Genomic DNA, 57,337 nt, shown 5'->3' on the forward strand with positions numbered 1-57,337 from the left:
GTCCTGGAATCCTTTGACAATCGTCATGTTGAAAATGACTATTTCATCAAATTTAACTGTCCTGAATTTACCTCACTTTGCCCAATCACTGCTCAGCCAGACTTTGCGACGATTTATATTTCCTACATCCCTGACAAGCTCTGTGTTGAGTCAAAATCCCTCAAACTCTACCTCTTTAGCTACCGAAATCACGGAGATTTCCACGAAAACTGTATCAACACCATCGGGAAAGACTTGGTCAACTTGCTAGACCCTCGTTATTTAGAAGTTTGGGGAAAATTCACTCCGCGCGGTGGTATCTCAATTGACCCCTACTACAACTACGGTAAGCCAGGAACCAAGTATGAAGGTCTGGCAGAACAACGCCTCTTCCAACACGACCTCTATCCAGAGAAAATTGACAACCGTTAAACTCAAACTCAATGAAAATCAAAGAGCAAACTAGGAAGCTAGCCGCAGGCTGCTCAAAGCACTGCTTTGAAGTTGTAAATAAGACTGACGAAGTCCGCTCAAAACATGGTTTTGAGGTGTAGATGAAACTGACGAAGTCAGCTCAAAGCACTGCTTTGAGGTTGTAAATGAAGTTGACGTGGTCTGAAGAGATTTTCAAAGAGTATCATACGAAAAGCCCTGTTCCTCAAGCTGAGGAGCAAGGCTTTTTGAGTTTCAATTATTCTTCTGTTCCAAGGAAGTTTTTCGCAACAAGGGCTGCAAGAACTCCACCAGCGATTGGTGCAAGGATGAAAATCCATACTTGTTGAAGGGCTGCGCCACCTACCAAGACAGCTGGTGCCAAACTACGAGCTGGGTTTACTGAAAGCCCAGTAATGTTCAATCCCACAAGAATCATAGCCATCAAGGACAAACCGATTACCAAACCAGCAATCGCACCATTACCCTTGCTTTCTGAAGTCACGGTCATAATAACCAAGACAAACAAGAAGGTTGCGATAACTTCAAACAAGAAACCGCCAAAGACAGTGACACCGTTTGCCAAGGCATTTTCACCAAGACTAGCAGTTGGCATGCCTGAGTTAGACAAGAGGAAGAATACTGCAACTGACGCAAGGAAAGCTCCAACTACTTGTCCAAGGATGTAGTTTACAAGCTCTGAAGATGACAAACGTTTGTTTACAAACATAGCGATCGAAACAGCTGGGTTCAAATGAGCACCTGAAACAGTTCCGATTGAGTAGGCTGCAACCACGATGGCTAAACCAAAGGCAAAGGCGATTCCAAGGTGACCAAGGCCATCAAGACCATTTCCAAAAACAACAGCTCCTGTTCCGATGAACACAAGCATGAACGTACCGATTAACTCAGCGACAAATTTTTTCATTTTCTTTCTCCTTTTTTCAAAAACTAGATACTAGTCTATCAAAAGAAGGAAAGGGTTTCAAGAAAATTGATTGAAAATTTTCAGGATAAAATCCTATAAAAACGGTAGTGTTTATTTGAAACATTTTTTCTAAAGGTATATACTATTAACATAGTTCAAATAGGTTATTTAATCCCTCATTTGAACTAATTTTACAACTTTGCTGTTCTTTTATGAACGTTTGAATGGTATCGTGGATACCAAGGAGGAATCATATGTCTAAAGTTGCTATTGTCACAGGTGCAGGTCAAGGAATCGGTTTTGCAATCGCAAAACGATTGGTTCAAGATGGCTTTAAGGTAGGAGTCTTAGACTACAATCCCGAAACAGCTGAAAAAGCTGTTGCTGAATTATCAGCTGAAAATGCCCTTGCTGTCGTGGCCGATGTTTCGAAACAGGCCGAAGTTGCACAAGCATTTCAAAAAGTTGTTGACCATTTTGGTGATTTGAATGTTGTCGTAAATAACGCTGGTGTTGCTCCAACTACTCCTCTTGATACAATTACTGAGGAACAATTTACACGCACTTTCGGTATCAACGTTGGTGGTGTCATTTGGGGTTCACAAGCTGCACAAGCACAATTTAAAGCACTTGGCCACGGAGGTAAAATTATCAACGCAACCTCTCAAGCTGGTGTAGTCGGTAACCCAAATCTAACTGTTTACGGTGGAACCAAATTTGCTGTTCGCGGAATCACGCAAACATTAGCACGTGATTTAGCAGACTCAGGCATCACCGTTAACGCCTACGCACCAGGTATTGTGAAAACACCAATGATGTACGATATCGCTCATGAAGTTGGTAAAAATGCAGGAAAAGATGACGAATGGGGTATGCAGACATTTGCAAAAGATATTACTCTAAAACGTCTATCTGAACCAGAAGATGTGGCTGCAGCCGTCAGCTTCCTTGCAGGACCAGATTCAAACTACATTACAGGACAAACCATTATCGTTGATGGTGGTATGCAATTCCATTAAGATACACAAAAAGAGGTTGGAAAATGATTCAACCTCTTTTATTAGTTTTCATTATAGGAGGATACAATAGAAACTCTTTCAATAAGTAATATTAGCTAATCTCTAATATTGAAAAGACTGGATAGCTTCTTTCAAGTCATCTTGTAAACTATTTCTCTGGTCGAGTTGTACATAGACTTCTAAGAGACAGGATCTGAAATTGGAAAATTTATAAAAATCTTCCGTCTCTTCTATCGGGAAATCAGTGACTTTATCCAAGAGGCTAGTGTCGCTTGCTCCACCTTGCCTTGCAAAATAGGTTCGTAAAGCACTCTGGCTAAGCGCCATTCCTCATCATCTATAAATCGAATCGAAATTCTTTTAAACAGTTGACCAAGGATCTCAAACACCTCATAAATTCGACTTGCAGAAAAGTCTGGATGACAAACGACTTCAGTCAAGAGATCCGCTCCATGCGCAAAAGCATGTACCCAACCATACTGGCTTGAAAAACCAGTCGTATCCTCTTCTTTTTCAAGGTAGTGCAAACCTTGATCGAGCATCGTATTTCTGATATCAGTTTTAAGCACTTGATAATAAATAGAGTGTTGGTTGCCATCGGCAGATAAGAGATTGGCATAAATAAGTGCCCTAAAAGAACGTTCAAGGGTTGACAGGCCTACCTTATCAATCTCTTTATCTAGTCCACCATCAGAAACAATCATAGCAGATATAAATTGAAATTCCTCCTTTGTAAATAACTCTTCCTGAATCCCTCTAGCAAAGCTTGTAAAAACAAGGTCATCGCGAATTTCTGGAGAAGGATCTCCCAAATGATCAAGCAACCACTGGATTTCCTCCTGATGATAACTTGGTTTTTCTTCTGCTATTTTTCTAAGTAACTCTTGATACATGGTCAATACCTTTACATTTCTAGCAACTTGATATAATCCAGACCCCATTTCTCGACAGCATCTAAAACAACTCTGAATTCCTGCCCCATTTCGGTTAAGCTGTACTCAACTCGTGGTGGAACTTCGGCATAGACCTTTCGTTGAACAATCTTATCCTTTTCTAATTGACGGAGATGACGGGTCAAAATAGTTTGAGTAATCCCAGGCAATAATCTCTGCAATTCTTTAAATCGTTTGGTACCCGTACTCAACTGATAAATGATTACCAGTGCCCATTTCCCCGTTAAAACCCTCTGCGTTGTCGCAAATGGACAAATACCATACTCACTCACTTTATTTGTCATAAAATATCTTCTTTCTATTTTTTAAAAAAAATTTATCTTTTAGTATCAATAATAGTACCACTTTTGATACTAGCTATCGAAAAAGTGTCTACTTGTTTTTTTGTTTGTAACTGTTACAATTATATCATAAAAAAGAAATGGAGAATATATATGTCAACAAACTTAGAAATTTTCAATGCTTATAACCAAGCTTTAATTGCTGGTGACTTTCCTGGTGTCTTTGAAACGATGGCAGACGATATTGTCTGGCATCAACCTGGTACTCATAGTATATCTGGTACAGTAGTTGGTAAGGACCAACTAGGACCTCACCTAGCTACATTTGCTGAGAAAACTAATGGAACTTTTAAGGTGGTAACAAATTGGGTTTCTGACAATAAGGATTTAATCGCAGCCAATGTTACTTTTCTTGGAACACGGGCTGATGGTACTGAACTCAATATGAACGGGATTGACCTCTTCCGCATTGAAGACGGAAAAATCAAAGAAGTTTGGCTCTTCTCTTCAGATCAAGCTGAAGAAGATAGCTTTTGGGGATAATTTAAGAGACCAGGACAAAAAATTTTGATTTTGGGAATTCTTTATTATAAATTTTTTAAAGCAATAGACTAGATAAAAAAGCGAACAAGACCGAATTTTGAGTATCAGATAACTCGTTTTGTTCGTTTTTTATATTTAAGGTTAAACTTTTGTCCCAGACTCTTTTAATTTACTCTCCCAACTGGGCACTGTAGGCGATAATCTGATCAACTGTGTCAGACAAGAATTGGATGGTATCACGAAGTGGTTTATCTGTAGAGATATCTGCTCCGATAATCATAGCTGACTCAAGCGGTGTCTTGCTACCACCTGATTTGAGGAGATTGAGCCAGTCTTCAGCTCCAGTTTCTGAATGTTTCAGATGGAGGTAACCTGCAGTCGAGATGACTAGTCCTGCTGAGTAGGTGTAACTATACAAGCCCATGTAGTAGTGAGCTTGGCGCATCCAAGTCAGAGCTGCATCATCGTCAATTTCAATAGCATCTCCCCAGAATTCGGTCAAAACTTCCTTCATAATGCTGTTGAGTTTGCTTGCTCCGAAAGTTTCTCCTTCTTCAATCAATGTATACACCTTACGCTGGAAGGCTGCTTCCAAAAGGTGAGTGATAAAGTTATGGAAGTAGGTGTCTGTCAAGCGGTGAGCAAGGGCGAAACGTTTTTGACGAGGGTCATCAGACTGGTGCTCTAAGTAGTCACTGAGGAGCAATTCATTGAAAGTTGACGGTGCTTCAACATAGTAGGTCGACATGTGGGCATTAAAGTAGCTTTGATGATTATCTGAAAAGATGAATTGACCAGAATGCCCGATTTCATGAATCAAGGTATAGACATCACTCAAACGACCTGTCCAGCTCATAAGGACATATGGATGCACGCGATATGGGTCCGCTGCATAGCCACCAGAATCCTTGCCACTATTGGCAGCAAAGTCCACCCAGCGCTCTTCTTGATAGCGAGCAACTTCCTGACAATATTCTTGCCCCAAAGGTGCGACTGACTTCATGACCAAATCGTAGGCGTCGTCAATAGTCACTTCAGGATTCAGGGCGCTATCCAAGTCCAATTTCCAGTCTGCAAAGGCCATCTTTTCAAGACCATTAACCTTGGCAACGTGTTTGAGATATCTCTGAGCAACTGGCGCAAAATCCTTCATGATGAGGTCAATCTGACGGTCAAACATGACACGGTCCACTTCTTGTTCAGCCAGAAGATAATCAAAGACTGAGTCGTAACCCTTCATATCTGCCAGTAGTTTTTCAGACTTGACTTGGGCTAGATAGGCTGCTGCAGCAGTATTTTGGTGCTTACGAAGTCCCTCTGAGAAAGAACGGAAAGATTTCTCACGAACCTCAGCATCCTCATGATTTTGGTAGAAATTCTCATAGGTCACAAAACTGTTTTTGTAGGTCTTTCCATGGGCTTCAAAGTCAGCCATTTCGAAATCCCCAGCTCGCATCTTAGTGTAAATATCCTGCGGACTGTAGAAAACTTCACCAAGATTGGTCAAGGCCTTCTCCACATCAGCCCCTAGATAGTGGGCTTTTTTGATTTTGGCCTGACGAATGACCGCCGTCAAATGAGGTAATTCACCCAAACGGTCCAAGACTTTCTCATCAGCTTCCACCAAAGCATCGTCAAAAAAGGTCAAGGCTACACTGGCATCTGTTTCAAATTCCATACCAGCTTGGGCAATATTAGCAAATTCGTCATTGCTATAGTCTGTCGTCTGAGGCATAAATCCATAGTTACCAATATGGCTCATCTGAATGTAGATTTGTTCCAATTCCGCAAAGGCCTTTTCAAAATCCTCAAAAGTATGAAGATTGCCCTTATAGTCACGGCTAAACTGGTTGATGTCTTCACAAGCCTTCTCGATTGCACGCAAGAAATCCTCACGGTCTTGGTATAGGGCTGTTAAATCCCAAAGTTCCTTCTCTGGAAATTCTGAACGGTGTTTTTGTTCCATTTTCTTCCTCTCATTTCTCTAATTCTAATAAAACACTAAGGGCTGATAAGGCGTAAAGCGGTGCTGTTTCTGCTCGCAAAATGCGAGGACCAAGTCCTGCCAAAACGGCTCCTTTAGCTTCAAAACTTTCGATTTCTGCAGGTGACAGACCGCCTTCTGGACCAAAGATAAAGAGCAATTTGTCTCCTTTCTCGAGTCCAGTAACTGCTTGTAAAAGCGCAGCCGCTTCTCCTTCTTTGGCCGACTCTTCATATGCCACTACGATAGAGTCAAACTGGTCTAGTTGGGCTAGAAAATCTGCTTTCTTCTCAAAAAGCTGGATACTTGGAACAATATTACGCTTGCTTTGTTCTGCCGCTCCAAGGGCAATTTTTTCTAGTTTTTCGACCTTTTTACCCAACTTCTTACCATCCCACTTGGCTACTGACCAATCGGCAGGAAAAGCCCAAATCTGGCTGGCACCTAGTTCCGTCACCTTTTGAGTGATAAACTCCAACTTATCTCCCTTGGGAAAACCAGATGCAATGGTCACTTGAACGGGCAGTTCCACATTGTCATCTAGTTCTTCTACCAATTCAAACTGACGAGCTTCCACATCCAGCACGCGCGCCAAGCGCTTAATTCCATCATCAAAGATCAAAGTAACCTCATCATCTTCTTTCAAGCGCATAACCTGAAACATATGCTTGCTGGTTTCCTTGTCCTCGATGGTGACAGGAGAGACTGCATTCCCCTTGACAAAATACTGTTGCATGCTAGCCTCCAATCACACCGGAAATATCCTTGGTTTTCTTGAAAACACAGGCATTCCATTCCCCTTGAACCATGTGAGTTTCGAGGAAAAATCCAGCTGACTCAGCCGACTCGCGCACCATATCCCACTTGTCCTTGATAATGCCACTCATGATGAGGTAGCCTTCATCCTTGACCAAGCGGTAAGCATCATCCGTCAAATGAATAAGGATATCCGCCAAGATATTAGCCACAATCACATCTGCCTCAATCTCAACTCCCTTAAGCAAGTCTCCTGCTGCTACATGAATGTTTTCCATACCAAGGTTGAGCTCAATATTTTCCTGAGCAACACGAACTGCCACATCATCCAGGTCGTAGGCAAAGATTTCCTTGGCACCAAGTAGCGAGCTGGCAATAGAGAGAACCCCTGAACCAGTACCCACATCTAGCACTGTTTCCCCACCACGAAGAACCTGCTCCAAGGCAAAGAGGCTCATCTTAGTGGTTGGATGGGTCCCCGTACCAAAAGCCATACCTGGATCCAGCTTGATAATCTTTTCCCCAGCAGTCGCCTCATAGTCCGTCCAAGACGGCACGATGGTCAAATCATGAGTGATACGAGCTGGTTCATAGTATTTCTTCCAGTTGTCTGCCCAGTCTTCCTCAGCCAAGGCAGTCGTACCCATCTTGACCTCTCCCAAGTCCATAAAATCAGTTAGTTCCGCGAGACGGGCCTGCAAGTCTGCCTCAACCGTTGCTACATCAACCGTATCAGGGTAGTAGGCTGTCACTACGATTTCTTCTTGCTGCTCAACCTCTGGGAAAATCTCGCCGAAGCGGTCAACATTTCCCACATAGTCCATACTATCTTCGATCGCAACACCTTGCGCTCCTAGCTCAATCAAGAGATTGGAAACCAACTCCTCTCCCTCACGCTTGACTGTAACTTTTAACTCTTGCCATGTTTCCATCATTAAGATACCAAGCCCGTCAAACACAAAGCCAAAATAGGAAACTCTCTGAAGACGTTTGTGTCTAAGAGAAGTTTATCTTTTTGGCACCGTGTTTAGGGCGGGTTCAGTTTAGAAATTTAACTGAACCATCCTTTCTAATCACTTACTTTTAAATAATCTTTTAATCTCTCTTGCAACTGAGGTACAACTTGACTGGAACTAAGAAACTCCTCAACATTCATCAGCTGATAATCCTGTCCCTCATCTCCAAAGGTAATATTGTCAAATTGTTCTTGTCTTAGCTGACCAACCATAAAGACCGATTGCTTGCCTTCAAAGATTACGCTAGGATAAATTTTGCCCCAAAGCAAACAATCTTCATTTAAATGAATTCCCAGTTCTTCATAAACTTCACGCGCTGCGCATTCAAAGGGACTTTCATCCCCTTCACGGCCACCACCTGGCAACTCCCACATGTTGGGACAAGGGATATCGTCCTTGTCATCACGTAAGATAGTCAAGATCTTATCCCCACAAATCAAGGCAATCTTGCAACCTTGGAAATCAGAAATTTCTATTTCCATATTAGACTCCTTCGGTTAATTCCTTTTCCAGCTCGGCTAACCAGTTTTGATAATAGCTTTTCTCATCCAGTAACATCCGGCTACTATTCATTTTCTGTCTAGCAATCTTCATAGCCTTGTGAGTTTGAACTACATCTTTCTTTACCTTAAATTGATACCAAGCTTGAATGACCTGCATATCTGCTGTTTTTATAGATAAAAAGGATTTGACCCCTCGAATACTTGCATATTCTTCCGCTTTCTTATTATCTCCTTCCATCAGAGCAACTTGAAGAAGGTATAATTGAGAGCTAGTTTTAGACATTGGATTATCTGTTTTCTCTAGCACAGACTGAAACTGTTGCTTTGCAAGCTCTATATTATCATCCAATATGAATACCAACCCCTGAAGAGTCTGAACACTTTCTGCAAAACTCCCACTCACCTCCTCATCAACAGGCATGATAAAGTCTTTTAAATCATATTCTTGAGGAGCTAGCAAGGTCTGGGCAGAATGCCTCAACATCAGGTAGGCGTATTTGGTATTTTCAGGGTGTTGTAGCAATTCCCAAATTTTTGCTCCATCGGTAATCCCAACTGGCAGAACATTGAAAAGAAGAAGAGATAAATTTAGACAAATCCAAGTGCCTGCAAAATACCAGCTTCTTGTCAAAAAACCAAAAAGTGTTGCCAATAATAGCAAGCTAAGATGAACCATCAATCCTCCTGAAAGCATCAGGATGATTCTTTGATCACTTTCATCTTCTTTCAATCCAATGTACTGAGCACCAACATTTTTCAGAACAGCTGTTCGACTAAGAGAAAACTTGCCTGACCTTTTGGTCAGAAGAAAATTCCCTAATCCAAAAGCCACCAGTCGATATCCTGTCAAGTAACCGCAAACTGCATGCCCCAGCTCATGAAGAATAAAGATTAAATACATGCTTAAAAGAGCGAAGGTATAACCAAAAGTAAAGGCTAAAAATGCGGAATACCCCAACTCTGCAAATGCGATAGTTCCACAAGCAAAAGCTAGCATAATAAGGACAAAAGCTAGCACATAAACTAAATAAGTCCCAATTTTTTTCATAAAGTCTCCAACCAACTCCTAGTATCTTGGATAAGGATAAAATTCTCCCTCTTCCAAGCCGACTTTTCCTTCTTCAAAGACTTCTTGGTTCCATTCCATGACAAATTCTTCTGCTTCTGGGTCTTCCAAAAAGTCCATGAGGGCATCTAGTCCAACCTCGGCAGTATCTTTAAGGAATAGCGCAAAATAAGCTAAAAATTCACGAGAAAATCCTTTTTTAGGTAGGTAAGGAATGACCGTCAAATAGTCTTCTGCATTGACTGTTGATTTGGCAGGATTGTAAAAAAGCACTGCTTCTTCAAAGAGGATATCGTCTGACGAAACCTCTCCGTCTTCATCCACCATCTCCACACCTGCAGCATTTTGCGCTTCCAATAGAAAACTCACTTCTACCGCGTGATTGCGCTTGTCCCAACTAATCTCAAAGTCAAAGGGAAAATTCTTCTCCAACTCTTCCTCTAAAACATCTAAAAATCCATATGTTGCCATTTTGTCCTCTTTCTATGCGACTCTTTAATCGCCCCGATTGCTCGGAAATATGCTAAAATAGATACTACCATCTTACCACATATACATCAGAAAATCCACGTTAGAAAGGACTGCTATGCCAGACAATCTCGCGCTTCGCATGCGCCCTAAAACCATCGACCAGGTCATTGGTCAGGAACATCTGGTCGGACAAGGAAAAATCATTCGTCGCATGGTGGAAGCCAACCGCCTGTCCTCCATGATTCTCTATGGCCCTCCGGGAATCGGCAAGACCAGTATTGCCTCTGCCATCGCAGGGACGACCAAGTATGCCTTTCGAACTTTCAATGCGACAGTTGATAGTAAAAAGCGACTGCAAGAAATCGCCGAGGAAGCAAAATTCTCTGGAGGACTAGTTCTCCTGCTGGACGAAATTCATCGTCTAGACAAGACCAAGCAAGACTTTCTACTTCCACTCTTGGAAAGTGGACTGGTCATCATGATTGGCGCTACGACTGAAAATCCTTTCTTCTCTGTCACTCCTGCCATTCGTAGCCGTGTTCAAATTTTTGAGTTGGAACCTCTGTCTAACCAAGACGTCAAAGAGGCTCTTCAGATAGCTCTAAGTAACCCTGAGCGTGGTTTTGATTTTCCAGTAGAACTAGATGAGGATGCGATGGATTTCATCGCATCCTCTACAAACGGAGACCTTCGCTCTGCCTTCAACTCACTGGACTTGGCTGTTCTTTCTACCCCTGAGAATGATGAGGGCATTCGCCATATCACTCTAGACATCATGGAAAATAGTCTTCAGAGAAGCTACATTACTATGGATAAGGATGGAGACGGACACTACGATGTACTCTCAGCCCTGCAAAAGTCCATCCGTGGCTCGGATGTTGATGCCAGTCTCCACTATGCTGCTCGCTTGATTGAGGCTGGTGATTTGCCAAGTCTCGCTCGTCGCTTGACTGTTATCGCCTATGAAGATATCGGCTTAGCCAATCCTGAAGCCCAGATTCACACCGTGACTGCTCTGGATGCTGCACAAAGGATTGGTTTCCCAGAAGCCCGCATTCTCATTGCCAATGTCGTGATTGATTTGGCCCTTTCTCCAAAATCCAACTCAGCCTATGTAGCTATGGATAAGGCGCTTGCCGACCTCAAAACATCAGGGCACTTGCCTATTCCGCGACACCTGCGTGATGGGCACTACAGTGGAAGCAAGGAACTGGGGAATGCCCAAGACTATCTCTATCCACACAACTATCCTGGAAATTGGGTCAAGCAAGACTATCTACCAGAAAAAATCCGCAATCATCACTATTTCCAAGCAGAAGATACTGGTAAATATGAACGGGCTTTGGCTCAAAGAAAGGAAGCTATCGACCGTTTGCGAAAAATCTGAAATCCTTTTCAAAAAATTGCACTTTCCTCTTGATTTTTTTTGAAAAAGTGGTATTATATAAACATAGAAACGCTGTGGTGTACGACTTCACACTTAAGTGTTGACCGACTATTTTTTGTATTATTAGGGAAACAAAAGTCTTCTAACAGCATGTAGGCCGTCTCACACGGAAACAGCTTCAGTTAGAGCGAGTTGCCCACCTGCTTAATTGCGCGGGTTCAATACAAACCGTGAAGTTTCGGCACCAATACAGCTTTTTTCTTTGCCTCCTTAGCTCAGCTGGCAGAGCAGCGGACTCTTAATCCGTGGGTCACAGGTTCGATCCCTGTAGGGGGCATCTAAATACAACAGGAAAAGCCTTGATAACCAAGGCTTTTTTGCTTATCTATAACTGATTTGCCTCATCATTTGCCCCACTTTTAAATCTATCTTTTCTTTTTGAACCAAATTACATCTTAACAAATAGTGTAAAGCCAGTTACTTTTGCTTTGATGCCATACAATATTTTCATGTAGAGAAGACAAATTTTATCTTCTCTTTTTATTTTCAAAATAATAAAAACTGATTTTCTTTTCATAAATCAGACTGAAACTTCCAAATTTTCCATTTTGTTTATTGACATTTCCTCTAAAAAGGTGTATAATATTTTTATTATTAAACTATACTATACTATACTATATAGGGGGTATTGAAATGAAATTTTCTAATCGTTTACTGCTATTCCTTGCAGGAGTTGTTTTTGTCCTTTTAGGACTTTTCCTATTTACAAACCCAGTAGCTAATCTTGTTGTTTACAGCTGGTGGATTGCATTTGGTTTACTGGTTTCTTCTATAGCAGCTATTTTAGGCTATTTCTCTGTACCAAAAGAGCTTCGCTCACCAGCTCATCTTTTCCAAGGGATTGTTAATCTTCTCTTAGCTCTTTACCTCGTTGCCTATGGCTTTGTGACGCTGCCAGTTGTCATTCCAACTATTTTAGGAATTTGGTTAATTGTAGAAGCCATTATAGCTTTCTTTAAAGGCAATCGTCTGGGATTGATTTTCCCTATTATTGGCAACCATATCATGTGGATAGCGTTGCTTGCATTTTTACTAGGTCTAGTGATTTTGTTCAATCCAGTAGCTACAAGTGTCTTTGTCGTTTATGTCGTTGCCTTTGCATTTTTAATTGTTGGTTTCACCTATATCCTTGATGCCTTTCGTAAATAATCTAGCTGCCATTTTGGGCATATTAAAAAAGCTGGGAAGTTACATTCTCAGCTTTTTATTTGCCTTCTTAGATCAGTCGGTAGAGCAGTAGACTCTTAAGCTATGGGGCGCAGGTTCGAGCCCTGCAGGGGGCACATCTAAATCAACAGAAATAAGCCTTGAAACCAAGGCTTTTTTTAACGTCTAATAGCTTTTTGTAGAAAAGTATTTAAAAATCATGACCACCCGTCAAACGGGTGGTTTGTCCCAGGGCTATAAGCCCAAATTACCAGCCAGCGCCTAAAGACGCTGGCTTTCACTTTGTTCAAGCCTTATTGCTCTTGACTCGTCACTTGCCTCTCAAAGAGGCTTTAGTATTACTTACCACTATCCCTAAAGGGATCCTCATATTCTTTTACACTTAATTTATCTAGTGCTATATCATGCTTTTCCTGTTCTTGAATATATTTCTTAATTGTGGCTTCATTAAGCCCTACTGTACTCACATAGTAACCTTCCGCCCAGAAATGCCGATTCCCAAACTTGTACTTGAGATTGGCGTGTTTGTCAAACATCATGAGTGCACTTTTTCCTTTTAAATAACCCATGAAACTCGAAACACTTATCCTTGGTGGAATACTTACTAACATGTGTACATGGTCTGGCATTAAGTGACCCTCGATAATTTCAACTCCTTTATAACTACACAAGCGATGAAATATTTCGCCTAAACTACTTCGATATTGATTATAGATAACTTTTCGTCTATACTTAGGGGTGAACACAATGTGATACTTACAGTGCCACTTTGTGTGCGATAAACTATGAGCCTTTTGTGCCATATTTTTCTCCTTTCGCTTTACAATTGGCTTGAACACCTTTATTGTATCGCGTTCGGAGTTTTTTTGGTATAACCTTCGACGCGCACCCGCATAGCGGGTGGTTGTTTTGTCTCGCACCTAACGGAGCGAGACGGACTAATAGTCACATAATAAAAGAGAAGAGAATCTCTCACTCTCTTCTCAGTATATCTTATTAAATTTAGTTTTTCTTAATCTAGCTGATTTTCCTTTGCAACGACAAATTCCTTAACCAATCGATAGATAACAGCAGATATCGGTGTAAAGAATATCATCCCAAGTAAGCCAAAGAGATTGCCTCCAATACTAGCAGCCGCAAGCGTGAAAATAGCTGGCAAACCAATAGACTGACCTACAACTCTAGGATAAATAAGGTTTCCTTCAATCAGCTGTATAACTTGATATAGAAGAAGAGAAAGTAAGGCTTGAGTAGGACTCACTGTGAAGATAAAAATCGCTCCCACAACACAAGCAATCATAGGCCCTACATAAGGAATGAACGATAGCACTCCTGCAAAGATACCTGTCATTACTCCATAGGGTATCCCAAACACGCTGTAACCAACCGCTATCATAACTCCTATGATAACTGCTTCAATCAGCTGACTCATCAAAAATTGGTCATAAGTCTCTAGTGCTACTTGTCCAATGTAAGTCAACTTTATCACCACCTTCTCTGGAAGAAAAACTTTTAGAAGTCGACTCGTCATCGCTGCCAGATGTTCCTTACTGGATAAAAATAAAAAGGTGAAGACTATAATCAAAAAGGCATTCATCAAACTTGAAAAAATATTGCCGATATTACTAGTCAGACCGGATAAGAAGGTTATCAAAGCTTGACTAATAGAGCTAGACTGTCCCTGTATGCCTGATACGATAGTTGACAGCATGTCTTTGGTTACAAATTCCGAGCTGTCTAGCAATTTCCTAAGTTGAGTCAGGACTGTTGAAAGGACTGCTCCCAGCTGACTAATAGTCTGGGCTAGGGTTGGCAGCACCAAAACCAAAAGAGCAATCACGATTAAGATAAGAGCTAGGAAAACAAGTACCATGGCAATCGGACGACGCAACTCTGCCTTTACCTTCAATTTAACTAAGTACTGTTCAATTTTTTTCATAGGAACATTAAGCACAAAAGCAATAACAGCACCATAAATCAAGGTTGATATTACATCAAAGAGAGAGATTGCTCCTGATATAAAGCTCGATGCATTCAGAATTACAAGAGCAACCAGCCCTATAAAAAGTATTAACGGGGTGTATTTTTTTACTAAGTTCATAAATTCTCCTTAATAAACATGTTTAGATACGAGTATACTATTTGGTTTTTCAAACTCTCGATTAAGGTAGGCTTGGTAAGTTCCTGGAGCGATAAATCCTTTGGGTGAGAGGATATCGGTGCCAGCCTGACCGACTATGGTATCAGCCAAGAGCACACAGTTTGTAGATAAGACAAAGTAGGATTTAAACTTAGATTTGATAAATTTATAAAGTTCCCCATCCGTCTCATGTCTGATTTTATAAGCGTAGGTGCAGTCTTCCTTACCATCACCTGTCATGATTTTATCCGCACTTGGCTCCCATGGAATCGTCAGTTGTTTTAATTCAGCCAACTTTTTCTGAACTGCTTTTTCCATTTCAGGCGTCAAATCTATCCCATAACCAAAAAGCGTTTTTTGACTCTCACGTTTACATAGGTCAATGTACTTGTCACGATCACAGAAATATAAGACACCATCTCCTACCATGCCAAATAAGGTCTCAGAAGACGGATCATAGTTGCCATAAGAAATAACACGGCCTTGATAGCAGATATCCACATGACCAATTGCCGAAAACAGAGAGGTCTCAGCTGTATGAACAAAAATTTCAAGCTCCGCTGTCTTACCAGACTTCACTATTCCAAGATGGATATCTTCTTCCTCATCAGCATTTTCCAGCATAAATTTGTTAACTTTTGCTAAAGTTCTTGCAGGGATGAGAGCGGCTAGGACAATAGGTAAGCTAATTCTAATACGACGTTTGAGATGGTTTTTCCCAATTTCCTCCTCAAACAAGAAACCATCACGGATATTGGACACACCATAAAGGAAAAAATAAGCCCCTAATACAAAGAGTTGAAAGACAGAATTTCCTGTAGAGGACAAAAGACTAGTCCCACCAAGAAAAACTAGTACGAGTCCATCTAGTAAGAGACGAAAACGAGGTCGAATTTTGTTTTTGCGGTAGAGAACATAGGTGACAAGGTTAATACTAGCATGAAAAATCTGATAAACTCCAATCACAAGAGCCAAAATATAAATCGGCACATCCGTCGCAAGATTGGAGCCAAGCAAATATCCCAGCACTAACAATTTAACCAGTGCAACTCCCAAGGTGTCCGTTGACTGACTTTTTTTGAAAATACGTAATACTAAATCTAAGACCGTTGCTATCCAAGCTAAAAACAGAACCAGTCGAATAACCTTTACTGGCAACCAAGTCCCCGTGACCATCAAGATGAGACCTAGCAGAACAAACAAGAACCCCTGAGCAAGTAATTTCTTACCTGTCAGACCTAAAGATAGAATTTTCGCCATATAAAAACCTTTCAACAATAAAAATTAAACACTCCAATTAAACTGACTAGTAAATAGCCAACACTACAAACAGCCTGTGCCAGCAACATATGGTGACTAGAAATGACTGTAGTAATGTCACCATCTTGTCTTATGCACTTCTAAAATTTGTTATATTGATTAGAAACCAGAGCTTATAAAAACTAGCTAAACTCGAGAGATAGACACAATTGCGACGAAAAAATGTATAACCAATTCAACTTGTTAAGGTAAGAAAGCATTATTTCCAATCTATTAATTATTCATCTATTACCTATTATGACACAATATTCCCTATAGTTCAACTTTTTACTTGTTTTTATATTACACGGACTAAAAAGTTTTCAACAGTTGATTGCATTTGTTTTAATAAGTTTTAACCTTTCTTGGTTAGATAAAAAAAGAACCATACAGTTTAGAATCTGTATGGTTTTTGCCCCACTTTTGCCCCATTTTTAAATCATGACATTGAAATACCTAAAAGTACCTTCCGAAAATCACTTAAATTTCAACTTTTTAATTACTTTCAAGATGATATAGTCTCCCAAATCCATGGGGGCATCTACATACAACAGGAAAAGCCTTGGAATCAAGGCTTTTTTGTGTAGTCTTAGCACTAAAAAACGATAGAAAAAACACCCCTTCTGAACTGCACCCCAAAAGTTAGACAGAAAAAACCTAACTTTTGTGGCGCAGTTCATTCGCGTCACATGAAGTTATTTAAGCATCTCTTTTTTTTTATTACCATTTTATGTTATAATAAATTGTACTTCTAAAATAGAAAGGTCTTAAGATGACAACTCTTATTAAACATAAACGTGTAGAATTTTCAGAACTTTTTTATGACCTAGTTTTTGTTTTTGCAATTTCAAAAGTAACTACTTTAATTGACCATCTTCATAACGGTATTTTGACTTGGAATTCTTTCCTTGATTTTTTCATTGCTACTTTGTTTCTCATCGATTCCTGGATGATTCAAACCGATTATACCAATCGCTATGGAAAGAACTCTTTATTTAACATAGTAATCATGTTTATCAAAATGGGAATTTTACTCTTTATAGCCAATATGATTGGACCTGATTGGCAACAATATTTTCATTATCTCTGTTGGGCTATTGGTACATTAACCCTTACCTTATTTTTTCAATATTTGGTTGAATTTTTTAGAAAATCAACCGATGATGCTAATCGGGAAAGTATCAAAGGTTTTCTATGGATAACAGGTCTAGGAAGTTTATGATTCTATCTAGCAGCTCTTCTTCCTATTTACCTTAGAGTCTATATCTTATTTGCTAGTATTCTGCTAACATTTATTATGCCAAGTATCTTGCTTAATAAAGATAAGCATTACCAGGTAAATCTCCCCCATTTAATCGAGCGTATCTCCCTTCTTGTCATTATTATGTTTGGAGAGATGATTACGGAGCTAGCTAACTTCTTTACAATCGAGAATTTCTCGATTTATTCGGTTCTTTATTTCATTATTATGATTTCTCTGTTCTTGTTTTATTTTGGTCAATTCGACCATGCTATTGATGAAAAATCTAATCAAAAGGGACTATTTCTAATTTACAGTCACTATCCTATTTTCATTGGACTTCTTATGATGACCGTTTCGATGAGTTTTCTTCAGAATCCTGAAGCTAATCGTCTCTTTGCAACCAGCTTCTCTTATATCGGATTTGGCCTCTTTCAAGCTGCTGTCCTAGTAAATGGGCCCTATAACAAACACTATCTTCGCTATTCGAAAAGTTACTACTGTGTCCAAGCGACACTCTATCTGGCTGCCTTGATTCTCTCTTTAATCTTTGCTTCTAATCCTATAATAGTAGTGAGTATAACAACCATTTTAGCTCTAGCTATAGCCATTCATTTTATTTATTTTTATGTGACACAGAATAAAAAATATTCCAAATCTAACTGGGGGTTCTTTTAATGAGTTTATAACATAAAAAAGCTTTGGGAACCAAGGCTTTTTTGCTTTCTACCTAAACTTTTTCATAACGTATTTTCGTACAGGTGCTTCAATGGTTTTAACGATTTCAAATCCTTCTTTTTGATAAAGATGCTTGGCTGCCTGATTTGCCTCGAAGACATTTAGAGAAATACTATCTATGTCTCCATTTTCAAAGACCAAACTAACAAATTTCCTTAAGGCCTGACTACCTAAGCCTTGCCCCTGTTTCTGGGGATTGATTAAAAACCGTCCGATATGAAGATTCCTGTCTTCTAGCCTGATTTTCTGGATAAGCCCCACAAACTCTGGTCCATCAAAGATAGAAAAGACTCCTTCCAAATCTTGCAAGATTTGAATTGTCAAGGGAAAAGGAATCATTGTTCCCATCCATTGTTCTTGAAAGACTTTGCCAAAGGAATTGGACCATTGACATACGCGTTGAGCGTTTTCTGTGCTCACCTTTTCTTCAAAACGAATTATCATCTTTGCCTCACCATCTTATCTATGTTTCTCCATTATACTACTTCTCCCATTTTTTACGAATAGATAAGTATGATTGATTTTTATTTTTTTCTTGTCGGAAGCATTCTCGCTTCCTTTCTTGGTTTGGTCATTGACCGTTTTCCTGAGCAATCCATTATCAGTCCAGCTAGTCACTGCGATTCCTGTCAGACTCGCTTGCGTCCCTCAGATTTGATTCCGATTCTCTCGCAGGTTTTTAATCGCTTTTGCTGTCGCTACTGCAAGGCTACTTATCCAGTCTGGTATGCCCTTTTTGAACTAGGATTAGGTCTCCTATTTCTATCTTACTCTTGGAACTTCCTTTCCTTGGGACAAGTCATCCTAATCACTGCTGGTTTGACCTTGGGCATCTACGACTTTCGCTATCAGGAATATCCCTTACTGGTCTGGATGACTTTCCACCTAAGCCTAATGGCCTGCTCTGGCTGGAATCTAGTCATGGTCTTCTTCCTTGTCCTTGGAATTGTGGCTCATTTTATCGATATCCGCATGGGAGCAGGGGATTTTCTCTTTTTAGCTTCTTGTTCTCTTATCTTTAGCGTAACCGAATTACTCATCTTGATTCAGTTTGCTTCGGCGACGGGCATCCTAGCCTTTCTCCTGCAAAAGAAAAAGGAAAGACTTCCTTTCGTGCCTTTCCTCTTACTTGCTGCTTGTGTGATTATTTTTGGTAAGCTACTGCTTGTTTGATAAAGTCCTGAATTGGCTCTCCTTCATGGAGAGCTTTTACAATTTTCGAACCAACGATAACGCCATCTGATACCGCATTAAAGCGTTCTACATCGGCTTGACTAGATACACCAAAACCTGTCAAGACTGGAATGTCGGCTACTTGATGCAATTGTGCCAAGTGCTTGTCCAAATCTGCACGGTAATTGCCAGATTTCCCTGTCACCCCATTGATGGCAACAGCATAGACGAATCCCTCCGCCTCTTCAATCAACTCTTTCTGGCGCTCAATCCCTGTGGTCAAGCTTACTAAAGGAATCAAAGCAATGTCTGTATCTGCCAAAAATGGCTCTACAAAATTGGCATGCTCATGAGGAAGGTCTGGAATAATCAAGCCCTTAACCGCTGTATCTGCCAAATCTTTGACAAAGTTCTCCACACCGTACTGAAAGAGGGGGTTGAAGTAGGTCATGATGACCAGTGGAATCTCTGTTTGAATGGTTTTCAAGGTTTCAACCAAAGCCTGAGTAGAAGTTCCGTGGGCTAGACTGCGCAAGCCAGCTTCTTCTATAACAGGTCCATCTGCGACAGGATCTGAAAAGGGAATACCGACTTCAATAGCCGAAACACCCAAATCTTCTAAAAAGTTGATTGTTTCAGCGAGTCCAGCCAAACCTTTCTCATGGTCTCCAGCCATGATATAAGGAACGAAAATTCCTTTTCCAGCTGCTTTAATAGCATTTAATTTTTCTGTTAGTGTCTTAGGCATGAGCTTCTCCCTTCTTTGCTGCATCTGCTTCCAAGCGGTCTTTGACTTGAACCACATCCTTGTCACCACGACCTGATAGACAGACTATCATGGATTTGTCTGGACCGAGTTCTTTGGCCAATTTCACCGCAAAGGCGATAGCATGGCTAGATTCTAAGGCTGGGATAATCCCTTCCACACGAGACAAGAGCTGGAATCCTTCCAAGGCTTCTTCGTCTGTCACAGGAACATAGCTGGCACGTTTAATATCGTGATAGTGAGAATGTTCTGGACCGATACCAGGATAGTCCAAACCTGCTGAGATAGAGAAAGCTTCAAGAATTTGACCATGAGCATCTTGGAGCACATCCATGAGGGAACCGTGAAGGACACCCGGACGACCCTTAGTCAAAGTCGCTGCGTGATGCTCTGTATCCACACCAAGTCCTGCTGCTTCAGCCCCATACATGGCTACTGACTCATCTTCTACAAAGGGATGGAAGAGCCCGATAGCATTAGAACCACCACCAACACAGGCCACTAGGGCATCTGGCAGATCTTGACCTGTCAAGTCACGGTACTGTTGTTTAGCTTCTCGACCAATAACACTTTGGAAGTCACGAACGATTTCTGGGAATGGATGAGGCCCCAAGGCAGAACCAAGGATATAGTGGGTATCATCGATATTAGCTACCCATGAACGAAGGGCCGCATTGACCGCATCCTTGAGCACGCGCGAACCATCTGTTACGGCCTCGACCTTGGCTCCCAAAAGCTCCATACGGAAAACATTGAGGGCTTGGCGTTTGACATCTTCCTCACCCATGTAGATGGTACATTCCATGTTAAAGAGGGCCGCAGCTGTTGCAGTTGCCACACCGTGCTGACCAGCACCCGTTTCAGCGATAATTTTCTTTTTGCCCATGCGTTTAGCAAGTAAGACTTGTCCCAAGGCATTGTTAATCTTGTGGGCCCCTGTATGGTTGAGGTCTTCACGCTTGAGGTAAATCTTGGCTCCGCCAATATGCTGGGTCAAGTTTTTTGCGTAGTAAAGAGGCGTTTCACGTCCTACATACTGGCGTAAGAGCTGGTTTAATTCCTCTTGGAAACTTGGGTCTGCTTGACTTTCACGATAAGCCTTTTCCAACTCCAAAACTGCTGTCATCAATGTTTCTGGGACGAAACGTCCGCCGAATTTTCCGTAAAATCCATCTTTATTTGGTTCTTGATATGCCATTCTTTGCCCTCTCTATAAATCTTCTAATCTTTTCCTGATCTTTTTGTCCATCTGTCTCCACTCCGCTTGATACATCTACTGCATAGGGAGTAAAGTGTTGAATTGCTTTTGCTACATTGTCTTCATTAAGCCCACCTGCGATAAAGAAGGGCTGAGCTAGTTCTGCCGTATCCAGTTGGCCCCAGTCAAAGGTCTGGCCACTCCCAGCCACAGGGGCATCAAAGAGTAGATAATCTGCCTGAGAATTAGGCACATGACCATTTCCATCCACCTGCACCGCCTGAATACTGGCACAAGGCAAATTCTCAAATAAATTATCCGCCACCTGACCGTGAACTTGAACCAAGTCCAAGCCAACTTTGTCAATCGCTTCTAGCAGTTGAGCCCGACTTGGTGAAACAAATACACCAACCTTTTTGACATCTGCAGGAATAAGCTTTGCCAGCTCAGCAGCTTGATCCAAGGTCACCTGTCTTTTACTAGGTGCGAAGACAAAACCGATGTAGTCTGCTCCTGCTAAAACGGCTGTCTCTACCGCTTCTTTGGTGGATAATCCGCAAATTTTAACCTTTGTCAATCTGCAACTCCTTGATTCTCTGGGCTACATCTTCTGCCTGCATCAGAGCTGTCCCAACTAAAATTCCGTTAAAGTATGGTGCTACTCGTTCCGCATCCTGCCCTGTGAAAATAGCAGATTCAGAAATGTAATAGCGCCCTTCTTCAAAGTGCTGAGCCAAGTCTACACTGGTCTGCAAGTCGACTTCAAAGGTGGTCAAGTTGCGGTTATTGACCCCGATAATTTGAGCACCAAGGCGGTGAGCTACCTCTAGTTCAGCTAAATTGTGAGTTTCCACTAAAACTTCCAGACCAAGCTCTGTCGCATAGTCAAAAAGTTCCTTGAGGCGTTCTTCGGACAAGGCTGCCACGATGAGCAAGATAACTGTTGCACCTGCATTGCGAGCTCGAATGATTTGCTTTTCATCGATAATAAAGTCCTTGTTGAGCGTTGGAATGTTTACCTGACTGGAAATCTCCCGCAGATAATCTAAATGTCCTTTAAAGAAAACTTCATCTGTCAGAACAGAAATCATCACTGCGCCATTCGCTTCATAAGTCTGGGCCTGTTGCACAATATCCACATCTAGATTGATATCTCCCAGACTAGGGCTAGCCTTCTTGACCTCAGCAATTACTTGTAAACGGTCTTGGTGATTCTTTAAAAATTCAGCCAAGCGATAGGTCTGGCGCAGGGGTTGAATTTCCTCCAGTTCCATCTGATCGACCTCACGCGCCTTCTGCTCCAAGATTCGTGCTAAAAATTCCTGACTCATTTTTGGTACTCCTGTAACAGTCTGAGTTTTTCAAGGGCCTTGCCACTAGCAATCACTTGACGAGCCAAGGCAACCCCATCCTTGATATTATCTACCTTACCATTAGCATAGAAACCAAGACCAGCATTTAAAACTGTAGTTTCCAAGAATGGACTTGGTTCATTTTTAAGAACGCTGAGCAAAATTTCTGCATTTTCCTGAGCATTGCCTCCACGAATATCTTCGATAGCGTAACGTTCCATTCCCAAATCCTCTGGAGTAAAGCTTGACAAGGTGATTTCGCCATTCTCAAGAAGTGCAATCTTGGTTGTCCCGTTCAAACCAGCTTCATCCAAACCTTCTGGTCCAGCAACCACGATGGCACGTTTACGACCCATATTTTTCAAAACCTGAGCTGTACTTTCTAGAAGTTCTGGACGGCTAATTCCAAGAAGCTGTGTTTCCAAAGCCATTGGGTGAATCAGTGGACCAGTCAAGTTCATGATTGTTGGAATTCCTAGTTCCAAACGAGCTGGCATGATGTATTTCATAGCTGGATGCATATTTTTAGCAAAGAGAAAGACGATGCCAGTTTTATTAAAGACCTTACCTAGTTCAGCTGGTTTGAGGTCTAGATTGATACCCAAGGCTTCTAGGACATCTGCAGAACCAGATTTAGAAGAAATCGAGCGGTTACCGTGTTTGGCCATGTGAACGCCACCACCAGCCAAGACAAAGGCTGCAGTTGTGGAAATATTAAAGCTGAAAGACTTGTCGCCTCCTGTACCACAGTTGTCCATAGCATCATGTATCTCAGTTGGAATATGTTGGGCATGTCCTCTCATGACTTGGGCAATGGCTGTGCGCTCTTCAGGTGTTTCTCCCTTCATCTTAAGAGCCAAGAGGAGAGAAGCAATCTGTGCTTCGGTTACACGTCCAGTCACGATACGCTCAATGACGTCCGTCATTTCAACACCTGATAAATTTTCAAATTTTGCTAGTTTTTCAATAATCTCTTTCATCCTAGTTTCCTCACTTTACAACCTTCTCAATAAAATTCCGAATAGAAGACAAGCCATCTGGCGTTCCAATGCTCTCTGGATGGTACTGGAAGCCATAAATTGGAAGTGTTTTGTGTTGAATCCCCATGATGGCTTGGTCATCAGTCGAACGAGCTGTCACTTCAAAGTTTTCTGGCATTTCTTCAATTAAAATACTGTGGTAACGCATGACCGCACGGCCATCCTCAATGCCTTGATACAAAACAGATGGCGCTTCAAAGCTGATATTGCTCTGTTTCCCATGCATGACTTTTGGAGCCAAACCTAACTTACCACCAAAGACTTCTGCAATGGCTTGGTGACCCAAACAAATCCCAAGAATCGGCTTCTTGCCAGCAAAATCACGAATCATGTCTTCCATCTTTCCAGCATCAACTGGCCAACCAGGACCAGGAGAAAAGACCAGACCATCTGCTTTTTCAGCTTCTTCATACAGCTTGGGATCATCATTTCTCAAGACCTGCACTTCTGCAAAATTTCCAATGTACTGCGCCAAGTTATAGGTAAAAGAATCATAGTTATCAATCAATAAAATCATGGTCTTAGTTCTCCAATTCTAGTCATAGATTTAGCCTTGTTAATGGTTTCTTGGTATTCGTTTTGGGCAATGGAGTCATAGACAATCCCTGCCCCAGCCTGCACATAGGCTGTTTGATTTTTGAGAATCATAGTTCGGATGGCAATGGCGAAATCCATATCACCCGTCGCAGACAAGTAGCCGATTGCTCCTGCGTATACGCCTCGTTTTTCCGTTTCTAGTTCATAGATGCGTCTCATGGCCCGAATCTTTGGTGCTCCTGAAACTGTTCCAGCTGGAAGTGTAGATTTCAAGGCATCCATGGCAGTGAGTTCTGGAAGCAAACGCCCTTTCACCACGCTGGTCAAATGCATAACATAGCGGAAGAGCTCCACTTCCATATACTTGGTGACTTGGACACTGGCTGTTTCGGAGATGCGACCAATATCGTTACGCCCCAAGTCTACCAACATCCGATGTTCTGCTGTTTCCTTCTCATCAGAAAGCAGGTCAGTTGCCAAGGCCTTGTCTTCTTCATCCGTTGTTCCTCTTGGTCGTGTACCCGCAATCGGATTGGTTGTTACAACGCCATTTTTAACAGAAACCAAACTTTCAGGACTGGCACCGATGATTTGATAATCCCCAAAATCATAGAAATAAAGGTAATTGGATGGGTTGGTCACGCGGAGATTTCTGTAGAAGTCAAATGGATTTCCAGTAACCTCTGCTGAAAAACGCTGGCTGAGTACACATTGGAACATATCGCCATTACGAATCAAGTCGCGAGCTGTTTCCACCATTTCCTCAAACTTCTGAGGAACAATATGCGGTTTGAAGTCCAGCGGCGATAAATCCAAGTCTTCAAATTCATTTGAAGCGGGGATGCGTAATTCCTCCAGCACTTGATTCAAGGCTTTTTCCAAGTCTTCTTGACTACGCTCACTGTAAAGAGCATCCTCGATGACATGAATTTTTTCCTTCTTGTGGTCAAATACCATGTAGCTCTCATAAACAAAGAAATGCATGTCTGGCGTCCCAATGGTATCCTCAGGAATTTGACCAATTTCTTCATAGAGCGAAATCATATCGTAACCGACAAAGCCAATAGCTCCCCCACCAAAAGGTAGATCTGAATGGTGCTGGCTCTTATGAGTCACTTCATAAAGGAAATCCAAAGGATCCCGATCAATCACTTGACCATTTTGATAAAGGATCCCATTTTCAAACTTAATCTCAAAAACTGGATTATAGGCTAGGATAGAAAAACGAGCTGTTTCCTTGTCTCTCGGAATACTCTCTAAGATAACCTTGTGTTGCCCCTTTAGGCGCATATAAGCCAAGATTGGTGATAAGACATCTCCATGAATGATTCGTTCCATTGTATTTTCCCTTTCAGTTTCTTATTTTTAATTTTTTGTCTTTTTTCTATTTCCCTTAAATAGTGCGGACGGGAGCAACTTTCTCCGAAATTTCATCCCTAATTTTTGAGCCCCTCGCTCATTCATTTCTAGGCTCAGGCTAAAATAGTTCCCCGAACTTTTTTACTCTCAAAAATTCCGTTCTAGAGAAGCATCTTTGCTTCTCTAGAATACCACTATGGCGGGAAATAGCGGTTTAATGCTCACTTCGTTCGCAAATATTTTATAGAAATTTATCTAGTGATAAAGCATAATTTAAAACTGATAGCCATATCTACGATAAATATATAAAAATCCCCACGCAAAATAACTTGCGTGAGGACGAAATTCGCGGTGCCACCTCAATTATAGGATTTCTCCTATCTCTCATTCCTGTCTTAGAAAGATTCTGTAACAGGCTGTGCGATAAAGGGCACTCCCTTGAGAATTATGTTTTCTTCTCTCGTTTCAGATGGACCCAACCTTACAGCTTTCTCTGCTTGTTTTCAGCAACCACAAGCTCTCTGTGAGAGAAAAGACTGTAATTTTTCCATCTTTTATTTTTTAGCTTCTAGATAGTCTGCAATTGCAGCTACGTCCTTGTCTCCACGACCAGAGACATTGATGATGATAATGTCGTCTTTACTTAGTTTCGGTGCACGTTTAACTGCTTCTGCGATAGCGTGCGAACTTTCAATCGCTGGGATAATTCCTTCAGTCTTGCTGAGAAGGAGGAGAGCCTGAACAGCTTCTTCATCCGTCGCTGCAACATATTCCACGCGACCTGAATCTTTAAAGTAGGCATGTTCTGGGCCAACCCCTGGATAGTCCAATCCAGCTGAGATAGAGTAAACTGGAGCTAGCTCTCCATCTTCCTTAAAGACTGCATAAGTCTTCATGCCATCGACAATTCCGATACTACCTTTTGTCATAGTAGCTGCGTGCTTGTCTGTGTCAAGTCCATGACCAGCAGCTTCGACCCCAACCAATTTAACTTCTTCATCAGCCACATACTGAGAAAAAGCACCGATGGCATTAGAGCCACCACCTACACAGGCAATAACGTAGTCTGGTAAACGACCTTCTTTTTCTAAGATTTGACGGCGAGATTCTTCACTGATGACCTTTTGGAACTCATGAACAATGGTTGGATATGGGTGAGGTCCCACAGCAGATCCCAGAACATAAAAGGCTTCAAGGTCATTCATCCATGCTCCAAAGGCTGCATCAACAGCATCTTTGAGGGTACGAGTCCCTGTTTCAACTGCGTGAACAGTTGCTCCCATCATCTCCATACGGAAAACATTGAGACGTTGACGCTCCACATCCTCTGCCCCCATGTAGACATCACAGGCCATACCAAACTTGGCTGCAGCCGCTGCTGTCGCAACACCGTGCTGACCTGCCCCTGTTTCCGCGATAACCCGTTTTTTGCCCATGCGTTTAGCCAAAAGAATTTGTCCTAAAACGTTGTTGAGCTTGTGAGAACCAAGGTGGTTAAGGTCTTCGCGCTTGAGATAAATCTTAGCACCACCTAAGTGGTCTGTCAAACTTTCTGCAAAATAGAGCGGTGTTTCGCGACCTGAATAGTCCTTCAAATAATGACGAAATTCTGCCAAAAACTCTGGATCATCTTTGTACTTTTCAAATGTCACTTCCAACTCATCCAACAAAGCCTGAATCGGCTCCGGTACAAAACTACCACCAAATTGTCCAAAATAACCTTTAGTTGTCATAAAAATTTCCTCTTTCCATATTAATCCGTCCTTTTTGTTTGCTTTTAGTAGTAGGCAAGGAGCTGCAGATAGAACTCAAGTTCATCAAAGCGACTTAACGCCCTAATAAAAGATAAACAAAACGACGGATACAAAAAAGCCCACACACAGAATTAAATTCCGTGTGAGGGCGTTGGTAACGCGGTGCCACCTCAATTATAAAGGGACTATCCCTTTACATCTCTGCCTTGTCTAACAACAAGTTGCACTGTAAGGTGTGCGCACCGAATTTTCATTGTTTCAAATTCACTTTTAAAATCAGCCCACTTTCACTACTTCCAACCACCTGTTCACAATCACCACAGGCTCCCTGAAGATCAAAAATAGTTACTTTTCTGATTTGTTGAATTTATTTTAATACTTTGTTTTTTCTTTGTCAAGACTTTTTTACAATTTTTTTGATGAAGCTAGTACTTTTTCAGAAACTGTTTTGAAAGTCTCAATGATATAATCCACTTCTTCATCGCTTAGTTTAGTGTGAAGAGGAAGCGTAATTTCATTTTCAAAGAAGGCATAAGCCTTAGGATAGTTCGCCATATCAAAACCAAGATTCTTATAGGCTGTCAAAAGCGGAAGCGGTTTGTAGTGGACATTGCTTGCAATTCCTGCTTTAGCTAATTCTTGGATAATAAGATTGCGTTCTTCTAAACTCGCTCCTTCTACATGGGTGATGTAGAGGTGGCGTGAAGATTCGACAGTTTCAGTCTTGTGTGCCAATGGATGGATACGAGAACCTGCAAAACCACGATCATAGCGGTTCACGATCTCCTTACGACGTTCTAGCAAACTTGGGTAGCGGTCCAATTGTACCAAACCAAGGGAAGCCATAATATCGGTCATATTACACTTGTAGGCTGGTGTGACGATATCGTATTCCCATGAACCCAGTTGCATCTTAGCAAGAGCATCCTTAGTTTGTCCGTGAAGGGAAAGAATTTGGAACTCCTTGTACATTTCTTCGTCGTCAATCGCTGGATTGGCTTTCCAAGTGGCACTTCCACCTTCTGCAGTTGTAAAGTTCTTAACGGCGTGGAATGAGAAGGAAGTAAAGTCAGCGATAGAACCAGCTGGTTGCCCTTTATAAGTAGATCCCAAAGCATGGGCACTATCAGAAACAATCACGATACGGTTAAAGGCTTTTTGCCACTTGCTTGAAGCGGTAAAGAGATCACGTTTCTTCTCCACAACTTGGAACAAACGGTCGTAGTCGCAAACAATCCCTGCAAGCTCTACTGGGATGATCACCTTGGTCTTTTCAGTGATAGCTTGCTCAAGCAGGTCATAGTCCATCTCAAACGTATCTGCTTGGATATCCACCATGACAGGAGTTGCTCCCACGTGAGTGATGACACTACATGAAGCTGTATAGGTCATGGCTGGAACGATGACTTCATCACCAGGTCCCACTTCCAAGACGCGCAAAATCAACTCAAGAGCGGCAGTCGCAGAGTTGAGGCAGACGGTCTTAGGTGTCTGTGTATATTGAGACAAGCGACGCTCTAGTTCTTTTGTCTTAGGACCTGTTGTGATCCAACCAGAACGCAGGGTATCCGCTACTTCAGCAATTTCTGCTTCCGTAATATCGGGTGGTGAAAATGGAATATTGTAATTTGGCATTGATTTGCTCCTTTTATCTGTACTCATTTTCTTATGACTACTTTATTTTAGCACTTCAAACACGGTTTGAAACATGATTTTGATGTCTCCAAGGAAACTAAACTCTCGGAGATAGGCGAGGTTATAGCGCATCTTTTCAGGAAGGACGTGTTCGACATAGGCCTGGTCAACTGACAAACCTTTCTCCGTCATTTGACTGATGATGGTGTCCTCATCCTTGTAGTTGATGCTGGCTGGAGAGGTAATCCCTGCTGGTAAAAGCAAAGTCGCCATCATTTCAGGGCTATACTGCTCTGTGTAGCGTGGCACTTCAGGTCGTGTACCGACAAAGGACATCTCACCTTTAAGGACATTGACCAACTGAGGCAGTTCGTCCAAACGGACACGGCGGATGAAATTGCCAACCTTAGTGATGCGGCTATCGTTAGCAGAAGTCACCAGACTTCCTTTTTTATCCGCATCCGTCACCATGGTACGGAACTTCCAAATCTTGAAAGGTCGATTGTACTGGGTCACGCGCTCTTGCTTGTAAATCACTGGCCCCTTGCTATCCAACTTGATCCAAATGCTCAAAATGAGAAAGATGGGAGAGGTCAGAACCAGTACAACCAAGGCCAAAACCCAGTCCAAACAACGCTTGAAAATCAGCGAACCCTTCCTTTTAGAGACAAGCTGGTAGTAAGACTCAACCTCGCTTGATTTCATTTCCACGGGCAAGTCTTCCCATTTCAGCATGCTGTTTCTCCTTTGTTTTTATTATACTATTTGTCAACATTTTTCATTATACCACAAAATGGAAAAGGCGGTGAAAGAAATCTGTAATTTGAAGGATTTCCTTCTTACACTCAATGAAAATCAAAGAGTAAACTAGAAAGCTAGACGCAGGCTGCTCAAAATATAGCTTTGAGGTTGCAGATAAAACTGACATGGCTTGAATAGATTTTCAAAGAGTATTAGGCCATGGCCCCTACCTGCAAACTATACATCTTGTGATAGGTTCCTCCCAAGGCCAAAAGTTCCTCATGGCTTCCACTCTCGATAATGCGCCCCTTGTCCAAAACATAGATACAGTTGGCGTCTTGGATGGTAGAAAGGCGGTGAGCAATGGCAATGGTTGTTCGTCCCTGTCTCATCTTAGCCAGTGAAGCTTGAACCAGACTTTCTGTTTCAGAGTCAATATTTGCTGTCGCTTCATCCAAAATCAAGATTTTGGGCTGACTGGCAACTGTTCTAGCAAAGGCAAGAAGCTGGCGCTGTCCAGTTGAAAAGCTCGAACCACGCTCGGACACAGGTGAGTCGTAACCCTGAGGAAGGTCTTGAATAAAGGAATCTGCATCCACGAAGGCTGCAGCAGCCTGGACCTGCTCATCACTAATGTCTTGGTACATGGCGATATTGGACTTAATGGTTCCATGATAGAGGAAGGGTTCCTGCAAGACCAGACCGATGTTTTTTCTCAGCTCTTCCTGACTGTAGTCCCTAATATCCACATCGTCCAAGAGAACTCGCCCTGATTGAAATTCATAAAAGCGCATGAGGACATTAATAATCGAAGATTTCCCTGAACCTGTATGGCCTACAAATGCAATGGTTTCACCCTTGTTAACCGAAAAGGAAATATCATCCAGAATCTGATGTTTCCCGTCATATGAGAAACACACATGTTCAAAACGGATATTGCCTTCTTTGACTTTAGCCTGGCCATTTTCTTGAAGAGGTTCATAGGTCCTCTCGTCTATCAGGGAAAAGACACGACCTGCAGAAACCATAGACGTTTGCAGGGTTGAGAAGTTTTGCGTCACTTCAATCAAGGGATCAAAGAGACGATTGATATACTGGATAAAGGCATACATGGTTCCTGCCGTTATTCCCAGATAAAGACCACGATAGCCAAAATAGGCCATCAAAACAGCGTATCCTAGAAGTTTCAGTAAACTCATGGCAGGACGCAAAAAGAGAGCATCCAAGGCTACAGAACGGTTGGCATAGACCAAGTGTTCTTGGTTGATTTCATCGAATTCCGCCTGCAGGCGCTTCTCTTGATTAAAGGCCTGAATAATCCTGATGCCCTCGATATTCTCTGCCAGCTTACTATTGATATCTGACAAGAGACTTCTGGTTTTCTCAATGATTTTCACTGATTTTTTCCGATAGAGATTGACCAAAAGGAAGATCAAGGGGAGAAAGAGCAAGACTAATGCTGTCAAACGAAAATCCAATACCAACATGGTATAAAGAGTTGTCAGAAAGATGAAAACTGCTGAGATAAAGCTAGATAAAATCCCCGAAAACATATCGCTGATGGTCTCGGTGTCATTTGTCAAACGAGAGACGATAGAGCCTGCTGGTGTCTTGTCAAAATAGGACATGCCCAATTTCTCCATATTGGCAAAGGCATCCCGACGAATATCCCTAACAATACTGTATGACACCCGTGCAAAGAGAAGATTACCGACATACTGAACTACAGTTTGTAGGATATAAAGGCCATAGTAGGCCAGCAAAACGGTAATGGCTAGTTGGTTAAGATTACTCAGATACTGGTCGATAAAGTGGGAAGCCACAAGGGGAATGACACTTTTGATGACCGTCGTCGCTAGGAGAAAACTGAGTGCCAAAAAGGTCAGGAGGCCGTAAGGCTTGAGATAGGACATCAAGCGCTTCAATACAGTCCATTGTTCTTTCTTATTCTGCATCTTCTTCTCCTTTCATTTCCATCTGCTGAGACTGGTAGGTTTGGGCATACCAGCCATCCAAAGCTAGCAAGTCTTCGTGTGTGCCCTGTTCAATAATTTGACCATTTTGCAGAACCAAGATTAGATCTGCATGGACAACTGCACTGAGGCGATGGGCCGTGATGATGGTTGTCTTGTCCTGACGCGTTTCCTTGAGATTGTCAATAATCGCATACTCTGTCTTGGCATCAACGGCCGACAAGGAATCATCTAAAATCAAGATATCTGGATCTAAAATCATAGCCCGACTCATGGCCAGACGTTGCTTTTGTCCGCCAGATAGACTGACACCCTTTTCACCGATAACTGTATCAAATCCCTGAGGCATAGCTTGAATGTCTTGATAAACTTGGGCTAGCTTGGTCGCTTCCTCGACCGCTGAAAGTGGCAAGTTCGGATTTCCAAAGCGAATATTGTCTAAGATAGAGGTCGCAAAGAGGAACTGGTCCTGAGGGACGTAGCCCATGAGACTACGAAGATCTGTCAGACGATAGTCACGAATATTATGACCGTTTAGGTAAATAGCACCCTTATCCACATCGTATTCACGCAAGAGGAGCTTGATTAAGGACGTTTTTCCAGAGCCTGTCTGACCAACCAAGCCCAGAGTTTGCCCTTTTTCCAAACTAAAGTGAACATTTGTCAGTGTTTCCTCATTTTCAAAGGCAAAGCTATCAATGGCATACTGCAAGCGCCCGTTTTCAATGCCATCTAAAGGAAACTCAGGGTCTTGTACAGGTGATTCCTGAGACAAAAGTTCCTCAATCCGCTGATAGGAAACCTTCCCTCGCTGGGTAATATTAAAGAGGAAGCCAATGGCCATGAGAGGCCAGACCAGCATATCCAAGTAGCTTATAAAGGTGACCAGATTCCCAACCGTGATTTGCTCTTTCTGAACCATCAAGGAGCCGACCAAGAGCGTTAAAACATAGGAGGAACCAACAAATAAGAGAACCATAGGGTCAAAGAGACTATCGTATTTCATGGTTTGGAGGTTCTTTTGGAAGGTCAATTCATTGACTGCCTGAAAGGACTTCAACTCGTCCGCCTGATACCCGAAAGACTTGGTCACTTTAATACCTGATACAGACTCCTGCACCTTGTTATTGAGTTCAGAAAAGGCAGCCTGTGATTCGCCAAAAGCCTTGTGGGTCTTTCTCCCTAGACGACTGGTCGCATAAGCCATGAAAGGTAAGGGTAAAATGGCAACTAGAGTCATTTGCCACGAAATGCTAAAGAGCATGGTCAGCAAGGTCACCAGCGCTGTGATAGAGGCATCCACCGCAGACATGACTCCTCCACCTGCTAAACGAGTCAAGGCATTGATATCGTTGGTTGCATGTGCCATCAGGTCCCCCGTCCGATAGGTTTGATAAAAAGCTGGAGACATTTTTGTGAAATGTTCAAATAAGCGAGATCGCATAATCTGTCCCAAACGGTAGGAAGTCCCAAGGATATACATACGCCAAACATAGCGCAGATAGTACATCCCAAAGGCTGCAAGAAGCAAGTAAAATAGGGCAAGAAGGAGGTCCTGCTGGGTTAATTGCCCCGATGTGATGGCATCAATGACCCTCCCCATAACCATTGGGGGAATGAGGTTGAGGACGGAAACCAAGACCAGAGCCACAATCCCGACTAAATAACGGCGTTTTTCTAACTTGAAAAACCACCAAAGTTTTTGAATAATGGACATAACATCCCTTTCTGATTGCAAATAGAAACCTGAGGCCAAGACCCCAGGTTTTTCTTATTCATAGGTTACGACTGTGACCGCACCCTTGTCATACTCAGCGATAAAGATATTGGCTACATTGTCATGTCCTTGTTTGCTGAGATTATCAAGCAGCCACTCTTCGCTACGGCCAATCGTTTCCAAGACATCGACTTGGATCACACCGTCAGTCACAACTGGATACTTAGGATTTTCATCTCCTATTTGGACCACGATGAGTTGGCCATTTTGCTCCTGCACAGCGCGTTTGACCTGTTTCATCTGGAAAATCCCTTGGCTACGAAGTTTGAGAGCAACTTCTGCTGCAGACAAACCAACTGAACGACAGGCTTCTGGGTCAATCTGCCCATTTTTGATAAGGAGAGTTGGTTTCCCATCAATCAAGCGTTTGACAAAGCGAACATTGTTATTGAGCCACTTTAGGGTCAAAACCAAAATCGTCCACATCATCAAAATCACTGCATACTGGAGAATGCTGATTGAACTATTGTAAATCACCCCACCGATGATACCACCGAGAACATAGTTCTGAATTTGGTCTGTCGCAGAGTTAGGTGCTAGGTTTCCTTTTCCTGTCACATTGATCACGAAAACCAGCGAGAGTAGACCCAAGGCCAGTTTGATTAAAATTTCCATATAGTTGAGTGTCATTTGTTTACCTCCACCAATTCAATAGCGTCTGTTTGATTCAATTCTAATTTCTCTAAAAGATACTTGTCTGGTTGGCTCCCGTTCATGGCGCGGTAGAAATTTGGACCTACCTTGACAAGCGCTCCATCAGTGGCTGCAGAAGTATTGACATAAACTTCTGATTTATCCACTCCCAAGTCTTTGGAAACAACCTCTATGAAATGAAGGGAGGTTTGAAATTGGTTGTTAGAGGCTTGATTGGTCTGGTATTTTGAGATTGTCACCAAAAGCATGGCCACCAAGGTCAAGGCCAAAATCATGACCAATTCCCGAAACTTAGTCCCCTTTTTATCTCGATAGGCTTTAAAAGCAAAAAATCCTGTGATAGCTAGGAGAACAATTCCAAAGCCAATCATGATGCCATTTTGCTGACTGATTTGGCTAAGTACATAGTCATATGAGTAAAATTTCATTTATTTTCACTCCCTTTCATAAAATCATTCTTCATTATAAACGAAAGAGAGTGATTTTTCAAGCCATACGTTGGGGAAATGGACCTTTTTTTGGTATAATAAAATCTATAATCTGAATGAAAAAGGTAACTTTATGAAACTCATCTCATGGAATATTGATTCCCTCAATGCTGCCCTAACTAGTGACTCAACTCGTGCCAAATTGTCCCAAGAAGTACTACAAACCTTGGTCGCTGAAAATGCTGATATCATTGCTATCCAAGAAACCAAGCTTTCTGCCAAAGGGCCTACAAAGAAACATTTGGAAATTTTAGAAGAACTCTTCCCAGGCTACGAAAACACGTGGCGTTCTTCTCAAGAACCTGCCCGCAAAGGCTATGCTGGAACCATGTTCCTTTATAAGAAAGAACTCACACCCACTGTCACTTTTCCAGAAATCGGTGCCCCTTCTACCATGGACTTAGAAGGTCGCATCATCACTCTAGAATTTGATGAATTTTTCGTGACCCAAGTTTACACTCCAAACGCTGGCGACGGCCTCAAACGTTTGGAAGAACGCCAAGTCTGGGATGTCAAATATGCGGAGTACTTGGCTGAACTAGACAAAGAAAAACCAGTCCTTGCGACCGGTGACTACAATGTAGCCCACAATGAAATTGACCTTGCAAATCCTGCCAGCAACCGCCGTTCACCTGGATTTACCGACGAGGAACGTGCTGGATTTACCAACCTTTTAGCAACTGGATTTACTGATACCTTCCGCCACATTCACGGCGATGTTCCAGAACGCTACACTTGGTGGGCACAGCGCAGCAAGACCTCTAAAATCAATAATACTGGCTGGAGAATTGACTACTGGCTCACAAGTAACCGCATCGCTAACAAGGTGACTAAGTCTGATATGATCGACTCGGGAGCTCGCCAAGACCATACACCTATTGTCATGGAGATTGAACTCTAAGGAGAAAACGAATGGACTATCAAGCTGTCATTCCTGAATTTGTAGTATCTGACATCGAAAAATCACGTCACTTCTACTGCGACCTGCTAGGATTCTCTGTCGAATACGAGCGTCCAGAGGAGAAATTTCTCTTCCTCTCGCTTGAAGACTGCCAACTTATGCTAGAAGAAGGCAGCACAGAAGAATTAGCCCAACTAACCTATCCTTTCGGGCGCGGTGTCAATATTTCCTTTGGCATTGAAGATGTCCCTCAGCTCCACCAAAAACTGCTGGAAGCTGACTATCCTATCCATCGTCCCCTGACAAAAAGAGAATTTCGAGTAGGAGATAGCTTTATATATCCCCATGAATTTGCAGTTTTGGATCCAGATGGCTATTTTTTAAGATTTAGCGAGTAGAGTAATAAAGGTTTAGAAAAAAATATTTCAAATCAGAAAAAGGCATATTGTCAGGTGTTTAAAAACCTAATAATATGCCCTTTTATGATGGAAAAACCTTCTAAATGTTAGCTAATAAGTTAATTTTTTCCTATTTTTATTATATTTGTTCGTTTTTTAAACCAAAACACTAACAAAATATTTGATTTCTAAAGCTTTTTAGTGTAGAATAAGAACGTTGGCTCAAGCCTATTTAAAATTGAATATCGTTTTACTTGTTTATGTCGTGAATTGGCACGACGTTTCTACAAGGTGCCAGAACACCTGACAATAAGTAAGTTAGCTTGAAGGTATGGTTGTTTTTACCTTGCCTATTTTGGGGGACTTGCTTAGAGATTAAGTAGGTCCTTTTTGAATATTTTTAATATTTCCCTTAATTAGTGCGGACGGGAGCAACTTCCTTCGGAATTTCATCCCTAATTTTTGAGCCAAAAGTCTCAAAAATCCCGTCATAGACAATAACAAGATTATTGTCTATGATACCACTACAACGGGAAATATTTGATAAGACTCGCTTCGCTCGTACTAGTTTTATCAAATATATAGTACTAGCAAACTGGATCACTATAGAAATATTTAACCAACAAGTAAACTGGCTTTTAGACTTTAGGAGGTCTTATGAAATTATTAGAAGAGCGCATCCTCAAGGATGGGCATATCTTGGGTGACAACATCCTCAAGGTGGATTCCTTTTTAACCCACCAAGTTGACTTTAGCTTGATGCGAGAGATTGGTAAGGTTTTTGCGGAAAAATTTGCTTCTGCTGGCATTACCAAGGTCGTGACCATTGAAGCGTCAGGTATTGCACCAGCCCTTTTTACAGCTGAAGCCTTAAACGTTCCCATGATTTTCGCCAAAAAAGCTAAGAACATCACTATGAACGAAGGAATCTTAACTGCCGAAGTTTACTCCTTTACCAAGCAGGTAACCAGCACCGTTTCTATCGCTGGAAAATTCCTCTCACCAGAGGATAAGGTCTTGATTATCGACGATTTCCTTGCTAACGGCCAAGCTGCTAAAGGCTTGATTCAAATCATCGAACAAGCTGGAGCAACAGTCGAAGCTATCGGTATTGTGATTGAAAAATCTTTCCAAGATGGCCGTGATTTGCTTGAAAAAGCAGGCTATCCTGTCCTATCACTCGCTCGTTTGGATCGTTTTGAAAATGGTCAAGTTATTTTTAAGGAGGCAGATCTCTAATGCAAACTCAAGAAAAACATTCGCAAGCAGCCGTTCTTGGCTTGCAGCACTTACTAGCCATGTACTCAGGTTCTATCCTTGTACCTATTATCATTGCAACATCTCTGGGATACTCAACTGAACAGTTGACCTACTTAATTTCAACAGATATCTTCATGTGTGGAGTAGCTACCTTCCTCCAACTTCAACTCAACAAACACTTTGGTATCGGGCTTCCTATCGTTCTTGGAGTTGCCTTCCAATCGGTTGCTCCTCTGATTATGATTGGGCAAAGCCACGGTAGTGGTGCTATGTTTGGTGCTTTAATTGCATCAGGTATTTACGTAATTCTTGTCTCAGGAGTCTTCGCAAAAATAGCCGATCTCTTTCCTTCTATCGTAACAGGATCTGTCATCACTACAATCGGTTTGACCTTAATTCCTGTAGCTATTGGGAACATGGGAAATAACGTTCCAGAGCCAACTGGTCAAAGTCTCTTGCTTGCAGCTATCACTGTTTTGATTATCCTCTTGATTAACATCTTTACCAAAGGATTTATCAAGTCTATCTCTATTTTGATTGGCCTGGTTGTTGGAACTGCCATTGCTGCTACCATGGGCTTGGTTGACTTCTCGCCTGTTGCGGCAGCACCACTTGTCCATGTCCCAACTCCACTCTACTTTGGGATGCCAACCTTTGAAATCTCATCTATTGTCATGATGTGTATCATCGCAACGGTATCTATGGTTGAGTCAACTGGTGTTTACCTAGCCTTGTCTGATATCACAAAGGATCCAATCGACAGCACGCGCCTTCGCAACGGATACCGCGCAGAAGGTTTGGCCGTACTTCTCGGAGGAATCTTTAACACCTTCCCTTACACAGGATTCTCACAAAACGTTGGTTTGGTTAAACTGTCAGGTATCAAGACTCGTCTGCCAATCTACTACGCAGCTGGTTTCCTGATTCTCCTTGGACTTCTCCCTAAGTTTGGTGCCCTCGCCCAAATCATTCCAAGTCCTGTCCTCGGTGGTGCCATGCTGGTGATGTTTGGTTTTGTATCTATTCAAGGGATGCAAATCCTCGCTCGTGTTGACTTTGCTAACAATGAACATAACTTCCTTATCGCAGCAGTTTCAATCTCTGCAGGTGTCGGACTCAACAACAGTAATCTCTTTGTCAGCATGCCAACAGCCTTCCAAATGTTCTTCTCAAACGGAATCGTCGTAGCCAGCCTACTTGCCATAGTACTAAATGCAGTATTAAATCATAAAAAGAAATCATGAAAGTCGCATAATTAAAAAGCGGTTGTCAACTTTTCGTTGAAGACCGCTTTTTTGTAGCCTACTTGTTTTAGTAAGTATACTTTTGATTCTAACTTATATAATTTCTTTAGACAGATCGCTATAATATTCACGCTTTAATAATGGGCTTTCTATGTTAACCCGATTAACTTTCGAATCAACATATTTCAAATTATCTCTAATAATCGAAAAGAACGTTTGACTTTTTAAACTTAGAAATTTTGAATTTATTGCGTCGAACATTTTTTTCAAAACCTTTTCATCAGTTTCATTTTTTACGAATGAATCAATAGCAAATGGCAGACTTGTGATAGATTTACTATCAATCAAGTTCATATAAACGAGAAAAATTACCAATAAATCTTTATTTAAATTTGTTCCACTGCCCTTTAACTTATCAAAATTACGGAATTTTTTATCTGTGATACCTGTTGAACCAATTAGAATTGAAAGTTCATTTTTAAGTGCTTCATAATCTCCTTCAATTGTTTTCGCTCTCTGATTAAGCTCTTTTTTGAGCATCCTTATTTCTTTTGTAATGTCACCAATCAATTTGTCAAGATTTGATTTTTCCGAAGTTTCTTGAATCTCTAACTTTTTTAGTTCAGATAAAACATTTTGATTCACATACTCATCAATATCAGATAATTGTTTCAGTTCAGTTAATCGTTCATGATATTGATTAAACTGTTCTTGTAGCTGTTTTATAGCTTCTTCTTTTTCTTGAACTATTCTTTTAGATTTCATAATTTGCTGAGAAATACTATCTATTCGACTCTTGATTGCAAGTTCATTGTCTTCCAGTTCTAAGCGTGTTAGGGATTGTTGTCTAGTTAAGATAGAATGGCAATAAACACATTCATGTCTAATTTCAGAAAATCTCTCCTGAATCTTACTTGATAACTTTTTAAGCTCTTCTAAATCTTGATTTAATATATCAAGATTTATCTTTTCTTTAGATAATTCCCCAGTCTTATCGGTAATTTTTATAGAAAACTTATCTGTTTCGGTAATATAAAAATCTAATTCTTTTTGTAGGTCTTTGAAATCTTTAGGAACTGTCTCAGTAATTTTATTTTTAGTACGATATGTTTTATATACTGATTGAACCTGATCGATTCTTCCATTTACTAATTCTAATTGCCTTAAATACTCATTTTTTTTACTTTCTTTATCAACGATTTGACTATCAGATATGCCTAGATAATAATCAAAAACATTTTTGGGAAAATCATTTGATTTATACCGTCCTAAACTTTCAAATGAATCTTTAAATAATTTACCATCCCATGCTTTATCCTGATCAATATACATTGGACTAAAAAGGGCTTCAACAGAAGCTAAACTTGCTTTATCACTGCTTTTGTTGACTAATTCCAGCCTCATTTTAAGTTTCTCTTGAAACCACAAATAGTATTCTGCAAAGTTTTCAAACAGTTTGACTTCATTATTATCTAAAACAGAAATAACTTTATTATGTCTCTTGATCAAAAATTCATTACCATCAATAAAAACTTCTAATTGAAAAATAAAATTGTCCGCATTCCAACCCTTGGGAAATGATTTGAGGTTTGCTCCTAAGGCATAGTAAATTGATTTAACTAGACTAGATTTCCCTTCACCATTCGTACTACTAACTATTAGGTTTGCTGAATCAGAAAATACAAATTTGTTCGCTTTTTCGTTCTCGTAATCTGCTATTAAAAGACTTTTTATGGTCATCCTACTCATTAGCAATTCCCTCCAAAATATCGCAATACGCCGATATTCCTACAGCATATCTACTGTTTTCTGATAATGTTCCCATTTCAGATAACATAAATGTTTTAGGTATTAACGTTGTTACCGATTCATTTTCTAAACTATTTTTATCACTGTTCAAAAAATTAACGACAGATTTTTTAGCAGTTATATATTCTAATATAATCTTTTTTTCTTCTTTCTTTATTTTCTCATTCTTAATTTCAGTAAAACCAAATTTATCAAGTTCTTTATCAAATCGTGCCTTTGCAGTTACTTTTTGTAAGATTAAATTTAGCCCTTCTGATGTAATCTTTTTGAGTTCTTTATCTGCAATCGTATGCACTTCTTTTTCAGATTTTTGGACAATTTGCTGCAATAATTCGTTAATAATTACATCATCTCTATTATCAATAGAAACCCTTTGATTTGCCATCTCTCCCTTTAAAAATGTTTTAGCATTGATAATGTTATTATCAAAAGCAGTTTTTACCAAAGCAAAATTATCTACCTTCGGATTATTAACTTCCTTCTTTTGATTATCAGATAACAGCCATGAACTAGAAAAAAGTTCTTCTGTATCTATCTGTTCTTGCATTTCTTTTAAATCGCTTTCTTTAAAATTATATACTACAATTTTATAAATAGAATCGCTTGTCCCTGAAGAAAGATTCTTTTCAAAGATAGAAGGTCGTTCCTTTGTTTCTTGTAATAACTTTTTGAGACTCATGTTTTTCTGACCTTTGACCTGTATATAAGCATGATAGCTATCATCATAAGTAACTTCAAAATCCTCATCCGTCTCAACATATATTGAAAAATTGGACTTATTATAGTTTCTAATCGCAACTAAAGATATAACGCAATTTTGATAATTAAAGCCTTTTTGCGCAATTGATCCCCCATTATCTTTTACCATAAAATTTCTCCAACTTACTAAATATTTAAGTCAATAACTTCCGTACTACCAAACAACAAACTTCTTTGCTTATTTTTTATCCGCCAAGCATTACCATGATTCTTACCAGCATACTTGCCCGATGGAGTCGTATAGCCACGCCAGTCATATGTAATTGCGCCTGATTTTATCAAAGAAAGAAAAGTCATAAATTGTGGTGAGCGAGTTAACTCCGCTTCAATATACTTGAATTGACCTACTTCACCGTCCATTTTAGATTCAACTTTCACCCACAAAGTAGCCGGGTGTTTTTTATGCAATTCTTCCTCTAATGCTTTGAATGTCCAAAAAGCAGCTAAGATAGTCTTCTTATTTTCTTGTTTTCGCAATTCAACAATATTAACTCTATCATTAACTTCCAGATAAAAACCCTGATTATTTTGAGGATTTTCTTCTGAACCTATTGTAATATATAAACTCTTATATCCTAAATGCTTATCTGAATCATAACCATATAAGCGAGCAAATGCTGACACTCTACTTCTATCATTCGTTTCAAACTCTGCAACAGGTGTTCCTTCAAAATCTGGGCGTAGGGTAAATAAGGTATCTAACGTTTTGGAGGATTTTGATTTTAGCTCAATAATTCCTTCAAAATCAGCTTCTTGACTGTTATTGGTTTTAATTCCCAAAAGTGACTCTAGAGTATCCCCGGCATCCTTAGGTGCAATCTTACCTACACCTTTTGAATTTCTATGAAAACCTTGTCTTGCTATGGCTTTAATCTGTGGAATTAACCTATTTAGTGAATCTTCAACTTTATCTTGTCCAAATAGTTCTATAATAGTGCTATTTTGAGGAATGCTATGTGTAACATTAAATAATGTAAGTTCTTTTTGATTATTTACGGTTATATAAATCAAGTCGTTTACATGGATTTGAGATGACTTAATGAACTCTCCCAATCCAGATATCCAAAATCGCTCATCGCCTCTTTTATTGGCTTTATAGAAGCTTATTTTCACTTCATGTTGCTGGTCTTCCAATACAAGATTAGCCATTAAATAAACTTTGTCAGTCAATTTTTCGAAATCCAATAAATCATTATCTAACAACAACTTCCTTAAAAAACCATTTGCATCGATAATACTTTTACTTAACATAGTTTGCGTCAGTCTGATAACAGTATAATCATTAGAATTATACTTATGTATAGCGTTGATAACTTCTAATTCGTCGTCATATGGAATAAATTGCATTAGTTTTCTCCTCTCTTAAATAAATCAGCCAGTGAAACTCCCATTTCATCTGCAAGACTTTCTATTGTTGAAAAATAAATATCTGAATATTTACCATTTACAAGATTGCTTATAGTAGACTCTCTAACTCCATCTGAAGTACTCAATGAAAATTGATTCCATCTTCTCAAATATAGCTTGATATTTTGTATAAGAATATTTTGATATTCCTCCACAGAATTAGAAAAAAATTCTTTGGAAGCACTTATCTTGTCGGTTCTAATCAAAAGTTCTGGAAAATTGATTGATAAAGCATTAGCAATCACTACCAAGGTTGAAAGTTTAGGACTATAATTAGTATTTGGAGATAATAATTTGTTAATCGTCTGCCTGCTAAGTCCTGTCTTTTTCGATAACTCACTTTGCGATAGTTTACTCGAATAAAGTAATCGCTCAATATTTTCTTTGATATGACGCTCCATAACAATTCTCCAATTATCATTTTCTTTATTTTATAACTTTCAACACAAATAAAATTCACTTTAGTTTACATTTTTACTGGTTTTCTCAAATATTTAACGAATATCTATTATAGGGGAGTAACTCCTGGACTTTTCAATAATTTTCTGATATACTACTAAGGTAGCAAATACAAAATTCGAGGTAAATTATGCCGTATGCAATAGACTTATTCTGTGGCGCTGGAGGATTTAGCGAAGGAATCCTACAAGCTGGATTCGATATTATCTTCTCCAGCGATAAAAGCCCTATGGTAGAAGAAACATATACAAACCGACATCAACAATTAGGCTTAGTTGACGGGGTTGACACTCACTTTGAACTTTCTGATATAAAAGAACTTACTTCTGACAAAATATTTCAATCAATAAACTCATTGAAATATGGAAATATCTTTGAAAGAGGTTCTGTAGATGTTATTTTTGGTGGTCCTCCTTGTCAAGGCTTTAGCCGTCTAGGGAAAAGAGATTCTAAAGACCCTAGAAACATGCTCTTCCACGAATATTTGCGTATCATTAAAGACGTTATGCCGCGTTATGTCGTTATGGAAAACGTAACAGGTATTTTAGATATGCAGATGCTTGACTTTCCAAGCGTACTTGATGATAGAATTTACAAAGGACAGAATTTAGTTCAATCCATTCTTAGAAATGAGTTAGACGAGTTAGGATATACTCTACTTGATGTTCAGGTTCTAAACGCTGCAAACTTCGGTGTCCCACAACAAAGAAATCGAGTTGTATTTTTAGCATACCGTAACGATGTAACTCCTATCGAATATCCAGAAAGTGACAACGATATTCCAAGCGTTACTGTTTATGATGCTTTAGGTGATCTTTATGACGGGGAATTTGATTACGAAACAGATTATTCCGTACAAAGCCGATTAGGAAGAACTCCTAACACTGATGGACAACCTATTATAAATGCTAATCCGTTAAATATGGAATTCTCAAGACATGATGATATTGTCACACAACGATTTTCACTATATCAGCAAGGTGAGAACAGAGCCAAAGCTGCTAATAGAATCCAATTGGAAGGATTGGAATTACAAAGAGATTGCCCAAATCTATTCACAGAAAGTTTATTTCAACTTAATGGTAAAACAAACCAACCTATCATTCTAAAGCAACTAAAAAAGCAAGATTTGCTTCAAGAAAATTTTCAATCTGAAAAATGGCTACAATTGACAAATCGCCAACTAGGTTTATTGTCTATGAATGATAATAACAACTTAAGAAAACACCATATTTTAAAATCACTTGCTCTTAGATTAAAAACATCATTTGAAGATGCTGAACTCTTTTGGAATGAAATCAAAAATCGGTTGAATACAGAAATCACTGAAAATCAATTTTCAAACATGTTGAGAAATGGAGAATTAACTCCTGCAGCAATTGAAGCAATCTTTACTAAAAAGAGTATTCGAGTTCGTCTTAACCAAGATACCGTTTCCCCAACCATGGTAACATTACCAGATGACTATATCCACCCATTTTTTAACCGTGTGTTGACTGTAAGAGAAATGGCGCGTCTACAATCATTTGACGATAGTTTTATATTTCTAGGAAAACGTACTACTGGGGGCGATAAGCGAGCAAAAGAAACACCTCAATTTACTCAGGTAGGTAACGCTGTCCCACCGTTGCTAGCTAAAGCAATTGCTGAACAAGTCATGATAGCAATAAATAAATAACAATATAGATAGAGACTTGGGGATTCTCCCCAAAATAAAATAGAACCATCAGTCCAAAAGTGTCATTCTGACCTTTACTGATAGTTCTATTTTTACGATAGTGTGTATACACTATCTGAGCTCGCAAAGACCTGAAATCATATTTTTAGGTCAATTCTAAATTTCCCGTGCCAGACACGGTGGCTGACATTGTCAGACCACCATTTCATCGGAAGAACACAATAAGAAAAAGAGGTCCGAGCCTCTTTTTTAGTTTATCTATATCCTCACCTGTCTGTCTTCTGACCTCTGGCCTGTGACAAACATGGTAAAGGTTGCTTTGCAGACATTTCTGCCTTCTTGATTGGTAATATCGACATCCACCACACAGGTTGTGCGACCTTGATGGACGCATTCTCCTTTAATGGTCAACACGTCGTCGAGTTTTCCTGCTTTAAGGTAGTTGATAGAGGATTGGAGTGTCACTCCATCAAGCCCCAAAGATATGACCACCAAACCGCTGATCTGGTCGCAAAGGGTAAAGAGATAGCCACCATGGGCATTGCCATAGTAGTTGAGCGACGAGTCCACTACTTTGGTCGTCACCACAACGTGACCATCTCTCATTTGTTCAATTTCGTAATTTTCAAAGGCAGATATAGCATCAAAATGAAAATCTTTCATGGTTTCCTCCTGATATTTCAAACGACACTATGATACTACTTTTTATAGGACTGTGCAAGGAGAAAGCTCCTAGTCTGGCAAAATTCCGACCTGCTCCACAAAGTGCATAAAGGCCGCCTGTCCCTGCTCTGTCTGCTTGTAGACTCCTGCATCCTCAAGTACACGCGCAAAGATAGCCCCCACAGAGTCCTTGACGATTTCAAGGGCTTTCTCTTTATCTGTTAGGTCTGGATATTGGGCTCTAAGTTGATCTGCCCATTCCTGATGATAATCGGCAACTGTAACAGCTTCTCCTACAAGATAGCTAGCGACTTGCTCCACTTCTGCTTTCAGACGTGGTGGCAAGATTGCCAAGCCCATGACCTCAATCAAGCCGATATTTTCCTTCTTGATATGTTGGACATCCTTGTGGGGATGATAGATGCCATCAGGATGCTCTGGCGATGTCTGATTGTCTCGCAAGACTAAGTCCAACTCAAACTGTCCATCGCGTTTACGGGCAATAGGTGTAATGGTATGATGCGGTGTCCCATCAGTCTCAGCCAAAATCTGCACTTCAGGATCTGAATACTGGCGCCATTCCTGCAAAATCTTGTCAGCTAAGTTGATCAAATCTTCTTTGGAATCCGAAGTCAAACGCAACACTGACATTGGCCACTTGACAATCCCAGCCTTGACCTGCTCAAAACCAGTAAAAGAGAAAGTCTTTTGCAAGGGAGCCAATTCCATAGGAAATACGTGACGGCCTCCCTGATAGTGATCATGAGTCAGAATAGAGCCACCCACAATCGGCAGGTCGGCATTAGAGCCAGCAAAATAGCCTGGAAACTGCTCTACGATAGCTAGCAGACGCTCAAAACTCTGACGACTAATGGCCATGGGGCGATGCTGACCGTCTAAGAAAATACAGTGCTCATTAAAGTAAGCATAGGGCGAATACTGGAAGCCCCATTCCTGACCAGCCATTTCAAAACGGATAATCCGGTGGTTGCTGCGAGCTGGGTGGTTAACTCGACCATGGTAGCCCTCATTCTCTAGACAAAGCTGACACTGAGGATAATTACTAGCTTGCACCAACTTGGCTGCCGCAATCTCTTTGGGATCCTTTTCAGGCTTAGAGAGGTTGATGGTAATTTCAAGTTCACCGTAATCAGATGGAACACGATAAGCAATATTTTTAGCAATGGCCTTGAGTTTGATGTAGTCATTTTTCTGACTGAGTTGGTAAAAGTCCGCAATTGCCTGTTCGGGAGATTGGGCATAGGTTGTCCAAAAGTCACGATTGACCTGACTTGGACAAGGGGTCACCAAGTCCATCAATTCAGCACCAAGGATTTCACGCGCAGCCTGACTATCCTCAATCGTCTCTAATCGAACGGCTTCCTCAACCAGCTGGTCCTTGAGGTCAATCACTTTATCCAGATCCGTCTCAACTTCCAAAACACCGTCTCCCACTCGTGCCAAGACACGATTGGTCAGGTAGATTCGATCCATTTCCTCAAATGAACTTTCAGAAATGACATGTGTTACAAATTTATCTACTAAGGTCACCATAAAGCCTCCTTTTGACTAGTCAAGGACGCGAGTGCCACCTGCAACTTCAGCGATATAGAAACTTGGAGCGTATCCAACTACTTCCTCGTAGTGTTTGCCTACAGCTTCCTTAAAGGTATCAACAGCATCTTTTTGCACCAAGGCAATGGCACATCCGCCAAAACCTGCCCCTGTCATACGAGCACCGAGAACTCCTTCTTGTGCCCAAGCTGTGTGAACAAGAGTATCCAATTCCAATCCAGTCACTTCATAGTCATGCTCAAGAGAAACGTGAGAAGCATTCATCAAACGACCAAATGTTTCTAAATCTCCTGCTTGGAGGGCTGCTTGAGCTTTGAGGGTACGTTGATTTTCAAGCACTGCATGACGAGCACGTTTCAAACGATTTTCATCTTTAATCAGATAGCTGTATTGGTCAAAGGCCCACTCATCCAATTCACCCAAGGTCTGAATATCTAAGGCTACTTGCAATTCTTCCACTGCTTTTTCACACTCAGCACGACGTTCATTGTATTTAGAGTCCGCCAATTCACGGCGTTTGTTAGTATTCATAATAACAACGACATTGTCCTTCAAATCAAGTGGTACCAAATCATACTCTAAGGTGTTGGTATCAAGGTAAATAGCACGTTGGTCTGCACCCATACCGATAGCAAACTGGTCCATAATACCAGAATTCACTCCGATAAAGTTGTTTTCTGTTTGTTTTCCAATTTTAACCAAATCCAAACGGTCTAGTTTTAAATCAAAGAGATGCTCTGCCACGACTCCTGTCAAGAGTTCAAGGGATGCTGAAGAAGACAAGCCAGCACCATTTGGAATATTTCCATAAACATAGAAATCAAAACCTTTGTCAATCACATGCCCAGCTTCTTGCAAGAAATAAAGAACCCCTTTTGGATAGTTAGTCCAGTTGTGCTCTTTTTCAAACTTGAGGTCAGCGAGAGGCACTTCAATAATACCCTTGTCCTCAAAGTTAGCTGAGTAGAAACGCAAGACTTGGTCGTCACGCTTACGAGCTGCACCGTAAGTTCCCAAGGAAATAGCAGCTGGAAAAACGTGCCCGCCATTATAGTCCGTGTGTTCACCAATCAAGTTGATACGACCTGGTGAAAAGAATGTTTGGTCTGCTTCTTGACCAAAAACAGCAAGAAAGTCTTTACGAAGCGCTTCAGCAGTAAGATGTTGTGTCATATGATTTCTCCTTTTACTGTCCGTTAAGTCACCTTAACGTGTAATCGTTTTCTTCTATTGTATACAAGGGATTTCCCAAGGTCAATCCCTTTTACTAAAATTTTACTAAACTATCAGTAAAATGCAGAAAAATATGATATACTAATCTAATCAAGGAGGATTTATGGCTACCTTAAAAGACATTGCACAGTTAGCCTCTGTCTCTATCGCGACCGTATCCCGTGTCCTCAATTGCGATCAGAGTCTATCTGTTACAGAAGAAACCAGACACCGTATTTTAACCGTTGCTGAAGAGCTGGGCTACACCAAGCACCTCAAGACAGGCGAGTCCCACAAGCCCAAGCAAAAGATTGCCATTATCCAATGGGTCAGCGAACAAGGGGAGCTGGACGACCTCTACTACTACCAGATTCGCCTAGGCATAGAAAAAAGAGCCCAAGAGTTGGACTATGATATCTTGCGCTATTTTAATGACCATCCTTTTACCCTGAGCGAGGAAGTGATTGGGATTCTCTGCATCGGAAAGTTTAGTCGAGTTCAGATTTCTGCCTTTGAGGAATACCAAAAGCCTCTTGTCTTTCTAGACAGTGATACACTTTCCCTAGGACATACCTGTATTATCACGGATTTTTACACTGCCATTAAACAGGTTGTCGATTATTTCCTCAGCCAAGGACTTGATCGTATCGGGATTCTAACAGGCCTTGAAGAAACAACCGACCAAGAAGAAATCATTGAGGACAAGCGTCTGGAAAACTTCAAAAACTACAGTCAAGCGAAAGGAATTTATCATGATGAACTGGTCTTTCAAGGAAGCTTTACCGCCCAGTCTGGCTATGACTTGATGAAGGAGGCTATTCAGAGTTTGGGAGACCAACTCCCACCAGCCTTTTTCGCAGCCAGCGATAGTTTAGCTATCGGTGCCCTCCGTGCCGTCCAAGAAGCTGGAATCAGTCTGCCAGACCGCGTCAGTCTTATTTCCTTTAACGACACCAGCCTGACCAAGCAAGTTTATCCTCCCCTCTCCAGCATCACCGTCTATACAGAGGAAATGGGGCGAGCAGGCATGGATATTCTTAACAAAGAAGTACTCCACGGTCGCAAAATTCCTAGCCTGACTATGCTGGGAACCAGACTGACATTGAGAGAGAGTACTCTGCCATAACTCCACAAATTAAACATGACAAAAAATCCTAATAGAGAGTCTCAAATCTCCATTAGGATTTTCTTTTTTAGTCCATCACAATCATAGACTTAATGGTCTTACGTTCATCCATATCTTTGTAGGCTTGGTCGATATCTTCCAGTTTATAACTTGAAGTAAAGACGCGACCTGGATTGATATCACCATCAAGGACGGCTTTTAGTAAGAATTGCTTATCGTATGTTGTGACAGAAGCTGGACCACCACCGATTATTGTATTTTGACCAAAGGTTGAGCCAATGGTTCGATTTTCATAGTGCGGTACGCCAACAAAGCCCATGCGACCTCCATTATGGAGAACACCTAGCGCCTGTTCTACAGCAGCCTCCGTACCAACACATTCAAGTGCTGCGTCTGCTCCGCCACCGAGAATTTCACGCACCTTGGCAATTCCTTCTTGACCACGTTCAGCTACAACAGCTGTCGCACCTGACTCCAGAGCCATCTTTTGACGATCTTCATGACGGCTCATAAGAATAATTTGCGATGCTCCACGCATTTTAGCTGCGATGACAGCACATTGACCAACAGCCCCATCACCGATGACAACAACCTTGTCACCTTTTTGAACATTTGCAACACGCGCCGCATGATAGCCTGTTGGCATGACATCCGCAAGAGTCAAGAGGGACTTGAGCATACCTTCGCTATAATCTGAAGGTTGACCAGGGATTTTAACCAGCGCCCAGTTTGCATAGTGAAAACGGATATACTCAGCCTGAAAATCGCCTCCCAAGTTATTACCAATATGATTGTCGCAAGAACCGTCAAAGCCAGCAAGACAGGCATCACACTGACCACATCCATGTGTAAACGGGACAATGACAAAATCACCTGGCTTCACCGTCGTAATGGCTTCCCCAGTTTCTTCGACAATCCCAATCGCTTCGTGTCCACTATTTTTGTGTCCAGCTTTCGTTTCTGGATTACGGTACCTCCACAGATCCGATCCGCAAACGCACGCGCGAACTACACGAATAATCACATCATCTGCGTCTATAATTTGCGGACGTTCAATGCTAGCAAGTCCAACCTGCCCTGCCTTTGTATATACTGCTGATTTCATTAACATATCCTCTCCATTTTTACTAGTTTAAGTATACACTTTTTATTATGCTTTCGCTCACTTATACTACACCTCATCAATGATGATGATTTTGATCATGACTTGCTTCTAACTCTGCTATATTGCGCTTATGTGCTTGGTGAGTTTCTAGGTCGGCATCAACTTCAATAGTGATGTTTTGAAATCCACAATCTTTTAGCAAGTTTCGTATGAATTCTTTACAAGTTTCCATCTGTTCAATTTCTTTTAGGCAAACATGAACAATGGCATTTTTTTCCAAACCATCCATAGTCCAGAGATTAAGCTGGTTAAGGCTAGCCACATTGTCTAATTCCTCTAAGTCACTCATGACTTGCTTGATATCGACACCTTCTGGCACAGCATCCAAGAAAATCTTGAGTGTGCTCCAAAAGCGAGGAATGGCTTTGATTAAAATGAAGATGGAAATGACAAGCGATAAGAGCGGATCAAGAATATACCAATCTGTAAATCGAAGAACAATTGCCATCAGAATGACAGCCAACCAACCAAGAGTATCTTCTAGAAAATGCAGACTCAGAATTGACTCGTTCTTTGTTTGTCCCTTTCGGACCACAAGACTAGCTAATACATTGATAGTAACCGCAATCATTCCTAGCCAGAGGATACCTTCATCATTAACGGGCTGTGGATTAAAAAGTTTAGTTGTATTTTCCAAAATCACTAGGATGGATCCTGTGATAAGAATCACAGCAGTCACTAGTGCTCCTAAAAGACTAAATCGCTTGTAACCCAAGGTGTACTGCCTATCTTCTTCTCTATTTGAGATTGTTTCTAGAAAGGCCGATATGCCAATGGCTATAGCATCTCCCAAGTCATGGACAGAATCAGCAAGAACAGCACTCGAACCAAAGATTCCTCCTGCGATAAACTCAACAATGGCATAGCTTAAATTTAAGAAAAAAGCTACCCAAACAGTATATTTTGCCTTCATCTTTCTCATTCCTTTGTTATAATAGATTTATGAACACCTTGTTCATTATCATTATCCACTAAAACTCAAAGAAAGGATAGAAGCAAAACGTCAGCTTTATTCAGTTCTGAACAATTTGCCTCAAGTGTCCATATGACTAACATTGACCGCCGTATCAGTAAAACAAAAAAAGCCATCTATCAAGCTTTTCTACAACTTTTGAACGATAAGAGCTACGAGTCTACTACGGTTCAGGATATCATTGATCTCGCAGATGTGGGACGATCCACCTTTTACTGTCACTATGAGAGTAAGGAACTACTTCTGGACGAACTTTGTCGCGACCTCTTCCATCACCTCTTTGAAAGAGAGGAGTCCATTTCAACCGAGGATTACCTCGCCCATCTCTTTCTTCACTTTCAAAAAAACCAAGACCATATCACCAGTCTACTATTTTCAAAAAATGACTACTTCCTCCGTCAACTCCATAAAGAGCTAGAACACCATGTCTATTCCCTGATGACTAATGATTTAAAAGAAGCTCACCCTAATCTACCTACTTCTTACCTCCAACACTTAGTCGTGTCCAACTTTGTCGAGACATTGACCTGGTGGCTCAAAAAAGGACAAGACTTTACAGACCAGGAAGTTGGCCAATTTTATCTAGACCTTCTCATTCCTAAAAATTGAATAGCAAATAGAGCTCAGTTGCCTTATTTCTTGGTTACTGAGTTTTTTACCTTTTCAACAACAAAAGAGGACCCGCCGATCCTCTTTTTCATAATATAAAATCCTTTATTATCAACTCTATCTGTTTTATCCCAAGACTTAAAATAGTACTTTTAAACATCTTTCCCTAGTTAGGTAAATCAGTATTCTGCTTAGCAGCCTTGCTCCACTGGTACCAACCAACTAGACTGTTAATGAGATAAATCAAGTATTTCCCTTGGATTTGCAGGCTTTCTCCCTACCAGAGATAGATTGAAAAGACATTAGTAGCAGCCCAGAATATCCACTGTTCACGGTAAACAGCTGTCATGAGGATTTGCCCTACACCATTGAATGGGAACAGCGTAAGTTGGGAGACGAAGTTCGAATAGTGATGGGACAGTCTCCTAATTCAGAAAATTATACTGATGATCCTAATGGGCGCTAAAAATGCGAAGACCTATGAAGACCTATTTTGTATTAGTCAAACAAAAAATCCAAAAGAAATGGTATATGATTATGACCATGAAACAAAGTAAAATCAAACCGAGTGATCTGAGGAAGCACCCGATGATCATGAAACGTTATTAAACACAAAAGTCACCCATGTGAGTTCTTGCCAGAAGCTGAAGTTAATCCTTCAATCTGGAAAACTCGCAGAGGTGACTTTTTCTATACATCTCGATTTTTCTGGCAATAATCATTAACCGATAAATATGTCTGTGAATCACCCAGCGACTCCGCTATGTCCATAATCCGCGGTGGTAGTAATCCCACTCGCTGGACAAGTTCGTGATTGCTGAACAATTCCCGTGGACTGCCGGCGAAGCCAAACTTCCCGTGTTCCATAACATACACCGACTCAAACTCGGCGGCGACCCAATCCATGTCATGGGTGATGGTCACAACTTGGTGGCCCGAATCAGCCAACTGATGGAAAATTGCGGTCAACTTGCTCCGGCTTTCCCAATCAAGCGACATCATCGGCTCATCAAATAAATAAATCTCCGGATCCACTGCCAAAACAGTGGCAACACTCAACAGCTTGCGTTCCGACAATGACAGGTCATATGGACTTTCAGCTGTTTTATCATCCAAGCCAACTCTTTTTAGAGCCGCTAAAGCCCGCCTCGTAATCGTGTCGCGGTCATCCATGACCTGCGCGACATTCCACTCCACCTCTCGTTGAACGGTCGGGTTGAAAAGCTGATCGTCAGGATTCTGAAAAGTAATCCCAACCTTCAGTAACTTTTCGACTGGTTTAAGATCATTAAAATTTTCTCCATCGATCTTAATCACACCGGTTTGTGGTGTCAGCAAGCCCGTCAACAATTTGAAGAGCGTTGATTTGCCGGCACCATTTTGGCCGACAATCGCCACCATCGGATCGGCGAAGTGTTTGTCTTCAACATCCAAGCTAAAGGACCGTTCCGGATAAGTGAACGTCAGGTGGCTCAGTTCAATTGTGGGCATAACGAACCTCCTTCAGATCAGCGTAATTCACCGGATACCGGCCATCAGCCAAGTGCCAGTCCATTTTTTGAGCAAGTTGCTGGATTGTCGGGGCTGGAATCTGCCAGTCAGCTGCCAAATGATTAAACACCTCACCCGGCCTGCCCTGGGCTACCATTTGACCCTCGTGCAGCACCCACACAAGGTCGGCGACTTCGCATAAATCGTCAATTTCACTGGTGACAATGAAGACAGTCGTCTCTTTGACTTGGGCCAGCCATTGGAAAAATTGCCGGCGACCAAGGGGATCCATCTCACTGGTCGGATCATCCATAATCAAAACAGCCGGATTAGCCACAATCGCCGTGGCAATTGCCAACCGCTGGATCTGACCACCGGAAAGGCTCTCGGGACGCAAATTCAGCTGTTCAATCAACCCCATTTGCGTGGCAACTTCTTCAACCCGTTTTTGAATCAGTCCTTCAGCCATTCCCTGATTAATCAAGTCAAAGGCGATTTCATCGGCAACCGTGTCTGCCAACCCGCTTAGTTGGCCAGTTGGATTTTGCAGTACAACTCCATTCATGGCATTATAAACGGGCCAATTATCGGACACTCGCTGGCCAAACATGTGCCAATCGCCCTCAATCTCAGCAGACACAATTTTGGGAATGACCCCTGCCAGCACACGGCACAAAGTCGATTTGCCGGAGTGGCTATTCCCGATAATCCCAACCACCTGGCCAGTATGAACCTCCGCGTTAATCTGACGCAGTTGTGGTTGCTCAGTACCTGGATAACGGGTGGTCAAATTTTCAATTACAATCCGTTTATCTTCGTCCATATCTTCCACCCAATCAATAAAATTGCCAATCCAGTCAGACCAATGTGCAGCGTCCGCGATAGGCGATACACGCGCTGGGAGGTTCTGACCGTCCGGTTGAGATTATCAAAACCTCTCAGTTGGAGAGAAATCGACCGCGTCATCGATTGATCCAAGGTCTTAATCACCAATGGAATTAGAACCGGCAGGACTGACTTTAATTTCTGAATCAACGTTTTTTGCGGATTGGTTCCGCGAACTTTTTGTGCCTGCTGGATTTTCCGCATATTGCGCATCATTTCCGGCAAAATATAACACACCGACATCAGAACGTAGACGGTTTTATAAGACAATCCGGACAGTTCCAAATAGGCCGCGTTTTCTGAAATACTCGTGGTCACCATAAAAAAGCCACTGGTCAAAATAATCACCAATACTCGACAACCCAGAGTGGTGGCGTAAATCAGGCCTTCTTTGTAGAACGACACCCCAAGCACAGAAAACAGCACAGTTTGATTCCGACTGTAAAATAACCCTTGGATGATCAGCATGGTGCAAATCAGAAACAGGCTGAATCCCAGCGCCTTAAAGGTGGTAGAACTCAATTTGGAAAATAACAATAGCAGTGTTGCGACAAGAATTAATCCGGCCTGAAGCAATAAATTCATACTGGCAAAGCTCAACAACGTCATGTCCAAGATGAACAAGAGCTTAGTAATCGGATCGATCACCTGGTACCACTTGAGCTTGACCCGTGGCGCTCCAGAAATCAATGTTTTATCAGTCATCATTTATCATCGCTAAAGAAGTGCACCATCCGCTTTGGCAGCTGACGATAGATGAAGAATGCCAGGTAGGCCACGCAGACTTTATCCAAAATATCCAAGACAAACTCATCGGTAAATGAGGCCAGCCACACTGGTACATGATTGGCGACCATTACCGCAAACAATGAGTCACCCCAAGCGATACCGGTCTGACCACCCCAAAAGATGACGTTGAGTGGCGTTGAAATGACAGCTGAAACGATGGCAATAATAATAGCAGAAACAAATACTCGTCGCGCTGACGAGAACCACCCATTGGCGTGCAAAACTCCGACAGCAATCCCAATTCCGATGCTGGTAATCGCATACACGGTTGAAATTGGCGATAAGGTCAGCCCATAGATCACGTTGTTGATGAAACCACTAATGGCACCGGCAACCGGCCCAGCCAACATTGTCTGAGCAGTTTTCTATATGGTCGTTTAACAAAGTTGAGTTTGACATTTTCAAACTATTTCTTCAACAAACCTTGTTCTTGTAGAAACTCCTTGGCTACTTGTTCTGCTGACTTGCCTTCAACACCGACTTGGTAGTTGAGCTGGCTCATCTGGCTTTCTGTAATCTTACCAGCCAATTTATTAAGAACAGTTTCCAATTCTGGATGTTTCTTGAGAAGAGATTCTTTCATTAGTGGAGCCCCTTGATAAGGTGGGAAGAGTTGTTTGTCATCTTCCAATACCTGTAAATCATAACGTGCCAATTCCGCATCGGTTGAATAGGCGTCCGTGATTTGAATATCACCTGACTGAATTGCCTGATAGCGAAGAGCTGGCTCCATGGTCGCCACATTGAGATTGAGACCGTACATTGATTGCAAGCCCTTATTGCCATCTTCACGGTCATTAAATTCGAGTGTAAAACCTGCCTTCAGCTGCCCTTCCACTTTTTTCAAGTCCGAAATGGTCTTCAAGCCATATTCTTGAGCAATTTTTTTCGGAACAGCTACAGCGTAGGTATTTTGATAAGACATGGGTTTGAGATAGGCTAGATGATCCTGTTTGGCAATGCCATCACGCGCCACCTGATAAACCTGCTCTGGCTCATGACCCACTTTCGGTGATGGTTGAAGCAGACTTTCAGTCACCGTACCAGTAAATTCAGGATAGATGTCAATATCGCCTTTTTTCAGAGCTTCGTAGAGGAAACTTGTCTTACCAAAATTCGGTTTAACAGTCGCAGTCATACTGGTATTTTCTTCAATTAGCAACTTATACATATTGGCCAAAATTTCTGGTTCTGGACCCAATTTCCCAGCAATAACCAAGTTTTCTTTCTCTTTTTGAGCCAAAAGAGCTGGACTATAAGACAAACCAAGCAATATGGTCACCAAGGCAAAACCAGAAAAAATCGTCCGCAATTTTGCTTTTTCCATCACTTTTAGTAGGAGGTTAAAGGCAATGGCAAGCACTGCAGAAGAAAGGGCCCCAATCAAAATCAGACTGGCATTATTACGGTCAATTCCCAAAAGGATAAAGGAACCCAGCCCCCCTGCACCAATCAAGGCAGCCAAGGTTGCTGTACCGATAATCAAAACCGCTGCCGTCCGAATCCCAGACATGATAACAGGCATAGCAAGTGGAATTTCAAACTTCTTGAGTCGCTCCCACCTAGTCATCCCAAAGGCAATCCCAGCCTCTTGCAGACTCGGATCAATTCCTTTCAGCCCAGTGATGGTATTTTGTAAAATCGGAAAGATCGCATAAATCACTAGAGCTGTCAAAGCCGGCAAGGTTCCAATTCCCATCAAGGGGATAAAGAGCCCTAACAAGGCCAGTGACGGGATAGTCTGGAAAATCCCTGCAATCTGCAAAACCCAGTCCGCCATCTTTTCATGATAACGAAGAAATACCGCTAAGGGGACTGCAATAAAAATAGCTAGTAACAGGGTCAAAAGCGACAACTGCAAATGTTGAGATAGAGCTGTCAACCAATCACTAAAACGATCCTGAAAAGTTGCAATTAAATTAGTCATGAACACTACCTCCAAACAAGTCTGCTACAAATTCTGTGGCAGGAGCTTTTAAAATGGTCTCGGGATTCGCTACCTGGCGAATTTCTCCATCCTGCAAAACAGCAATACGATCCGCCAACTTCAAGGCCTCATCCGTATCATGGGTTACAAAAATAGTTGTCATCCCAAACTCTTTATGCAATTCTTTAGTCAGAACCTGCAACTGTTTTCTCGAAATAGCATCCAAGGCTGAAAAAGGCTCATCCATGAGGAGAATCTTAGGCTGACCAATCATAGCACGAACAATTCCAACCCGTTGCTGTTCTCCACCAGATAATTCACTAGGCAAACGATGCCCATACTCAGCTACTGGCAAGCCAACCTTAGCCAAAAGCTCTTCTGTTTTCTGAGCAATTTCTTCCTTAGTCCATCCCTTCATTTCAGGAATCAGGGCAATATTTTCCGCGACCGTTAGATTAGGAAATAGAGCAATGGCCTGTAAAACATAACCAGTAGAAAGACGAAGTTCACGCTCATCATAATCTTTGATGCGCTTGCCATCCATATAAATATTTCCATCAGTTGGTTCCAAGAGGCGGTTGACCATCTTGATCATGGT

Annotated in this window: 53 protein-coding genes, 1 tRNA gene, 4 pseudogenes, 1 riboswitch and 2 other annotated features (2 of these 61 only partly in view); of the genes and pseudogenes, 15 read left to right on the top strand and 43 right to left on the bottom strand. The window is 41.3% G+C overall.

The features are described 5' to 3' along the window. Window positions 1-411, top strand: partial view of a preQ(1) synthase gene (gene queF, locus FBF73_RS06630; RefSeq protein WP_000082587.1) — the 3' portion only. It extends 81 nt beyond the left edge of the window; only the last 411 of its 492 coding nucleotides appear in the window; its start codon lies off the left edge, out of view; the stop codon is at window positions 409-411. A gap of 259 nt (window positions 412-670) precedes the next feature. On the opposite strand, the gene FBF73_RS06635 is transcribed toward queF, so the two are convergent. Next, complete coding sequence (locus FBF73_RS06635; RefSeq protein WP_136937313.1) at window positions 671-1,339, bottom strand: MIP/aquaporin family protein; 669 nt, start codon at window positions 1,337-1,339, stop codon at window positions 671-673. 254 nt (window positions 1,340-1,593) lie between these two features. Between FBF73_RS06635 and FBF73_RS06640 the strand changes: the two genes are divergently transcribed. After that, complete coding sequence (locus FBF73_RS06640) at window positions 1,594-2,358, top strand: (S)-acetoin forming diacetyl reductase (protein ID WP_136937314.1); 765 nt, start codon at window positions 1,594-1,596, stop codon at window positions 2,356-2,358. Between the two features lie 102 nt (window positions 2,359-2,460). On the opposite strand, the pseudogene FBF73_RS06645 reads toward FBF73_RS06640, so the two are convergent. Further along, window positions 2,461-3,251 (bottom strand): annotated as a pseudogene (locus FBF73_RS06645) (DUF2785 domain-containing protein). Window positions 3,252-3,262: 11 nt separating this feature from the next. After that, the gene (locus FBF73_RS06650) at window positions 3,263-3,595 is read right to left on the bottom strand and encodes a winged helix-turn-helix transcriptional regulator (RefSeq protein WP_000182730.1); all 333 of its coding nucleotides are present in this window, start codon (window positions 3,593-3,595) and stop codon (window positions 3,263-3,265) included. Between the two features lie 150 nt (window positions 3,596-3,745). Here FBF73_RS06650 and FBF73_RS06655 point away from each other — a divergent pair, with 150 nt between their 5' ends. After that, the gene (locus FBF73_RS06655; protein WP_136937315.1) at window positions 3,746-4,135 is read left to right on the top strand and encodes a nuclear transport factor 2 family protein; all 390 of its coding nucleotides are present in this window, start codon (window positions 3,746-3,748) and stop codon (window positions 4,133-4,135) included. Between the two features lie 169 nt (window positions 4,136-4,304). Here the strand turns inward: FBF73_RS06655 and pepF are convergent, their stop codons facing one another. From pepF to FBF73_RS06685, 6 genes are all read right to left on the bottom strand, one after another. Next, the gene (gene pepF, locus FBF73_RS06660; protein WP_136937316.1) at window positions 4,305-6,101 is read right to left on the bottom strand and encodes an oligoendopeptidase F; all 1,797 of its coding nucleotides are present in this window, start codon (window positions 6,099-6,101) and stop codon (window positions 4,305-4,307) included. 10 nt (window positions 6,102-6,111) lie between these two features. Beyond that, window positions 6,112-6,855, bottom strand: coding sequence for a 16S rRNA (uracil(1498)-N(3))-methyltransferase (locus tag FBF73_RS06665; RefSeq protein ID WP_136937317.1), 744 nt, complete (start codon window positions 6,853-6,855; stop codon window positions 6,112-6,114). A 1-nt stretch (window position 6,856) separates the two neighbouring features. Beyond that, window positions 6,857-7,807, bottom strand: a complete 951-nt coding sequence (gene prmA, locus FBF73_RS06670) for a 50S ribosomal protein L11 methyltransferase (protein WP_136937349.1) — start codon at window positions 7,805-7,807, stop codon at window positions 6,857-6,859. 137 nt (window positions 7,808-7,944) lie between these two features. Then, window positions 7,945-8,373, bottom strand: coding sequence for an NUDIX hydrolase (locus FBF73_RS06675; protein ID WP_136937318.1), 429 nt, complete (start codon window positions 8,371-8,373; stop codon window positions 7,945-7,947). A gap of 1 nt (window position 8,374) precedes the next feature. Next, window positions 8,375-9,442, bottom strand: a complete 1,068-nt coding sequence (locus FBF73_RS06680; protein WP_169435190.1) for a M50 family metallopeptidase — start codon at window positions 9,440-9,442, stop codon at window positions 8,375-8,377. An 18-nt stretch (window positions 9,443-9,460) separates the two neighbouring features. Beyond that, window positions 9,461-9,931: a DUF3013 family protein gene (locus FBF73_RS06685; protein WP_049531867.1), complete on the bottom strand. Its 471-nt coding sequence runs from the start codon at window positions 9,929-9,931 to the stop codon at window positions 9,461-9,463. Window positions 9,932-10,046: 115 nt separating this feature from the next. Between FBF73_RS06685 and FBF73_RS06690 the strand changes: the two genes are divergently transcribed. The 3 genes from FBF73_RS06690 to FBF73_RS06700 all read left to right on the top strand — a co-directional run bounded on the left by FBF73_RS06690 (window position 10,047) and on the right by FBF73_RS06700 (window position 12,527). Further along, the gene (locus FBF73_RS06690) at window positions 10,047-11,318 is read left to right on the top strand and encodes a replication-associated recombination protein A (RefSeq protein ID WP_136937320.1); all 1,272 of its coding nucleotides are present in this window, start codon (window positions 10,047-10,049) and stop codon (window positions 11,316-11,318) included. Between the two features lie 264 nt (window positions 11,319-11,582). Beyond that, window positions 11,583-11,655, top strand: a tRNA-Lys gene (locus FBF73_RS06695). A gap of 356 nt (window positions 11,656-12,011) precedes the next feature. After that, window positions 12,012-12,527, top strand: coding sequence for a DUF308 domain-containing protein (locus FBF73_RS06700; protein WP_033681462.1), 516 nt, complete (start codon window positions 12,012-12,014; stop codon window positions 12,525-12,527). Window positions 12,528-12,883: 356 nt separating this feature from the next. On the opposite strand, the gene tnpA is transcribed toward FBF73_RS06700, so the two are convergent. The 3 genes from tnpA to FBF73_RS06720 form a co-directional block, all read right to left on the bottom strand. Further along, window positions 12,884-13,348, bottom strand: a complete 465-nt coding sequence (gene tnpA / locus FBF73_RS06710) for an IS200/IS605 family transposase (protein WP_000057429.1) — start codon at window positions 13,346-13,348, stop codon at window positions 12,884-12,886. A gap of 209 nt (window positions 13,349-13,557) precedes the next feature. Next, window positions 13,558-14,646: an AI-2E family transporter gene (locus FBF73_RS06715; protein WP_169435191.1), complete on the bottom strand. Its 1,089-nt coding sequence runs from the start codon at window positions 14,644-14,646 to the stop codon at window positions 13,558-13,560. 9 nt (window positions 14,647-14,655) lie between these two features. Next, window positions 14,656-15,945, bottom strand: a complete 1,290-nt coding sequence (locus tag FBF73_RS06720; protein ID WP_136937321.1) for a DUF308 domain-containing protein — start codon at window positions 15,943-15,945, stop codon at window positions 14,656-14,658. A gap of 811 nt (window positions 15,946-16,756) precedes the next feature. Between FBF73_RS06720 and FBF73_RS06730 the strand changes: the two are divergent. Then, window positions 16,757-17,902 (top strand): annotated as a pseudogene (locus FBF73_RS06730) (low temperature requirement protein A). Between the two features lie 48 nt (window positions 17,903-17,950). Here the strand turns inward: FBF73_RS06730 and FBF73_RS06735 are convergent. Continuing rightward, window positions 17,951-18,406, bottom strand: a complete 456-nt coding sequence (locus FBF73_RS06735) for a GNAT family N-acetyltransferase (RefSeq protein WP_136937322.1) — start codon at window positions 18,404-18,406, stop codon at window positions 17,951-17,953. Window positions 18,407-18,475: 69 nt separating this feature from the next. Between FBF73_RS06735 and FBF73_RS06740 the strand changes: the two genes are divergently transcribed. Continuing rightward, window positions 18,476-19,135: a prepilin peptidase gene (locus FBF73_RS06740; protein WP_136937323.1), complete on the top strand. Its 660-nt coding sequence runs from the start codon at window positions 18,476-18,478 to the stop codon at window positions 19,133-19,135. Here the strand turns inward: FBF73_RS06740 and trpA are convergent. The 14 genes from trpA to FBF73_RS06810 form a co-directional block, all read right to left on the bottom strand. Further along, window positions 19,107-19,883, bottom strand: coding sequence for a tryptophan synthase subunit alpha (gene trpA / locus FBF73_RS06745; protein ID WP_136937324.1), 777 nt, complete (start codon window positions 19,881-19,883; stop codon window positions 19,107-19,109). The two genes, FBF73_RS06740 and trpA, sit on opposite strands and share 29 nt — an antisense overlap. Further along, window positions 19,876-21,099: a tryptophan synthase subunit beta gene (gene trpB, locus FBF73_RS06750; protein WP_000331265.1), complete on the bottom strand. Its 1,224-nt coding sequence runs from the start codon at window positions 21,097-21,099 to the stop codon at window positions 19,876-19,878. Before trpB (FBF73_RS06750) ends, trpA begins: the two co-directional genes overlap by 8 nt. Next, window positions 21,077-21,676 (bottom strand): phosphoribosylanthranilate isomerase, encoded by a 600-nt coding sequence (locus FBF73_RS06755; RefSeq protein ID WP_136937325.1) that lies wholly within the window; start codon window positions 21,674-21,676, stop codon window positions 21,077-21,079. Before FBF73_RS06755 ends, trpB (FBF73_RS06750) begins: the two co-directional genes overlap by 23 nt. Further along, a complete protein-coding gene (trpC, locus tag FBF73_RS06760; protein ID WP_136937326.1) occupies window positions 21,663-22,430 on the bottom strand; it encodes an indole-3-glycerol phosphate synthase TrpC in 768 nt (255 codons plus the stop codon). Before trpC ends, FBF73_RS06755 begins: the two co-directional genes overlap by 14 nt. Continuing rightward, window positions 22,427-23,431, bottom strand: coding sequence for an anthranilate phosphoribosyltransferase (gene trpD, locus FBF73_RS06765; protein WP_136937327.1), 1,005 nt, complete (start codon window positions 23,429-23,431; stop codon window positions 22,427-22,429). Before trpD ends, trpC begins: the two co-directional genes overlap by 4 nt. A gap of 10 nt (window positions 23,432-23,441) precedes the next feature. After that, complete coding sequence (locus FBF73_RS06770; RefSeq protein ID WP_125386827.1) at window positions 23,442-24,008, bottom strand: aminodeoxychorismate/anthranilate synthase component II; 567 nt, start codon at window positions 24,006-24,008, stop codon at window positions 23,442-23,444. Continuing rightward, window positions 24,005-25,366 (bottom strand): anthranilate synthase component I, encoded by a 1,362-nt coding sequence (gene trpE / locus FBF73_RS06775; protein ID WP_049551471.1) that lies wholly within the window; start codon window positions 25,364-25,366, stop codon window positions 24,005-24,007. The genes FBF73_RS06770 and trpE overlap by 4 nt, the downstream gene beginning before the upstream one ends. Window positions 25,367-25,719: 353 nt before the next feature. Next, window positions 25,720-25,951 (bottom strand) — a binding site (T-box leader). Then, complete coding sequence (gene trpB / locus FBF73_RS06780; RefSeq protein ID WP_136937328.1) at window positions 25,942-27,120, bottom strand: tryptophan synthase subunit beta; 1,179 nt, start codon at window positions 27,118-27,120, stop codon at window positions 25,942-25,944. Its footprint overlaps the feature before it by 10 nt. Window positions 27,121-27,282: 162 nt before the next feature. Beyond that, window positions 27,283-27,512: a binding site (T-box leader), on the bottom strand. Window positions 27,513-27,546: 34 nt separating this feature from the next. Continuing rightward, complete coding sequence (locus tag FBF73_RS06785) at window positions 27,547-28,776, bottom strand: DegT/DnrJ/EryC1/StrS family aminotransferase (protein WP_020903539.1); 1,230 nt, start codon at window positions 28,774-28,776, stop codon at window positions 27,547-27,549. A gap of 42 nt (window positions 28,777-28,818) precedes the next feature. After that, a complete protein-coding gene (locus FBF73_RS06790) occupies window positions 28,819-29,511 on the bottom strand; it encodes a sugar transferase (RefSeq protein WP_000922210.1) in 693 nt (230 codons plus the stop codon). Between the two features lie 218 nt (window positions 29,512-29,729). Then, complete coding sequence (locus tag FBF73_RS06795; protein WP_001180041.1) at window positions 29,730-31,472, bottom strand: ABC transporter ATP-binding protein; 1,743 nt, start codon at window positions 31,470-31,472, stop codon at window positions 29,730-29,732. Continuing rightward, entirely contained in the window at window positions 31,462-33,207 is a 1,746-nt protein-coding gene (locus FBF73_RS06800; RefSeq protein ID WP_136937329.1) for an ABC transporter ATP-binding protein, read from the bottom strand. The genes FBF73_RS06795 and FBF73_RS06800 overlap by 11 nt, the downstream gene beginning before the upstream one ends. Window positions 33,208-33,261: 54 nt before the next feature. After that, on the bottom strand, window positions 33,262-33,897 hold the full coding sequence (locus FBF73_RS06805; RefSeq protein WP_136937330.1) for a DUF421 domain-containing protein: 636 nt from the start codon (window positions 33,895-33,897) through the stop codon (window positions 33,262-33,264). Next, window positions 33,894-34,349 (bottom strand): DUF3290 family protein, encoded by a 456-nt coding sequence (locus FBF73_RS06810; RefSeq protein ID WP_000675332.1) that lies wholly within the window; start codon window positions 34,347-34,349, stop codon window positions 33,894-33,896. Before FBF73_RS06810 ends, FBF73_RS06805 begins: the two co-directional genes overlap by 4 nt. 133 nt (window positions 34,350-34,482) lie before the next feature. On the opposite strand from FBF73_RS06810, the gene FBF73_RS06815 reads away from it, so the two are divergent. The 4 genes from FBF73_RS06815 (at window position 34,483) to FBF73_RS06835 (ending at window position 38,212) form a co-directional block, all read left to right on the top strand. Then, on the top strand, window positions 34,483-35,310 hold the full coding sequence (locus FBF73_RS06815; RefSeq protein ID WP_136937331.1) for an exodeoxyribonuclease III: 828 nt from the start codon (window positions 34,483-34,485) through the stop codon (window positions 35,308-35,310). Between the two features lie 11 nt (window positions 35,311-35,321). Further along, on the top strand, window positions 35,322-35,708 hold the full coding sequence (locus tag FBF73_RS06820; RefSeq protein WP_136937332.1) for a bleomycin resistance protein: 387 nt from the start codon (window positions 35,322-35,324) through the stop codon (window positions 35,706-35,708). 234 nt (window positions 35,709-35,942) lie between these two features. Next, a riboswitch (purine riboswitch) is annotated at window positions 35,943-36,038 on the top strand. 327 nt (window positions 36,039-36,365) lie between these two features. After that, on the top strand, window positions 36,366-36,947 hold the full coding sequence (locus FBF73_RS06830; RefSeq protein WP_000770413.1) for a xanthine phosphoribosyltransferase: 582 nt from the start codon (window positions 36,366-36,368) through the stop codon (window positions 36,945-36,947). Next, entirely contained in the window at window positions 36,947-38,212 is a 1,266-nt protein-coding gene (locus tag FBF73_RS06835; protein WP_136937333.1) for a nucleobase:cation symporter-2 family protein, read from the top strand. The genes FBF73_RS06830 and FBF73_RS06835 overlap by 1 nt, the downstream gene beginning before the upstream one ends. A gap of 93 nt (window positions 38,213-38,305) precedes the next feature. On the opposite strand, the gene FBF73_RS06840 is transcribed toward FBF73_RS06835, so the two are convergent. Genes FBF73_RS06840 through FBF73_RS06855 form a run of 4 tightly spaced genes read right to left on the bottom strand, consistent with a single transcriptional unit; the run spans window position 38,306 to window position 42,588 of the window. Beyond that, on the bottom strand, window positions 38,306-39,961 hold the full coding sequence (locus tag FBF73_RS06840; protein ID WP_136937334.1) for an endonuclease: 1,656 nt from the start codon (window positions 39,959-39,961) through the stop codon (window positions 38,306-38,308). Then, a complete protein-coding gene (locus FBF73_RS06845; protein ID WP_136937335.1) occupies window positions 39,954-40,889 on the bottom strand; it encodes a dsDNA nuclease domain-containing protein in 936 nt (311 codons plus the stop codon). The genes FBF73_RS06840 and FBF73_RS06845 overlap by 8 nt, the downstream gene beginning before the upstream one ends. A gap of 17 nt (window positions 40,890-40,906) precedes the next feature. Continuing rightward, entirely contained in the window at window positions 40,907-42,127 is a 1,221-nt protein-coding gene (locus FBF73_RS06850) for an MvaI/BcnI family restriction endonuclease (RefSeq protein ID WP_125411644.1), read from the bottom strand. Continuing rightward, the gene (locus FBF73_RS06855; RefSeq protein WP_033683155.1) at window positions 42,127-42,588 is read right to left on the bottom strand and encodes a helix-turn-helix domain-containing protein; all 462 of its coding nucleotides are present in this window, start codon (window positions 42,586-42,588) and stop codon (window positions 42,127-42,129) included. The genes FBF73_RS06850 and FBF73_RS06855 overlap by 1 nt, the downstream gene beginning before the upstream one ends. A gap of 188 nt (window positions 42,589-42,776) precedes the next feature. Between FBF73_RS06855 and FBF73_RS06860 the strand changes: the two genes are divergently transcribed. Further along, entirely contained in the window at window positions 42,777-44,324 is a 1,548-nt protein-coding gene (locus tag FBF73_RS06860; protein ID WP_125411645.1) for a DNA cytosine methyltransferase, read from the top strand. A gap of 258 nt (window positions 44,325-44,582) precedes the next feature. Here the strand turns inward: FBF73_RS06860 and FBF73_RS06865 are convergent, their stop codons facing one another. From FBF73_RS06865 to FBF73_RS06875, 3 genes are all read right to left on the bottom strand, one after another. Continuing rightward, window positions 44,583-44,987 (bottom strand): PaaI family thioesterase, encoded by a 405-nt coding sequence (locus FBF73_RS06865; protein WP_000651223.1) that lies wholly within the window; start codon window positions 44,985-44,987, stop codon window positions 44,583-44,585. 69 nt (window positions 44,988-45,056) lie between these two features. Further along, window positions 45,057-46,538, bottom strand: a complete 1,482-nt coding sequence (locus tag FBF73_RS06870; protein WP_136937351.1) for a UDP-glucose--hexose-1-phosphate uridylyltransferase — start codon at window positions 46,536-46,538, stop codon at window positions 45,057-45,059. Between the two features lie 18 nt (window positions 46,539-46,556). Beyond that, entirely contained in the window at window positions 46,557-47,735 is a 1,179-nt protein-coding gene (locus tag FBF73_RS06875) for a galactokinase (protein ID WP_136937336.1), read from the bottom strand. A 163-nt stretch (window positions 47,736-47,898) separates the two neighbouring features. Between FBF73_RS06875 and galR the strand changes: the two genes are divergently transcribed. After that, the gene (gene galR / locus FBF73_RS06880) at window positions 47,899-48,900 is read left to right on the top strand and encodes a DNA-binding transcriptional regulator GalR (protein ID WP_136937337.1); all 1,002 of its coding nucleotides are present in this window, start codon (window positions 47,899-47,901) and stop codon (window positions 48,898-48,900) included. Between the two features lie 67 nt (window positions 48,901-48,967). Here the strand turns inward: galR and FBF73_RS06885 are convergent, their stop codons facing one another. Beyond that, on the bottom strand, window positions 48,968-50,005 hold the full coding sequence (locus FBF73_RS06885) for a zinc-binding dehydrogenase (RefSeq protein ID WP_136937338.1): 1,038 nt from the start codon (window positions 50,003-50,005) through the stop codon (window positions 48,968-48,970). 76 nt (window positions 50,006-50,081) lie between these two features. Beyond that, window positions 50,082-50,978, bottom strand: coding sequence for a cation diffusion facilitator family transporter (locus tag FBF73_RS06890; RefSeq protein ID WP_169435192.1), 897 nt, complete (start codon window positions 50,976-50,978; stop codon window positions 50,082-50,084). Between the two features lie 132 nt (window positions 50,979-51,110). Between FBF73_RS06890 and FBF73_RS06895 the strand changes: the two genes are divergently transcribed. Continuing rightward, window positions 51,111-51,647: a TetR/AcrR family transcriptional regulator gene (locus FBF73_RS06895; protein ID WP_033681430.1), complete on the top strand. Its 537-nt coding sequence runs from the start codon at window positions 51,111-51,113 to the stop codon at window positions 51,645-51,647. 166 nt (window positions 51,648-51,813) lie between these two features. Here FBF73_RS06895 and pnuC read toward each other — a convergent pair. From pnuC to FBF73_RS06935, 7 genes and pseudogenes are all read right to left on the bottom strand, one after another. Then, a pseudogene (gene pnuC / locus FBF73_RS06900) lies at window positions 51,814-52,017 on the bottom strand (nicotinamide riboside transporter PnuC); the annotation flags it as partial. Window positions 52,018-52,337: 320 nt separating this feature from the next. Next, window positions 52,338-53,138, bottom strand: coding sequence for an energy-coupling factor ABC transporter ATP-binding protein (locus FBF73_RS06910; RefSeq protein WP_136937340.1), 801 nt, complete (start codon window positions 53,136-53,138; stop codon window positions 52,338-52,340). After that, on the bottom strand, window positions 53,125-53,961 hold the full coding sequence (locus FBF73_RS06915) for an ABC transporter ATP-binding protein (RefSeq protein WP_136937341.1): 837 nt from the start codon (window positions 53,959-53,961) through the stop codon (window positions 53,125-53,127). Before FBF73_RS06915 ends, FBF73_RS06910 begins: the two co-directional genes overlap by 14 nt. Further along, a complete protein-coding gene (locus FBF73_RS06920; RefSeq protein ID WP_000130448.1) occupies window positions 53,937-54,728 on the bottom strand; it encodes an energy-coupling factor transporter transmembrane component T in 792 nt (263 codons plus the stop codon). Before FBF73_RS06920 ends, FBF73_RS06915 begins: the two co-directional genes overlap by 25 nt. Next, window positions 54,728-55,165 (bottom strand): annotated as a pseudogene (locus FBF73_RS06925) (ECF transporter S component); the annotation flags it as partial. The gene FBF73_RS06920 and the pseudogene FBF73_RS06925, both read right to left, overlap by 1 nt. 53 nt (window positions 55,166-55,218) lie before the next feature. Next, a complete protein-coding gene (locus tag FBF73_RS06930) occupies window positions 55,219-56,739 on the bottom strand; it encodes an ABC transporter permease/substrate-binding protein (protein WP_136937342.1) in 1,521 nt (506 codons plus the stop codon). Beyond that, on the bottom strand, window positions 56,732-57,337 hold the 3' portion of the coding sequence (locus FBF73_RS06935; protein WP_000575238.1) for an ABC transporter ATP-binding protein. It continues 123 nt past the right edge of the window; the window shows 606 of its 729 coding nt (coding positions 124-729); its start codon lies off the right edge, out of view; it ends in the stop codon at window positions 56,732-56,734. Before FBF73_RS06935 ends, FBF73_RS06930 begins: the two co-directional genes overlap by 8 nt.

Origin of the sequence: Streptococcus mitis, assembly GCF_005144795.1 — a bacterium.
In the GTDB taxonomy this organism is placed as follows: Bacteria; Bacillota; Bacilli; order Lactobacillales; family Streptococcaceae; genus Streptococcus; species Streptococcus mitis_BB.

What these genes read in the sequence shown, in the direction of transcription:
- FBF73_RS06635 (WP_136937313.1), bottom strand. Translation starts at nt 1,339, where the DNA reads ATGAAAAAATTTGTCGCTGAGTTAATCGGTACGTTCATGCTTGTGTTC.
- FBF73_RS06640 (WP_136937314.1), top strand. Translation starts at nt 1,594, where the DNA reads ATGTCTAAAGTTGCTATTGTCACAGGTGCAGGTCAAGGAATCGGTTTT.
- FBF73_RS06650 (WP_000182730.1), bottom strand. Translation starts at nt 3,595, where the DNA reads ATGACAAATAAAGTGAGTGAGTATGGTATTTGTCCATTTGCGACAACG.
- FBF73_RS06655 (WP_136937315.1), top strand. Translation starts at nt 3,746, where the DNA reads ATGTCAACAAACTTAGAAATTTTCAATGCTTATAACCAAGCTTTAATT.
- pepF (WP_136937316.1), bottom strand. Translation starts at nt 6,101, where the DNA reads ATGGAACAAAAACACCGTTCAGAATTTCCAGAGAAGGAACTTTGGGAT.
- FBF73_RS06665 (WP_136937317.1), bottom strand. Translation starts at nt 6,855, where the DNA reads ATGCAACAGTATTTTGTCAAGGGGAATGCAGTCTCTCCTGTCACCATC.
- prmA (WP_136937349.1), bottom strand. Translation starts at nt 7,807, where the DNA reads ATGGAAACATGGCAAGAGTTAAAAGTTACAGTCAAGCGTGAGGGAGAG.
- FBF73_RS06675 (WP_136937318.1), bottom strand. Translation starts at nt 8,373, where the DNA reads ATGGAAATAGAAATTTCTGATTTCCAAGGTTGCAAGATTGCCTTGATT.
- FBF73_RS06680 (WP_169435190.1), bottom strand. Translation starts at nt 9,442, where the DNA reads ATGAAAAAAATTGGGACTTATTTAGTTTATGTGCTAGCTTTTGTCCTT.
- FBF73_RS06685 (WP_049531867.1), bottom strand. Translation starts at nt 9,931, where the DNA reads ATGGCAACATATGGATTTTTAGATGTTTTAGAGGAAGAGTTGGAGAAG.
- FBF73_RS06690 (WP_136937320.1), top strand. Translation starts at nt 10,047, where the DNA reads ATGCCAGACAATCTCGCGCTTCGCATGCGCCCTAAAACCATCGACCAG.
- FBF73_RS06700 (WP_033681462.1), top strand. Translation starts at nt 12,012, where the DNA reads ATGAAATTTTCTAATCGTTTACTGCTATTCCTTGCAGGAGTTGTTTTT.
- tnpA (WP_000057429.1), bottom strand. Translation starts at nt 13,348, where the DNA reads ATGGCACAAAAGGCTCATAGTTTATCGCACACAAAGTGGCACTGTAAG.
- FBF73_RS06715 (WP_169435191.1), bottom strand. Translation starts at nt 14,646, where the DNA reads ATGAACTTAGTAAAAAAATACACCCCGTTAATACTTTTTATAGGGCTG.
- FBF73_RS06720 (WP_136937321.1), bottom strand. Translation starts at nt 15,945, where the DNA reads ATGGCGAAAATTCTATCTTTAGGTCTGACAGGTAAGAAATTACTTGCT.
- FBF73_RS06735 (WP_136937322.1), bottom strand. Translation starts at nt 18,406, where the DNA reads ATGATAATTCGTTTTGAAGAAAAGGTGAGCACAGAAAACGCTCAACGC.
- FBF73_RS06740 (WP_136937323.1), top strand. Translation starts at nt 18,476, where the DNA reads ATGATTGATTTTTATTTTTTTCTTGTCGGAAGCATTCTCGCTTCCTTT.
- trpA (WP_136937324.1), bottom strand. Translation starts at nt 19,883, where the DNA reads ATGCCTAAGACACTAACAGAAAAATTAAATGCTATTAAAGCAGCTGGA.
- trpB (WP_000331265.1), bottom strand. Translation starts at nt 21,099, where the DNA reads ATGGCATATCAAGAACCAAATAAAGATGGATTTTACGGAAAATTCGGC.
- trpC (WP_136937326.1), bottom strand. Translation starts at nt 22,430, where the DNA reads ATGAGTCAGGAATTTTTAGCACGAATCTTGGAGCAGAAGGCGCGTGAG.
- trpD (WP_136937327.1), bottom strand. Translation starts at nt 23,431, where the DNA reads ATGAAAGAGATTATTGAAAAACTAGCAAAATTTGAAAATTTATCAGGT.
- FBF73_RS06770 (WP_125386827.1), bottom strand. Translation starts at nt 24,008, where the DNA reads ATGATTTTATTGATTGATAACTATGATTCTTTTACCTATAACTTGGCG.
- trpE (WP_049551471.1), bottom strand. Translation starts at nt 25,366, where the DNA reads ATGGAACGAATCATTCATGGAGATGTCTTATCACCAATCTTGGCTTAT.
- trpB (WP_136937328.1), bottom strand. Translation starts at nt 27,120, where the DNA reads ATGACAACTAAAGGTTATTTTGGACAATTTGGTGGTAGTTTTGTACCG.
- FBF73_RS06785 (WP_020903539.1), bottom strand. Translation starts at nt 28,776, where the DNA reads ATGCCAAATTACAATATTCCATTTTCACCACCCGATATTACGGAAGCA.
- FBF73_RS06790 (WP_000922210.1), bottom strand. Translation starts at nt 29,511, where the DNA reads ATGCTGAAATGGGAAGACTTGCCCGTGGAAATGAAATCAAGCGAGGTT.
- FBF73_RS06795 (WP_001180041.1), bottom strand. Translation starts at nt 31,472, where the DNA reads ATGCAGAATAAGAAAGAACAATGGACTGTATTGAAGCGCTTGATGTCC.
- FBF73_RS06800 (WP_136937329.1), bottom strand. Translation starts at nt 33,207, where the DNA reads ATGTCCATTATTCAAAAACTTTGGTGGTTTTTCAAGTTAGAAAAACGC.
- FBF73_RS06805 (WP_136937330.1), bottom strand. Translation starts at nt 33,897, where the DNA reads ATGACACTCAACTATATGGAAATTTTAATCAAACTGGCCTTGGGTCTA.
- FBF73_RS06810 (WP_000675332.1), bottom strand. Translation starts at nt 34,349, where the DNA reads ATGAAATTTTACTCATATGACTATGTACTTAGCCAAATCAGTCAGCAA.
- FBF73_RS06815 (WP_136937331.1), top strand. Translation starts at nt 34,483, where the DNA reads ATGAAACTCATCTCATGGAATATTGATTCCCTCAATGCTGCCCTAACT.
- FBF73_RS06820 (WP_136937332.1), top strand. Translation starts at nt 35,322, where the DNA reads ATGGACTATCAAGCTGTCATTCCTGAATTTGTAGTATCTGACATCGAA.
- FBF73_RS06830 (WP_000770413.1), top strand. Translation starts at nt 36,366, where the DNA reads ATGAAATTATTAGAAGAGCGCATCCTCAAGGATGGGCATATCTTGGGT.
- FBF73_RS06835 (WP_136937333.1), top strand. Translation starts at nt 36,947, where the DNA reads ATGCAAACTCAAGAAAAACATTCGCAAGCAGCCGTTCTTGGCTTGCAG.
- FBF73_RS06840 (WP_136937334.1), bottom strand. Translation starts at nt 39,961, where the DNA reads ATGAGTAGGATGACCATAAAAAGTCTTTTAATAGCAGATTACGAGAAC.
- FBF73_RS06845 (WP_136937335.1), bottom strand. Translation starts at nt 40,889, where the DNA reads ATGGTAAAAGATAATGGGGGATCAATTGCGCAAAAAGGCTTTAATTAT.
- FBF73_RS06850 (WP_125411644.1), bottom strand. Translation starts at nt 42,127, where the DNA reads ATGCAATTTATTCCATATGACGACGAATTAGAAGTTATCAACGCTATA.
- FBF73_RS06855 (WP_033683155.1), bottom strand. Translation starts at nt 42,588, where the DNA reads ATGGAGCGTCATATCAAAGAAAATATTGAGCGATTACTTTATTCGAGT.
- FBF73_RS06860 (WP_125411645.1), top strand. Translation starts at nt 42,777, where the DNA reads ATGCCGTATGCAATAGACTTATTCTGTGGCGCTGGAGGATTTAGCGAA.
- FBF73_RS06865 (WP_000651223.1), bottom strand. Translation starts at nt 44,987, where the DNA reads ATGAAAGATTTTCATTTTGATGCTATATCTGCCTTTGAAAATTACGAA.
- FBF73_RS06875 (WP_136937336.1), bottom strand. Translation starts at nt 47,735, where the DNA reads ATGACACAACATCTTACTGCTGAAGCGCTTCGTAAAGACTTTCTTGCT.
- galR (WP_136937337.1), top strand. Translation starts at nt 47,899, where the DNA reads ATGGCTACCTTAAAAGACATTGCACAGTTAGCCTCTGTCTCTATCGCG.
- FBF73_RS06885 (WP_136937338.1), bottom strand. Translation starts at nt 50,005, where the DNA reads ATGAAATCAGCAGTATATACAAAGGCAGGGCAGGTTGGACTTGCTAGC.
- FBF73_RS06890 (WP_169435192.1), bottom strand. Translation starts at nt 50,978, where the DNA reads ATGAAGGCAAAATATACTGTTTGGGTAGCTTTTTTCTTAAATTTAAGC.
- FBF73_RS06895 (WP_033681430.1), top strand. Translation starts at nt 51,111, where the DNA reads ATGACTAACATTGACCGCCGTATCAGTAAAACAAAAAAAGCCATCTAT.
- FBF73_RS06910 (WP_136937340.1), bottom strand. Translation starts at nt 53,138, where the DNA reads ATGCCCACAATTGAACTGAGCCACCTGACGTTCACTTATCCGGAACGG.
- FBF73_RS06915 (WP_136937341.1), bottom strand. Translation starts at nt 53,961, where the DNA reads ATGGACGAAGATAAACGGATTGTAATTGAAAATTTGACCACCCGTTAT.
- FBF73_RS06920 (WP_000130448.1), bottom strand. Translation starts at nt 54,728, where the DNA reads ATGACTGATAAAACATTGATTTCTGGAGCGCCACGGGTCAAGCTCAAG.
- FBF73_RS06930 (WP_136937342.1), bottom strand. Translation starts at nt 56,739, where the DNA reads ATGACTAATTTAATTGCAACTTTTCAGGATCGTTTTAGTGATTGGTTG.